Genomic DNA, 51725 nt, shown 5'->3' with positions numbered 1-51725 from the left:
AGCCCCGACGTCGAACGCGAGATCCTCCGCCGTCGGCTCGACCGGGCGATCAAGTCCGCCCAGGACGAGGGTCTCGCCCCCGCCGAGGCCCCCAAGGGAATCGTCGACGCCGTACTGCTCGTCGTCGGCCAGCTACAGCGGGAGCGGGACCTGGCTCGCCAGACCGCCGGGCGGGCCTACCAGCTCGCCGACCGATGGGAGGCGGCGCACGGATCGGCCTACTCCCTCGTGCAGGTCGCAGGTTCAGAACTCCGGGAGACGCTGGACGACGACCCGACCGTCTCCAGCGAAGTCGTCCACCCGGACCCGAATCCGCAGGTCAACGACTGCGCCACGATGGGCGAATCAGGCCTCCAGTGCGTGTGCGGCAACCCAGTCCAGTGGACGGAGCACTCCTTCGATCCCGGCTGGATTCACTCACCAGGCTCGGACGCAACGTGCACGAACGCACGCCCCTACTGCCCCGAGTGCCGGATGCCGCACCTCTTGGTCCCCGGTCGTGAACCAATGTGCCGTTCCCTCCGAGCGCACGTCGCCCCGGACACCCGGCGGGACCAGACCACCCCCGGGGTGGCGAAGCACCAGAGCAGTGAGCACGAAGAGCCGGACGGCCTGCCGGACCGACAGGGGTGCCCGTACTGCACCGGCGCCCCGCAGCTCCTCAGCAGCGAACTCACCGGTCACGTCCGGGCGACGCACGGTCGCGTCCTGGTGGCGCTGGCCCGCGGCATCAGTCTCGACGAGCTGCTGCACGAGACGGAGGTCTGATGGCACGCCTGATCAGAGCCGACAGTGTCAACCGCCTTCTCGTCGAGGCGGGCCACGAGCACTCCGAATTCGTCGACGGCGACTGGGACCCAGGTGTCCGCGTCGTCCAGGCGGGTCGCCGCCAGGTGCACGTCTTCTGGGACGGCCCCGGCGAGGCCGACCACCTCGCCACCATCACCGGCAACTTGCGCGCCGCCGGTTACCACGTACACGCCTCGCAGCAGGACCGCGGTGGGCGCCGCCGTCTGGAGGTGACCCGGCCATGACCCAGCGCCACGTGATCGACTGCCGCGCCCTCCGGGACACTGTGATCAGCGTGCCCGGCGGTCTGGAGGCGGTTCAGGCATGGCTCCGCGCCAACGGGATCACCCCCAGCGACGTGCCCCTCGACTCGGACATCGTCATCGAGGACTCCGCCTACGGAATCGTCATCCGCTACACCTCCTTCCGGCGTAACGAGCAGGGGAACCTGTACGTCGACCCCGAGAACCCGGAGTACGCCGCGTCCCGCGTGCGCACGGCCGTCCTGCTGGTCGCCCCCGCCCCACAGTGGCTCGACGCCGCCGGCGGTGAGCGATGAGCACCACCGACCTCGAACGCGAGCTGTGCTCGGCGATCGCGCGCCTGCATGACGGCAGCGACCTGAAAGGCCTTGTCGACAGCGACAACCGCGACCTCCTGGCGTTCATCCGCGCCCTGCTGCGGCTGCCCGAGCCGCTCGCGCAGTGGCTGGATCAGCAGGCCCGGCTGGTCGCCGCATCCGGCATGTACGACGTCCTCGCCATCGACGTCGCCCGTGCCATCAACGGCGACCGCGAACCCGGGCGCGGCGAAGACTGGCACATCGAGGACAGGCTGAGCAGGCGCTCCCTCTACGAACAGTTGGCCCATCAAACAGGGGAGCAGACCTGTGGAAGCTGAGCACCGACTCGTCACCATCGACCGATACGAGTGGGTGCTCAAGAGCCCCGCCCACCACACCGAAGTCGAGAAGACCGTAGCCGTGGCCAAGACCGAACGTGCTCAGCGAGCCTCTCGCGGTGGCCGCGCCGGGGACATCCACATCATGGCCAGCGACGACGAGGTCGTCGTCTCCTTCGAGATCGAGCGCCCCAAGAACCCCAAGCGCGGTACGACCTTTCGCGATCCGGAGACCACCCATGCCTGACCAGCTCTTCCCTGAAGCTGACCGAGCGTCGTTCGACCTGGACGCCGTCCAGAGCACCATCACGTCAGCCGCCGTGGCGCTGCTTCAGTTCTCCACCCGGCCCACCGGCAACCCGCCTGACAAGGCACAGGCCGCAGCCCTGATGGAGAGCATGCGCAACTCCCTCCTGGCGGGCATGCGGGCATGCAACGAAGTCACACGCCTGCGCCAGGAGTTGGGCATCTTCCGGGATCAGCACAGGCCCCAGCCTCACGCCGACCCCACCATGCCCGGCGCGCTCTGCGCGGCCTGCTCCGTCCACGGCACCCTCGTCGCCTGGCCCTGCGGGCTCTGGACGGCCGCCGAGCGGCTCCTCAACCACGGGAAGGCGTAGAGGTGTTCGACGAACGGCAGGTCACGCTCGCCTTCCGGCAGTACACGCTCCAGTTCGCAGTCGACGAAGACCTTCTCGTCGACCTGGATGTCGCCGCGCGTTCGGAGGCCCTCTTCGGCCGTGCCCTCTTGCAGCTCAAGGCCCGGGTCCTCACCGACGAGCTGCCGCCCGAGCGGCTCACCACGAGCACCCGGGTTCCGTACGAGGTGCCAGCGTCGACGTGGCAGATATGGAAGAAGCGTCACGCTCGACGCTGGTACGCCCGGCGCATGGTCGCCCGGTGGCCGGTCCGCTACGAGCCAGATCCCGACGGCCGTGGTGCGGACGCCGTCTGCACCTTCGACCTGACGCGCTTTCGTACGTACCCGCGGGCCCGAGTAGCTTTGCCGCGCCGCCAGTTCGGCGTGGCCGTCCTCGACCACTCCGTCCGGGACGTGCGATGGGCCGGGAAGGACACGGGCCGTGACGCTTGACGAACTCATCGCCGACCTCGTGGATCGCTACCGCGGCGACGAGCAGCACCCCGGCGACGGCGGCCCGGGGCTGTTGGACCGGCTGGACCACCTTCCGCTGCGCACGCGGCCGGCGCCTGAAGGCGGGCACGCCCCACCCGGGTCGAGGCCGCCGATGTCGCTGGAGGCGGCGTCCTGGTCGCAGCGCATCAAGGCGGAGGCGGTGCAGCTCGACGCCGAGCTTCGCCGGTCCACGCACACCCAGCCCTGGCACCGGGCACTGAAGGCGATCCCGCCGGGCGCCGAGACCGCGGGCAGGGTGCCGGAGGTCTCTCGGACGGTGTCGCGCTGGCACGGCACGGTGCTGACCGTACTGGGGCTGCGCGGGCCGTCGGTGCACTTCCGGCATGCGCTGTGCCTGTCGTGCGGGGAGCGGACGGTGTACGGCCGTGCGGACGACGACCGGCCGCGCGGGTGGTGCATCAACGACGCCTGCGACGACGGCGATACAGGAGCCCCGGCCCGTTACGAGGGCACGCGCCTGTACCTGCTGACCACGAACACGACGGGCGGGCGCCTGACCGGCTGACGATCAAGGTCAGTGGATGGGACGGGAGTTGTCAAAGAAAGTGCGACTAAGGCGTTGTGTCGGGTCGCACTTTCTTATACAATTTTTGACATGAGGATCGGCTCCGGTCCTCGAACCGCGAAGGGGGTGCACGATGACCGCACTGATCAGCCGCAGGACCACCGTCGCCGAGTACCTCGTGCGCCGGGGCCTCCCGGCCGACTGGCGCTACGGCAGCCCCCTCGGCCGTGTCGCCGCCACGATCTACCGCGAGACCTACCGGTGCGAGCCCGGCACCGCGTTCCGCTGGATCAACGGCCGCTTCCGCCGCGTCAAGGCCTACCTGCCTTCCGAGACCCATGTCCTCAACGACGCATGGGCCCGGTACGGAGCCGCCGTCGCGGCACCCGCCCCCCGCCCGGCCTGCCAGGTCGAGACGCGCCCCGCCTCGACCGGCTGGATCAGCAGCATCGACTCCATGCGGTGGAAGCCCACAGGCGGCCCCGTCCGCAGCCACCCGTGAAGGGCGAGACAAGCAATGTCCGACACGCTGCTCCGCTCCGTCGACCTCATCGAGCCCGGCGCCATCGTCATCTACCACGGCTCCCTGACCAGCCTCCACGGAACCGCCTGGCTGGCGGTCCCCTGCACCTGCGGCATCTGTGACGCGGCCGACCGCCTCGGCCTGCCGAACGTCCGCTTCGCCCTCATCGACCCCTGGAGCGAGCTGCCCGGCCCGTTCCACGTCCGCCGCGAGTCCCTCACCCGCTCCGCCGCCTGCGGCTGAGCCGTCCAGCCCACCCCGGAGGGGGCCATGAGCATCACCGACGTCAACACCGCGTTCGCCGCCGAGAAGACCAGCCAGATCGAGTCCGCCCGAGGCCGCGAGAGAGCCTTCCAAGCCCGCATCGACCGAGGCGAGATCCGCCCCCTCGGCGGCGGCCGGTTCGAGGTCCTCGTCGGATACGACCGGGGCGAGATCTTCACCGTCACCCGCAACGCCCTCGGCGAGGTCAGCGGCATCATCGCTCAGCACGGCCTCGACGCCCGCGCGGACGGCACCATCGCGCTCTACACCACGTCCCCTGCCTGGCACGGCCTCGGCCAGATCATCCCCGGCGGCACCAGCGACATCGACGACGTGCTCCAGCTCGGCGGCCTCGACTTCGACGTCACCACGGTCCCGGCCTTCTACCAGTGGGACGGTCAACTCCGCCAGCAGCCCGACCAGTTCCATACCGTCCGAAAGGACACGGGCGCCGCCCTCGGCATCGTCGGGAAGCGCTACCAGCCCATCCAGAACCGGCAGGGCTTCGAGTTCCTCCAGGAACTCGTCGGCCGGTACGACGTCGTCTGGGAGTCCGCCGGGCTCATCAAGGGCGGGCGCCGGGTGTTCATCGCCATCCGTCTGCCCGACACGGTCACCATCGACGCGCATGGCATCAACGACCTCATCGTCCCGTACGTCGTCGTCATCAACGACCACACGGGGCGCGGCACGTTCCAGTGCATGGTCACCCCCTGGCGGCCCGTCTGCGCCAACACAGAGCGCTTCGCGGTCCGCGACTCCGTCACCCGCTGGGCCGTCCGGCACACCGCCGGGGCCACCGACCAGATCAAGGAAGCCCGCCGCACCCTCGGCCTGTCCTTCCAGTACTTCGAGGCCTTCGCCGCCGAGGAGACCGCGCTCGCCCGCACGGACATCGCCGTCACCGACTTCCACAAGGCGATCGCCGACCTCTGGCCGCTGGAGGAGGACGCCACCAACGCGAAGAAGACCAACTTCGCCACCCGACTGGGCGCCCTCGACTCCGAGTTCCGCACCGAGACCGCGCGCGTCGGCCGGAGCGCCTACGCCGCCGAGCGGGCCATCACCAGCTACCTCGACCACGTCGCCCCGCGCCGCCCCGGCAAGACCATGACCGAGGAAATCGCCCGCGCCACCGCCGCCTTCGAGGGCGCCGACGACGACCTCAAGTCCAGGGCCCACAAGCGGCTGATGCTGCTCACCCGGCCCTGACCACCAGACCGGTGGGCGGGCCCTACCCCCCCGGGGGCCCGCCCACCACCCAGCACCCATCCAGCCGCGTCGCTCGGAAGGAACCCCATGACCGCCAGAAGCCTCCCGGTTCGCCACGAGGTCCGCCGCCGCGACCGGCGCACCGGCCGGTTCATCAAGGTCTTCACCCTCACCTACACCGATCAGGATGGCACCCGCACCCGCACGCTGCCCGCGCGAGGCATCGAGCGCATCGGCCGGATCGTCAACCGCCTCGGCGAGCGCGGCGAGGCCTGGGACATCGCGGTCACCGACCGAAGCGGGAACGACGTCACCTTCGACTTCACCTGCTTCACCTGACCGGCGGGCCGCCCATCCTTCCCCCTGGGGCGGCCCGCCATCCGGGGCCGCGCCCCGCAACTTTCCCCCGCCCAGCGGGGCGCGGCCCACCCCACAACTCAACATCGAAGCGCCGTAGCTCAGTTGGTAGAGCACTGGTCTTATAAGCCACGAGGTCGCGGGTTCGAGTCCCGTCGGCGCCACTCAGACACCCATCAAAATCTGGGAGTTGAGTATGTCCGGCAACCTCAAACCGCCACCGTCCACGCCCGCCGCAGTAGCAGCGGCCGTCCTCGACGCGATCGAAGCCCGCCCGCAGAACTTCTCCATGCACTCATGGCACTGGCAGGCCAACGGTGACGCGAGCCTTCTCCCGAGCGAGGAGCCCGGTTGCGGGACCACGATGTGCGTGGCGGGGTGGGCCGCGCACGTGACGGGATGGACGCTGCGTGGCTCCCGCGGCTTCAAGGACGGCGACGCTCGCGATGTCGAGGACATCGCGCAAGACGCCCTCGGCCTCGAATACGCCAACCTCTTCTACTACTCCGCAGAGGACGCCGTCGAAGCCCTGCGTGGCATCGCTGGCCGCTGACCCCTCGCCCTCGGTAGCCGGACACACGACCGCACACAGCGCCTGACCCGCTTCCGGCCACCGGGCCCACCGCCCGCAGCCCTCCGAGGATTGACATGCCGCAAGCCCGCCGCTCCCGAGCGGTCCGCCCGCCCGCCCGCGCCGCAGCACTGCCGCGCCATGGCGGGCTGACCGTTCCGTGGATCACCGGCTGGTTCGATGGCCGACCGTACTTCGGGGTCAACTTTCCCGTCCGCCGCGTCCAGTGCGTCGTGCACCGCCTGTGCCAGTTCTGCCGCCAGCCGCTCGGCCGCCGGATCGGCCTCGTCGTGCGCCCCGCCGACCTCGCCGTCGGGTACGTCGACGAGCCCGGCATGCACCCGGCGTGCCTGGACTACGCCGTCGCCGTCTGCCCCATGCTGAACGGCACGATGGACCGCTACCGTGCGGCCCCACCCGCCGCTGTGGCCAGACTTGTTGCCCTCACGGCCTCCCGAGCCGGTCTACCGGCCGAGGCCTACGACGCCTGGTACATCACCCCGTCCGGCTACCACGTCGCGTACGGCCCCGACGGCAGCGTTCTCGGTATCCGGCTCGACACGCCCGTCCTCTTGAAGAAGCCCCTGCGCGCCGCTGCCCGCCCGCGCCTCACTGAGGAGCACGCCGCGAGGCAGCGCGCGGTCATCGACCTCGAACAGCTCCCCGCCCGTCCCGAAGGATGACCAGCCGTGAATCCCGCCCGCACCGCCTCCCAGGCCGCCGACACCGTCCGCTCCCTCAACCACGCCACGATCGAAACCAGCGACGACTGGAAGTACGCCCCGCACGCCTACCAGGTGCTCGGCAGCCTCGCCCGCCTCGCGCGGATGCTTCCGCAGGCCATCGAGCAGACCCTGTTGCCCGTCCAGAACACCCACGGGCGCGGCCTGCTCACCATCGACGGCGGCGGCGACCCCGACCGGGCCATCCGGCACGTGGCCAACGCCGTGCGCACGGCGGTTCAGGCCGCCGATCTGCTCGCCAGGGCCCTCGACCACGCCCACGCGGCATCGAGCCCGCTCGGCGTCGACACCAGCAAGCGCACCACCCCCTGACATGGCCGACCCCAAGCGAGAGCGCGCCGCTATGGCAGCCGCGCAGTCGTCCGCCGCGAAGTGGCGCCGCCGCCGCTTCAACGACAACCGGGAGCCGGCCGCCGCCGCCCGCCCGATGACGCTCAGCACGTACGACGACCGCCGCTGCTGGTGCTTGAAGCCCCTCGGTCACGACTGGCCCGGCAAGGACGACGGTGCACCCCACCCCCGAGACACTCAGGAAGACCTCCGATGACCCATCCGACCACCCCGGTCCCGATACCGGAGAACCTGGACGAGCAGACCGGACCCGTCCTGCCGACCGGTCCGGTGCACGTCCGGCCCGAGGGCTTCCGCGAGTTCAGCGAGCAGGCCACGCTCCTGCGCGACACGCTGACCGCCGCCGACGTCGACCTCGGCGCGTACGAGTCCCTGATCATCGACTGGCTGTCCCGCTGGGAGTGGGCCACCGTCGCGGTCATCGCCTCGTGGGTGACCCGCGCCGCCACGGCGCGTACCCCACTGCCTGCGGACGCGCTACCCAGCCCGTTCCACGCGACCCCCGCCGAGGTCGACCAGTACCTCCAGCAGGTCCTGGCCGAGGACACCTACCTGCGCTACCAGCAGGCCATCGGCGGCCAGGCCGAGGCCGTGCGCGACCTCCGCGAGCGCGTCGACGGCGCCGACATCCCCGGCAGCTCCGTGACGACCGACTACGTGAAGGGCCAGCCCGACGGTGCCGACTACGTGAACCCGGCCAAGGGCGGCGACCTCTACCCGACGCAGCTCCAGTGCTCCCAGCACGACGGCTTCGCCCCGTGCCGCGGCGCGCCGCGCTGCACCTCCCCGGGGGCGACGCAGGACGGCGAGGAGTCGTGACCGCTGCCAGGCCTCTGCTGCTTCTCGATGTGGACGGCCCGCTGAATCCCTTCGCCGCGCCGCCGCACCGCCGCCCGGTCGGATATCAGACGCATCGGATGAAGCCGGACGGCTGGATCGCCCAGCACGCTGGGACACCTGAGCACCGGATCAAGCCTCTGAGGGTCTGGCTCAACCCGGCTCACGGCGCCGCGCTCCTCACCTTGCCCTTCGACCTGGTCTGGGCGACGACGTGGGAGCACGACGCCAACGAGTGGATCGGCTGGCGTATCGGCCTGCCCCGCGAGCAGAACCTGCCCGTCATCGAGTTCGAGGACCAGACCGTACTTCGCCCGGACGGCACGTACGTGAAGACCTGGACGGTCGTCCAGTGGGCCAGGGGCCGCCCGTTCGCCTGGGTCGACGACCAGGTCGACGACATCGACCGCCAGTACGTCGCCCGGCACCACGACGGGCCCGCGCTCCTGCACTGGATCGACCCCGCCCGCGGCCTGACCGACGACGACTTTGCCCTGCTCGGCGACTGGGCGGCTGGGCTCACCTCGAAGGAGAACACCGATGCCGACCGGCCCTGAGCACTACCGGACCGCCGAACTGCTGCTGCGCGAAGTCCGCGACGGCCACCAGGAGGGCTCCGACGTGGCCGCCATCCTCGCCGCTGCGGAAGCCCACGCCACGCTCGCCCTCGCCGCGGCGACCGCGCTGAACGACAACTCCCACGACGAGGGCGGTATGCCCCTCGCCGACTACCACGCCTGGCAGGAGGCCGCCGGGGTCTACACGCCTCGACGTAAGAGCGGTGACACCTGATGCCCCGACAGGCCTACATCGAGCGCGCCTTCAGCCCGGCGAGCATGGCCCTGATCACGCAGGCTGACCAGATCTGCCGGGCGTACGCCGACCAGGGCTTCGACTTGACCCTGCGGCAGCTCTACTACCAGTTCGTCGCGCGGGACCTGATTCCCAACAAGCAGTCCGAGTACAAGCGCCTCGGGTCCGTCGTCAGCGATGCCCGACTCGCCGGTCTGCTCGACTGGGACTACATCGTCGACCGCACCCGGAACCTGCGTAGCCTGCCGCACTGGCACAGCCCCCACTCGATCATCCGGTCTGCCGCGTCCAGCTACCGCACCGAGCGCTGGGCGGACCAGCCTCACCGCGTCGAGGTCTGGATCGAGAAGGACGCCCTCGTCGGCGTGATCGCCGGGGTCTGCGAGCGCAACGACGTGGACTACTTCTCCTGCCGCGGCTACACCTCCCAGTCCGAACTGCGAGGCGCAGCACAGCGGATGATCGAGTACCAGCAGGCCAGGCAGCAGCCGATCATCATCCACCTGGGTGACCACGATCCGTCGGGAGTGGACATGACCAGGGACATCGAAGAGCGCATGCGCCTCTTCGAGGCCAACGTGACCGTCCGCCGCATCGCCCTGAACATGAGCCAGGTCCGCGAGTACGCCCCGCCTCCCAACCCCGCCAAACTCACCGACTCCCGTGCCGGGGCGTACGTCCGCGAGCACGGCCGGAGCAGCTGGGAACTGGACGCCCTGGAGCCCGCCCTCCTCGACCAGCTGATCCAGGACGAGATCGAATCGTGGCTGGACGCGGACCTCTGGGAACAGGCGACCCGAGTCATGGACCAGGACCGCGTGCTCCTACGAGGCGCGGCGTACCGCTGGTCGGAGGTCGCCACGCTGCTCGGGCAGAACGGAGAAGCACGGTGACCGGCGCCCTGCCGCCCGAGCGGGAGCACCAGATCCGCGCCTCCGTCCCGACCGGATACGAGCCTCCCTGGACGGTCGAGCCCGCCGATGACGGCACGTGGCGAGTGCTGTACGCGACCGACCACCCCGAGGCCGGGCTTGTCGCGACCCTCCCGGACTACGGCCTCGCCCTGGCCGACTTCACCGCCGCCGCCCGCGCGGCCGTCCCCGAGCTACTCGCCGAGATCGACCGGCTCCGCGCCGACCCGCTGGTCGTATCCCGGTACGACGTCGCCATCGAGCCCGCCCTGGAGGAGGAACCCGTCCTCATGGTGGGCGCCGTCGCCGAGGAAGGAAGGCCTGTGGCCCTGCTCTTCGATCCGGAGGCGCGCGACAGGATCGCGGGCTGGCTGTCTCCGGGCGACTCCACGACCGACTTCTTCAGGGCCCGCCGAACGTACCGGCGCGGCCGGTGGCAGTTCCAGTGCCTCGCCGTCGCCCACGCCCCGTGGGACGGACAGATCCGGGCCGTCGGCTACCTCTCCCACCCGACCGCCGGCGGAAGCGTGACCGGATTCGGCATCGAGGACTGGGCCCACGGGACGTGGCACGAGACCACCGACGGAGGTTCCTGATGGCCATCGGCTACGCCCACACCCTCTTCTGCGACCGGCGCGGCTGTCGCGCCAAGCAGACCGTCGAGGGCACCCACAACGCCGACCACGCACGCCACCTGGCGCACCACCGCGACGGCTGGCGCAGCGACAGCGCAGGCGACTGGTGCCCCGCCGAGAAGACGGCGCACGACACGGCGCACGCCACCACGACACCTGGAGCCAGACAGTGAACATGCCCGCGCCACTCACCATCGCCGCTCGACGCGCCATGGTCGAGCAACTGCGCCGCCAGGAGCCCGGCATCAGCGCCCGCAAGATCGGTGCTCGGCTCGGTGTCGGCAAGGACACCGTCCTCCGGGACATCGACGAGATCGAGACGGAGCAGCGCCAGCTCGCCGCCGCGGCGGCGGCCGCCGCACAGAAGGCCGCGCCGTCCGCGCCGGAGGAGGTGCGACAGGGCGACACCCTCGTGCTCCACCTCGACGAGCCGCTGCGTCAGGCGCTCGCCACCCTGCGCGCCACCCGCAACGGCCCCGACACCCCGTCCGCCAACACCGCGGCGGCGCGCGGCGCCATCCGGGCCATGGCTGACATCCTCATCGAAGCCCAGCAGGCCAACCAGATAGCGGAGGCTCGGCCTTGAGCGCCCGACCCGAATCTCGGGCCGCCGCCGACTGGTGGGCGGCGAAACTCTCCGTCCCCGCCCGCCACGACACCGGCGCCGCCGGGTCGGACGCACTCGCCGACACCGTCTCCGCCCTCGTGCGGCGGCAGCGGACCCAGGCCCAGATCGCGGCCTTCCGGGACGCCCTCGTCGACGAGATCGAGAAGCACGTCGCCAAGTACGACTGGCGGCCGGACGACCCGGACTTCGGCTCGTACATGCGCTCGATCCTCGTCGACTACGGTCCGGACGCCGTGCTCGCGGACGCCGCTACCCGCGCAGGCTTCGAGCTGCGGATGCTCGACCTCCCGATGAAGACCGTCATGTGGATCAACCCGGGGATCGTCAAGGTCGCCGAGGGCTACCGCTCGAAGCCCGTCGTGATCTGGAGGGCCGACCGGTGACCGGGCACCTGCCGGTCGCCGGGAACTGCCCGATGGGCTGCGGCGAGACCCTCCAGAGGCAGGCCGCCGTCGGGACCCTCATCTGCACTGCGGCCGCGTGCCCCCGCCCGGACGCCGTCGCCCATATCCTCCGCGAACGCGAGATCGAGCACATCGTCCAGTTCGACGCGGACGGCTTCACGATCCGCCACCCGCTGCGGGAACGCCTCGACGACGCCCTGATGCAGTGCGAGTTGCACCGCCACTGCGCCCGCCGGTGGGGGCCGCCCGACGACGGTGCCGGACGGTTCCGGGCCATCCGTCGTGGTCCTGGGAACTGGGTGTTCCAACGCGTCGGAGGCGAATCGTGAACTACCGCTCCTACCCGGACATCGCCTCCTCCAGCCGGACACGGCGCCAGACGACAACACCCCGCTCCGCGCACCGGTACCTCGTAAGCATCAAGAAGCACTGTTCGAAGTGGAGTTGATAGACCCATGAGCCCGCCTCTCCCACACGATCCGTACATCCAGGCCGTCGTCGACGCTCTCACCGCCGCAGGGCTGGAGCCGTCCGAGGCGTACACCTCGGACAGTGAACTGGACAGGTACCGCGATGACGACCTGTTCGGCATCGCCTGCATGCTCGACGCCTATCTCGCCTGGACCGACGACCACCCCGCCGTCGACACCAGGAGGCACCCGTACGGCATCGCGCTGATCTGGGACCACCCAGCCGAGCACTGGCAGTGGGCCGCCCGTAAGCACAACGGCCACCTGGTCCAGGACCCAGAGTTCCTGCCCAAACTCGGCCGGTACTCGGACCCCGCCGCAGTGGTCACTACCGTGCGGGCGCTCCTGACTGGCGAGCCGCTCCCCGAAGGACACGCCCCCTACTGGCATCCCGCCGATGGCGTCCGCAGCGCCGTCGACGCATGGGCAGAAGCCGAGACAGCCGGATGACCGCGCCCCTCCAGGTCCGTCCCGCGTCCTTCCCGCCGGTCGGCTTCAGCACCATCCCTTCCGGCCGTGCCTGGAGCGCAGTGTGCCGACCGTGCGGCAGCGGCATGGTGCCCCTGCTCGTCGCCCGCTCGGCGGTTCTCGACCGTGCAGGCTGGGAGGCGTGCATGGCCGCCGCGCGCTCTCACATCTCCCAGCACGAGACCGGAGGCCGACTGTGACCGCGCCTCCCGTCGTCGACCCCGATGCCGGTGTCGTACGCCAGTGCGCCGACCTGTGCGACACCTGCATCTACCGGCCCGGCAACCTGGCCCATCTGGCACCGGGCCGCCTTGAGCAGCTCACCCCAGGCCGCCATCGATGCCGAAGGGCACATCGTCTGCCACAACACGATCGGCACCCCGGCGCCGGCGATCTGCGCCGGGTACGCGCGCCACCCCGTCGGCGCGACACGCTCCCTCGCGCTCCGGCTTGTCAGGTCCGGCGTCGTCGCCCTCGGCCTCGTCATCCCGCCGGCGAAGGGGCGATGAGGTGACCGCGCCGGACGACCCCCGGTTCGAGTGGATCGACGTGAGTGACCTCGGCGGGCCAGTGACGTGGATGCGCGGCGCCTGCCGTCATCGCAGGCCGGTCGAGTTCCGCAGTGTCGTCGACGACGAGCTGCTCGCCCACCTGTGCCTCGACTGCGACGAGCAGCTCGACGTCACTCCGAAGCCCGTGCTGTCACCGATCGGAGAACCGTGACCACCGAACCCAACGCCCCCGACGAGCAGATCGAGCGCCGCGCCCGGTACGCCGCGACGATCCGCAACGAGGTCCTGCTTCGGCTCGGACCCAACGCGATCACGCTGGCCGAGCAGGGCCGTCCTGTCCGCATGAATCTCAGCGAGGCAGCAGCAGCCGCCGACGCCGTCGCAAGGCTCATCGACGCCGAGCAGGCCGACCTCCGATCGAGCTTGGCAGCCGCCCAGACCGAGCGCGAGCTGCTGCTCCGCTCGGTCAACGCCCATGAGGAATTCCATGCCGCAGTCGCCGGCCTGCTCGGGCGGTGGACCACCGCAGGCCCGCCGCCCCTCGGAACGTCGGTCGCGCGCTGGTGGGACTCGCGACTCGTCGAACTCGGCGAGGTCCTGGCCGTGCCGGACGATATGCCGGCGGACCACCGGTGAGGACACCCGTCCGGGAGCCGTACCCGCCGGACGGCGACCTGCACTGCCGAGCCCGGACCTGGCCGTCTGAGCCGCCCTGTCCGAACCTCGCCGATTGGCACATCGCATGGCTTCTCGCTCCGCGCGGCCACTTCAGCCTGGTGTGCGAGCCGCACCGGACCCTACTGGCGGGCGCCTACGACTACGTCGACCTGCATCCCGCCGAGATCATGTGCGCCATGCCGGGCTTCGGCTGGCTGACCGAGCCGAGCCAGCCCAGCCGCTGCGTGATCGTGACGACCGACCTCGAACGACGCTGACCTACCCGAAGGAGAGGACGATGCCCCACGAGTCCGCCTACCGCGATACCCGCCGCACGACCGTCAGGAATGACCGCACCCCCGCGGTCCCGGAAGCTGACGACAGCTCCGGCCCGAGCCCGGTCCAGGTCCGGCTCATGGGTGCCGACATCGCCGTACGCCAGCTGGTCGCCGCTCTCCAGGAGGCGGCACACTGCGGCCCTGCCTCGTACCGTCCCATGCGAGGAAGCGACGGTACCCGCGCCTACCTGGACATCGTCATGCCCCCGGCTCGTCACCCTGGAGCGCCGTCGTGAGCGGCGCGCGAGAATTCGTCGACCGGACGCTGGACGCCTACCTCCGGAGTCGAGGGCTGGCGGGGGCGGCGTACCACCAGGACCCCTCGTACCGGGCTCATGTCGAATGGCTGCGCGGCGTCCTCGCCGCTCTCCACACCGCGATGGAGGACGAAGGCGTCCATCCGGCCGCCCGGGACCGTATCGTCCACCGGGTCCTGTACGAGGCGGGTCCGGGCGAGCAGGACGCCGCGGCGCGCCTGGCGGAGCGCGAACGGCGGTTGGCCTCGATCCTGCTCTCCACGACCGCTGTTGATGTTCAGCAATCCCGAGGAGCCGACGTCATGACCATGGAACCCGTCCACGTCCGTGTCCTGCTGCTGGTGGGCGATATGGCCGAGATCGTGGCCGACGTCCCGCCCGAGGAGCGCGCGGCCCCGGAGCGCTACCGCGCCGCCGACATCGCCGTGGCGGTCGGCGTCCCCCTCGACCGGCTGCCCGGTAAGCAGCTGTCCGCCGAGGTGGGACGAGACGGCCGACTGTCGGGGTGGAAGCTACGCTGAGCAGCGAGAACGGCCCCGGCTGACGTGCGGAACCGGGGCCGATTCTGCGCGCACGAGTGTTGTAAATCGAAGCGTCAAGGAGGATGATAGAGGCATAAGGGAATGAGGGGCCGCAATCCCCAAATCCCTGACCAACCATCACGAAAAGAAGGGACGGACATCATGTCCGACGAGTTCGAGCGGGAGACCCAGAACCTCGGCGTCACTCTCCTCGCCGTCTACGCCCTGCTGCGCCGGGTCTGCACCCTCCTGCCCATCCCGATCACCCTTCCCGACTTCGAGGACGGTGTCCTCCACGGCCAGGAGATGACCGATGCCGCCGCCCGCGTCGTCGAGCTGGTCGAGGATGAGCCCCTCGACGAAGAACTCCAGGCCGGGGTCTGGGGAGCCGCCCTCCACTGGCTCGGCGCAGCGCACCTCTTCACCCGCTACACCGTGACCCACGAGAAGGTCGTAGCCCTGGAGATCCGCCTCATCATCGTGACCGCCCACGACGCCCTGCACGAAGTGGAAGACGCACTCCTGCGGGGCCGTACCGGCGACTGACCACACAGGGGCCCCGGCAACCACCGGGGCCCTCCCCGCGGACCGGCAGGGGCCGGGTCGAAACCCACGGGCGCGAACGCCCGGCGCAATACCCCTGCCGGTCACCAACCATCCATGAAGGGATGGACACCACCATGGTAGAAGCCCCCGACGGCGAGACCTACGCCGAGATCGCCGCCCGCCACGGCCGCGCCGAGAGCACAGTCCGCAACCACTGGGCCCGCCACCCCGCCTGGCCCCCGTCGAACGGCAAGAAGGGCCGACGCCTCACCTTCGACCCCGCGCTCGTCGACCAGGCCGTCGCCGAGCACATCGAGCGCCCCCGTGCCGAGCTGGAACCCCGCCGCCTCTACACCGCCGCCGAGATCGAGAACCTCACCGGCGTCACGTCGGCCACCATCCGCGCCGACCGCGCGCGGGACCGCTGGCCCGCCCCTGATGACGAGTCCGACCGAGCGCACCGCTGGTACGGCGCCACGGTCAACCAGTCCCTCGCCGGGCGTCGCGCCTACCGCCGAAGCGCGCAGCAGTGAAGGGGCCCTACCTCGTCACTCAACTCAACATATGCCTTTGGCAAATGCTCACTGACTTAGTGTGACGCTTTGGCGCAGGCATGATTGGAAGAACTTTGGTAGCCCTGACAATCACGCTGACAATTAATGGGTCATGATTTTGTGCGCGAAAAGTGGTGCGCGACTGCACTTTGGGCGCTAATCTCGTGTCACATCGAGCGCACCCATAGGTGCGCTTGAGTGGGTAGTCACTATGGCGACCCGCAGAAGAGAAGAGCGGCCGGGGGCCGACAGTGCCGACCCTCGACCGCAGTGACGGGTGGTCAGTCGGGCTACGGCTTCGTTGCGATGTACAGCTCAAGGAGCAGCTGTAGTAGCGCCACTACAAACGCGCAGAAGGCCCAGTCCGGCTGATCATCATCAAGCATGGGTCATCACCCCCTTCCTGTTCTCATGGAAGGTGAATGACGCCTGTTGCCGTCATGGGTGAACCTAGGGTGACTGGGCCGCCGCTTGTGCCCCAAGATCTAGAATTGCCCAATACCGGCCGCTGCGATCAATCAGAGTTTCGAAATTGACCGCTCTTGTTTCTCAAGTGGCATTTTCATGGCATGTGCGCGGCGAAATGCCCTAGAAATTCGGGGATGGCCAGAGGGGCGTACACCGGCCTGTTCGGGCGAAGCGTCTCGGCACGTACTCCCGGACCGCGAGTACGCCTGAGGCCTCGGAAGACGTCGGCCCCGTGGGCGTCGGAACGGCGGGGGCGGGCGCAGGAGTACGCAGGATGGTGGGGGAGTTGCTATCCTCCGCAGCGCCGGGTGGTGTCAATTGTCACCACTCTGGCGGCTCGCGGCGCCCCGGGTGGTGTCAACTGTCACTGCACGGAGCGGCGCGACCAGGAGCCTCGCCTTCCCTGTCACTCGACCGGACAGGACCCCGAAGGCGAGACTCCCAGCGGTGCTGCGTGGGCCCTTGCTGATGGTCTCAGCTGGGGCCCACGCGTATCAGGATCACAACTTCCACAGCACCACGACCACCGTGATCAGGTCACAGGTCGCGGACAACCTCTCCGAGGAGAGCTGTGGTCGTACGTGGTCCTGCCACCGATCCCTCAGCCATCGGAACGGCTTCAAGATCGGCTCCTTTCCGGCCCGGAGGCCTTCCAGGGCGGGATGGCGTCCCGCACCGCAGAGGCCCGCGTCTCGTGCCTCTACGTAACAGGCGCGAGGCGACCGACCCCTGAGACTCGGCAAGATACCGCCTGCCCGGTCGAATCTACGAACCAGACTGGGCAGTTGATCCAGCCATGTGCCAGACAGATGAAACACCGCAGGTCAGAAGCGTCAACCAGGTAGACCGTTGAACCAGCGGTATTCACACCCACATCGAGACAACGGGTCACAGCGCCCGCCGGTTACATGCGAGACCTCACCGGAAGGACGTGAGACCGGTACCCGATGCGAGTCCAATCGATTCCGCTTCGGCGCCGCCCAGCCCGCTGGGGCGGACTCGCCGAAGTAGGCAGAGCAGGGCCACACCCTCAGACCCAGGCGTGAGCACCGAGCGGAGACCGCCGGACAACTCGAAGGTCGTCTTCGCCGCCATCGCCTTCCGCTCGTCGGCGTACGCTGACCACGCCGCGCGCGAGACCAGCACGCCCAGGTCGAAGGTCTCCGACTCCGCGCACAGGATTCCCGTCAGGGGAGACGCCAAGGGGAGGGAGCCGGAACACCCGGCAAGGCCGCCACAAGCCTGAAGAGTGGCCCCTGTCTCCCCACTTCGTGAGAGGCGGTCCGTAGCGCCGTGGTGCTGCGGACCGCTCGCCGGGCAGGCCCGTCGCGCGAGGTACTCAGGCTTCCCAGACGTCCGGGCCGCCGCCGCGCCACTCGATCAGCCCCTGCTCCCCGCCCGCCACGACGTCAAGTTCGTCCCAGCCCTCCAGCCCGGCCCGCTCCAGGAAGACGGCCAGGTCGTGCAGTGAGAAGGCGGTACCCAGGATCTCGCCGTCCGCCCGTACGCGGCGGCCACCGCTCGCGGAGGGCGGGTGGACGACAACGCGCAGAGTGGCCATGGCGTCAGCCTCCCGCCCGTTCCGCGCCCCGGCGACTCGTACACCCCCAGACGAGTGCACGACCCGAGAAAGTCCCCCGCGCAGGCCTCCGCCGCGCGAGGGGCTGACGCTCTCACCTACCGCGGCGTGGCGATGTCGCCGGCGTAGTGCAGCTGCACGCCCGGCTCGAAGCCCTCCTGCTCGATCAGGGGATCGGGAGTGTTCACCTTGTACCGGCAGTGCACCCCCACGGTGGTCGGGTGGGGGAGCTGGATCTCGCCCACGTCCTCGGTCAATGTGCCCGTCGAGCCCTGGTGGGGGCCACTCATCACGTAGAACCGCATGACGCACACTGTGCACCCTGGGTCCATCGGTCCGCGAATGAAACGCATCCTTGCAGGTCAGGGCAACCTCTATGACGGTGGCGGCCGTTGTCAGACCCCCGTGTCATGCTGACGGCCAATGCCCGGAGGAGGGAGGTGAGTAGAGATGTCGAAGCAGCAGAAGGCCGTCCTGGTGATGATCGCCGCCGTGGTGGGCCAGGTCGCGCTGAGCAAGGTTGCCAAGCAGCAGGCCACCGTGCTCGGCCTGCCGGCCGTCGCCGTCAGCGTGGCCGCCGTCGCCATCGGCGCCGCAGTCGGCTGAGCGGCACGGCGCCGCGGCACGGGTGCGAGATGCCGCGGCGCCCCGCCCACCGAACTGCTCGCTGGATATGAAGATGCGCTGGAGCCCGGCGAACCGCCACAATCGCAACACCATTAAATATTTCGGGAGTTACCGTGGCAGCCAGCCTGACTCCGGACGTCGTGCAGCGCCTCGCCTACGTCCGCTACCTGTACCGCGAGGGCATCGAGCAGAGTCGACAACCCGCCCCGCTCCGCTCCCGCGCCATCACGTCTTTCCACGACGCCGTCGAGAACTACCTCGGCACCATCGTCCAGCACCTGAAGATCGACGTCGCGAAGGCCCCGGACTTCATCGCCTACTGGGCCCTCATCAGGCCGAAGTTCGAGCTGCCGAAGAAGGACCCGATGAAGCGTCTCAACGACGCTCGCGTGGCGCTCAAGCACAACGGCACCTTCCCGTCAGAACACCAGATCGAGCAGGCCCGCCACACCCTGGACGACTTCTTCACCACGGTCACCCCGAAGATCTTCGGGGTCGACTTCGACTCCATCGACATGGTCGATCTGCTCACCCAGCCCGACGTCGCGCGCCTTCTGCGCGAGGCGCAGACCCATGCCGACGTCGGCGACTACTCGATGGCGGCGGCAGGGCTGTCGATGGCTCTAGACGCGCTGCTCACCCACTACTCCGGTCGCAACACGGGAACGAGGTGGAGGCCATTCGCCTTCGGCCGGACCTTGAGCTGGAGCGACAGCCCAAAGCTCGATGGTCGTGAAGCTCCGCGGAACGGACGGCTGGCGAGACTGAGCGAGATTGCCGAAGCGACCCAGGAAGCAATGAGGGCCACCAGTCTTGGCATCGACTATCCGAGCCTGGCGCGGTTCAGGATCATCATGCCGTCGGTGCAGGGGTACTACAGCGGACCCCCGCGGTACGTGGAGGCGAAGACGCACGCCCTGCTCACGGCGGATGACTACGACTGGGCGCGGCACTTCGTCATTGAGTCCGCCCTGAGGGCGAGTCGTGCCGACGGCATCGAGGACCTGCAACGGGCTCAGCGCGAGGTGAACGCGGATGGGGGAGAGGCGTTTCCGGAACGCTCTTGGACGGGGCCGCTGGAGCCCGCCGAGCCTGAAGAGGCCTCGGTGCTTGAAACGGAACTCTGACATGAGCCCCACCGCCGCACGGGTAGGCGCGGCGGTCTCGCCCTGCACACTGGCCACGTGAACACCCCACTGGGCAGTGATGGCCGACCCTTGGTCGCGACCGACATGGCGGCTTACTCCATGGGCCTCAGCCCCAAGCGGTTCCGCGACTGGGCGCGCCACCGCGGCGTCACACCGGCAGGCTCCCGCCCCAACCCCAACCGGGGACAGGCTCTCGCGCTGTGGGATCTGGCCGACATTGGCGAGGCCCTGAGTCTCGCCACCCCACCACCTGAACTGTCAGGGCCTCTGATCAGGTAGTCCTTGACAGAAGATCAGTACGCGCTCATTCTGTGAGACGGTGGCAGCGCTGTCGGCAAGGTCTCCAGGCCCCTCACGCCACAGCGCAACGCTGAGCACCGGCCAAGACGATTACGGACGCTGATGTTCAGGACCTCTCGGGCCTCCTGCAATGTCCAACCCCATGCGATCTGTACCGATCTCGTGGCGAATTGCTGCCTGGAGTTCAGAGAGGGCTCCCTCCATGCGGACGCGTGCCTGAAGGCGCTCAGCTTCGTACTCGTCCCCAGACCGGATCGTGGTCCAGAAGTGGACCTGGAAGAGCCGGTTGAAGCTGCGGTTCACCATTCGGCTGCCGTAGATGTTGGCCCGCGTACCGAGTCGGGCTCTCTCCATAGGGGCAAGTCTGAGGTCCGTGAAGGGGGAGCTGACTTCTGGGCTGCGGGCCGCAAGCAGTTGATGCTCGAACCACTGCTGCTCTGCGTAAGCCTCCGTGAGGAGGTCTACGTACAGCTGGGCTCTGACCTCGCGAAGCCATCTCACCTGCTCCTGCCGTAGCGTGAAGCGGAAGGCCAACCACGGGACCCAAACCGCAACCACTCCGGCGGAGAGGGCGGCGCTGAGGGCGATCCAGTCACTAGGTTCCATGGATCGTGATCGTACGGATAGCCGGGCGCTAGGTGGCTTTGAAAGGGCGGCATGCACCAGCTCACCGAGCAGGAGATCGCCCGCCGGACCCGGCAGGCCCGCAGCGGTCGCCCCTGGCTGCGCCTCCAGGACCAGGTCTTCGCCGAGGAGACCCACTGCTGGATCTGCCACCGCTATGTCGACCAGGTCCTGCCCGGACGCACCCACCCGATGGCACGCACCGTCGATCACGTCCGCCCGCTCTGGCTCGGCGGGGAACCGCTCGACCGGGGCAACTGCCGACTCGCTCACCGGCGCTGCAACACCGCCCGGAACAACCGGCTCCGCGCCGCGCAGCGCCCCCGCCCCCACCACACCGTCCCGGCATCAGCCCTCTGACCACCGCCTCGCCCGACCACCGTGCTACACCCCGGGATCAACCTGACCACCGGTCTGACCTGCACGAATTGCAGGTGATCAAGCCGACCTGTCCAGGGCGCGGAGCGCCCCGCAGGGTGGATCATGCCCCTGAACTGGGCAAACGCCCAAGTTGATCAATGCGGTTTCAAGATCATCTTTTTTTGATCTTGGGGTGGCTGACCCCGCGCCCAACTCAAAAAAATATCCCCCCGCAACGATGGCCAGGGGTCTCTCAGGGCGGTGATCTTCGTGGAGGCGCCTCCCGGACTGGGGGAGCGGGGCCGACGGATGTGGGGGGAGTCCCTCGCGATCTGGTCTCTGACTCCGGCGCATCAGGTGCTGCTGGAGGAGGCTTGTCGGATCGCTGACCGGCTCGACCTTCTGAACACCATGTTGCGGCAGTCCTCAGGGGATGTCAAGGCAGATGTCGCGCAATTCGCTGATATTTTACGGCTGTTGGCGGAGAGTCGGCAGCAATCTGGCGCTCTCAAGCTGCTGTTGGCGGAGATCCGGCAGGGTCAGGTAGGCGCTGGACCCCCCGTGGCGGACCCGGCGGGAGGTGTCGGTGTCGCGGACCTCACCAAGCGGATCGCTGACCGCCGCCGCCAGGCCGAGGGTTGAGGTCCACCCGCCGTACGCGTACTCACTCGGCGCGGAGGCATGCGACCTCGCGGCCCGCGCGGGCCTGATCGCGGACCAGTGGCAGGCCGATGCCGCCGAACTGCTGCTGGCCTGCCGGGAGGACGGCAAGTGGGCGTGCTTCGAGTACGCCGAACTGGTCGCCCGGCAGAACGGCAAGGGCAGCATCCTGGAGATCCGCGTCCTGCTCGGGTTTTTGGTGCTCGGCGAGGACGTCATCCTCTGGTCGGCGCACGAGTACAAGACGGCCATGGAGGCGTTCCGGCGCGTCCGGCGGCTGATCAAGAAGCTCGGCAAGCAGGTCGGCAACAACGAGAACCTGTACGAGATCGACGGCGTACGCATCAAGATCTCGAACACGAACGGCGAAGAGGGCTTCGAGCGGCTCGACACCGAGGCCCGCATCAAGTTCGTCGCCAGGTCGAAGGGGTCCGGCCGAGGCTTCTCCGGGGACCTCGTCATCATCGACGAGGCGTTCGCGTACACGCTGGTCCAGCAGGACGCGCTCATGCCGACGATGCGGGCCCGCCCGAACCCTCAGATCATCTACACGTCGTCGCCGCCGCTCGACGGTGATACCGGGGACGTGCTGTACATGCTGCGCGCGCGAGCCGAAGCAGGAGGGGACGACTCGCTCGGCTACCGGGACTGGGGCGCCGACGGCGACCTCGACCACTTGGAGAAGGTGGACCTGGACGACCGGCGGCTATGGGCGGCGACCAACCCCGCCTGGGGCGGCCGGGTCTCGCCGGAAGCGATGCTGCGCGACCGCCGCGGCATGTCGCCGAAGGGCTTCGCGCGCGAGATCCTCGGCATCTGGCCGCGCCGTTCGCAGGGCAACATCGTCATCGACCCCCGACTGTGGGCGACGATGGCCGACGAGCGGTCCGCGCGCACCTCGGCCGGCGGGGTCGCCCTCGGCGTCGACATCAGCCCGCTGCGGGACTACGCGGCGGTATGCGTCTACGGCGTGCGGGAGGACGGCCTCGGGCACGTCCACCTCGCCGACTACCGGTCCGGAACCAAGTGGCTGCTGCCCCGCCTCATCGAACTTCGGGGCGCCCTGGGGCCGATCGCGCTCGCCATGGGCCGCGGCACCCACGCCTTCCTCGAAACTGAGCTGAAGGCCGCGGGTTTTCAGTTGCCGGAGGACAAGGATTCGCCGGAGGCCGGAGACCTGGCCGTCACTGGGGCCATCGAGATGGCGGCCGCCGCCGGCCAGGTCCTCGAAGGGGTGCGCGAGCAGAGCTTCCGCTACGTGCCGTCCGAGGACCTCGACACCGCAGTCGCCGGAGCCAAGACCAAGCAGTCGGGCGACACGATCGCCTGGGCGCCCGCCACCTCGGACGTCGAGATCAGTCCCCTCGTCGCGATGTCCCTGGCCCGCTGGGTGTACGTCGCCCGCAGCTTCCTGCTCGCCGAGCAGCAGTACGACGTCCTGGACTCGATCTTCTGACCACCGCTCTCGCTGACCGCTGCGGACGGTCCGCTGACGCCTGGAGGGGGCCGCATGCGTAACCCCTTGCGCCGGTGGGGCTGGACCCGCGGAGCCAGCGGCGCCGCGCGCGCCGCCGAGCAGCGGGACCTCGGACCCGGGGACGTACCGTGGCCGGTCGACGACCTGGCGGCCCCGGCCGCCGTCTCCGAGCACGGCGCGCTCCGCCTGACGCCCGTCTTCGCCGCAGGCCGCCTGCTTGCCTCGTCGGTGTCTTCGCTGCCGATCAAGCAGTACCGGCGGACGGGGGAGTCGACGACGAAGCTGCCGCTCTCCAGCCTGTTCCAGAAGCCGTCGTCGCAGGGCACGGTCGACGACTGGTTGTGGCGGGCGATGACATCGCTGGTGTACCGCGGCAACGCCGTCGGTCTGGTGATGGAGCGCGACTGGCTGGAGTTCCCGACCCGCATCGAGTGGCTGAACCCGGCGGACGTGTTCGTGCAGGACTCCATGCCGCTCGGCACCCGCGGCAGCTTCACCGACCCGGTGTGGACGTACGCCGGTGTCGAGATCCCCGCGTACGACATCGTGCACATCCCCTGGATGACGATGCCGGGCCGGGTGTGGGGCCTGTCGCCGATCGCCGCGTACGCCGTCACCGTGTCGACGGGCCTCGCCGCGCAGAAGTTCGTCGACGACTACTTCCGGGCCGGCGGGCAGCCGCCCGGCCACTTCCGGAACACCCAGCAGACGGTCGATCAGAAGCAGGCCGGGATCATCAAGAGGCGGCTGGTCGCTTCGATCCGGTCCCGGGAGCCGATCGTGTACGGCAAGGACTGGGAGTACAAGCCGATCACGATCTCGGTCGCCGAGGCGCAGTTCTGCGAGACGCAGCGGCTGACGGCCACCCAGGTCGCCGCGATCTACGGCATCCCGCCGGAGAAGATCGGCGGCGAGACCGGCGGCTCCTACACGTATTCCAGCCCGGAGCAGCGGCAGATCGAGTTCATCCAGGACGCCTTGCTGCCCTACCTGGTGAAGCTGGAGAACCACCTCTCCGGGCAGCTGCCGCGCGGCCAGTACATCAAGTTCGACGCGGACGCCCTGATCCGGGTGGACATCCTCACCCGGCACTCCGTCTACGAGAAGCAGCGCCTCATCGGCTCCTCGAACATCGACGAGATCCGCAGCAAGGAAGACGAGCCGCCGCTGCCCGACGGCAAGGGCGCGGACTACACGCCGCTTCCCATCCAGGCCGGTTCGAACATCACCGTCCCGCAGATCCGCGGCGAGAGGCCGCCACAGGACCCCGGGCTGCGCCTCATCACGACAGGGAGACACCATGGTTGACCGGCGACAGCTACGGGACTCCCCGGAGCGCCGCGGCATCGCGTCCGGCCAGTTCGAGCTGCGCGCACAGGGCGGGCAACTGCTGCTCACCGGCTACGCGTCCGTGTTCAACAAGCCGTACGACGTGTACGGAGGGCCGCCGTACGGCTGGTCCGAAGAGGTCGACCCGGCCGCCTTCGACGTCACCCTCGGCGCCCGTGCCGACGTCCACCTGCTCATCAACCACGACGGGATGCCCCTCGCCCGTACGAAGAGCGGCACCCTGAAGCTGTCCACGGACACCACCGGCCTGCACGTGGAGGCCGGACTGGAGCCCTCCGATCCGGACGTGCAGCGGCTGATGCCGAAGATGACCCGGCGCGACATGGACGAGATGTCCTTCGGGTTCCGGGTCAAGAACGACGAATGGAACGAGGACTACACCCAGCGGCGGCTACTGGAGGTCTCCCTCCACAAGGGCGACGTCTCCGTCGTGAACTTCGGTGCCAACCCGGCCACTTCGGTGCAGCTCAACAGCGCCTCCGATGCTCTGGAGATGCTCGCCGCCCTCGACCCCGAGGCGGCGATGGCCGAACTCCGCTCCGACGGCGTCGGCCTGGAGCGCCTCACCCGCGCCCGGGACAACGTCCTCGCCCTGCACCGGCAGATGAAGCCGCAGCCCAAGGTCCCCGGTCGGCTCACCCTGGCGGAGGCACGCGCCATCGCCGACGGCGAGGTCGACGTGAGCCTCGCCGCGCAGATCCCCTCCCACTCGGCTGGGGTCACCGCAGACGCGCTGGACCGGCGCGCGGCCACCGCGGCGGCCGCCGGGAGCCAGGTTGTGCTCCGCTACATGCACGCCTGGGTCGACCCCGACGGCGACCCCGAAGCCGCTGACTCCTACCGGTTCGCCCACCACGAGCCGCGCATCGGCTCCCCGGCGAGCCTCCCTGCCGTCCGGCACGCGCTGTCCCTGCTCCCACAGGCCGCGATGCCCGACGAGGCGAAGGCCGCCGCCGAGCGGCACCTGCGCCGCCACCTCGACGACGCCGACTGACCTCGGCGCCACCTGAGTTTCCCGTGGTCCAGCTCGGACCACACGGTCGCTGTCGCCCGCCTGGCACTGGCGCTCGACGGCTCATCACGGCCTGGCACTGGCCGCCGTCATGATCCGTATCGCCAGGAAGGCAGGGCACCACCATGCCCGCAGACGAGCGCTTCCGGCGGCTGGTCGCACGACGCGAGCAGACCGCCCGCGAGCGCGAGGACATCCTCGCCAAGCGCAAGGCCATCACCGACCTCGCCGAAGAGGAGGCCCGCGAGGACCTCCTCCCGGAGGAGGACACCGAGTTCCGTGAGCTGACCGGCCAGATCAAGGCCAAGGACGACGAGCTGCGGCAGCTCGACGAGCGCATCTCGGAGCTGTCCGACGAGGCCGAGCGCGACCGCACCGTCACCGAGGGCGCTGCCGCGGTGAAGCGCGCCAAGGCGCGCGTCACCAGCGTCAGCGAGGCCCGCACGTACGAGCGCGGCAACGGGCGCAGCTACCTCCAGGACCTCGCGCGGGTCCAGCTCAACATGGACGCCGACGGTGGCGCCCGCGAGCGTCTCCAGCGGCACGCCCAGGACGTCCAGACCGACCCGGAGTACCGGGACCTGGACCGCACCGACGGTAACGGCGGCTACTTCGTCCCGCCGCTGTGGCTCATGAGCCAGTTCGTCGAACTGGCCCGCGCGGGCCGTGCGTACGCCAACCTGGCGGGTCCCCAGCCGCTGCCCCCGGGCACGGACTCGATCAACATCCCGAAGGTCACGTCCGGCACGACCACTGCGATCCAGACCGCGGACAACGGCGCCGTGTCCGAGACCGACATGGACGACGACTTCATCAACGCGCCGGTGCGTACCATCGCCGGTCAGCAGGACGTCGCGATCCAGCTGCTCGACCAGTCGCCGGTCTCCTTCGACGAGGTCATCTTCAGGGATCTCACCGCCGACCACGCCACGAAGACCGACCTCCAGGTCATCTCCGGTTCCGGCAGCTCCGGGCAGGTCACCGGCGTCCGGGCGACGGCCGGTATCGAGACCGTCACGTACACCGACGGCTCGCCGACCGTGGCCAAGCTGTACTCGAAGGTCGCCGACGCGGTGCAGCGCATCCACACACTGCGCTTCATGGCGCCGACCGTGATCGTCATGCACCCGCGGCGGTGGGCATACCTCCTCGCCGCGACCGACGGCAACGGCCGTCCGCTGGTCGTGCCGGACGCGGGCAACCCGCAGAACGCCATCGCCACGCTCGGAGCCGTCGCCGCAGAGCAGGTCGTCGGGCAGATGCACGGCCTCCCGGTCGTCACCGACCCGTCGATGCCGACCACGCTCGGCGCAGGCACCAACCAGGACGTCATCCACGTCCTGCGCGCGTCCGACCTCCTGCTGTACGAGTCGGGTCTGCGCTCGCGGGTCCTTCCGGAGGTCGGCTCCGGGAACCTGACCGTCCGCCTCCAGGTCTACGGGTACCTCGCGTTCACCGCGGGCCGGTACCCGAAGTCCGTCGTGGAGATCGGCGGCACCGGACTCATCGCCCCGAGTTTCTGAGCACCTTCCGAGCAGGAGAGAGGTCCAGCATGCGGAACCCGTTCGCGGCGCTGCCCTCTCTCCTGCCCGAGCTGGGGCTCCGCGTCCAGCACGTCCTGCACGTGGGGGCTCACCTCGGGGAAGAGGTGCCCTACTACCGGCAGGCGGGCATCACCAGCTTCACACTGGTCGAGCCGAGCCCGTTCGCCGCCGGGCGACTGCGCGAGTCAGTCCCGGAGGCCATCGTCATCGAAGCGGCCTGCGGCGCCCGCCGAGGGCGGGGCACGCTCTCCGTCAACGCGATCCGCACCTCGTCGACGCTCGCCGAACCGCACCCCGACGATCGGATTCTGAACAGGGTCCCCGTCGAGGTGACCACCGTCGCGGCCATCGCCCCTGACAGCGCCGACATGCTCGTCGTTGACGCGCAAGGACTTGAGCTGGACGTCCTGAAGGGCGCCGACGACCGGCTGAGCCGGTTCACCGTCGTCGTGTGCGAGACGTGCACCGTCGACGACCGGACCATGGCCGCGCCCCACGACCAGGTCGTCGCCTTCATGGCGGCGGCGGGCTTCCGGGTCGCGACGGTCTGGGAGCGCAGCTACGAAGAGATCTCCTGGTACGTCCGAGGCGGCCCCGGCGCGGGAACCTCATACGACCGGGTCAACGACGTCGTCTTCGTTCCGGAGCTGCCGTGCGGGTGATCGTGGCCGCCGCCGGCCCGCAGACCAGGTGGGCGGGCTACCTCGGTACCCGGTCGCACTTCGTGCCCGCGCGCGTGGACCTTGCAGCGCCCGTCACGTTCCCGCTGCTCGAACTCGTGCTGCTCCAAGCGGTGTTCTGGGCTGATGACGTGTGGCTCACCGCCCCGGCCGACGACCCGCGCCCCTACGCGGGCCTCGCCCGCTCCTACGGGGTGCACACGCACATCGCGCCCCCGGCCACCCGCAACGAGTTCGAGTCGACCCGCGCGGTCTGGGCGGACGGCCGGACCAACGTACTTCTCCTCGGCGACGTCTGGTGGACTCCGGCCGCGCTCGCCAAGGTCTTCGCCGGAGCGGCGGACGGCGGGTTCAGGTTCTACGGCCGCCAGCACGCGTCCACGGTGACAGGCACGCCGTACGGGGAGATCTTCGCCCAGTCCTGGACGGATTCGGCAGAGATGCGCCGCCTGACCGACGCCGTACGGGCCGAGCAGGACGCGGGCCGGGCCGACTCGACGAAGCACGGCTGGACGATGCTCCGGCTCCTTCAGGGCACGCCGCTGCGCGAGCATGTCGTGCGGCCGCCCTGGTGGGTCGAGGTCGACGACGCGACCGACGACATCGACGTTCCCGCCGACTATCGCCGGCACCCCGCCACGAGGGGTCTGACCAAGGGAGGTGCCGCGTGCACGTGATCGGCCTGCTGTCCTGGTGGGAGGAACCCGCGTCCTGGCTCGCCGAGTGCGTCGCCGGGCTCGCCCAGATCTGCGACCACCTGATCGCCGTCGACGGCCCGTACGCCCTTTTCCCCGGGGCGACGAAGAAGCCCGCCTCGGGCAGTGAGCAGGCGGACACCATCATGCGCGCGGCGGCCGGGGCCGGTCTGGGCTGCACCGTTCACATCGCGCGTGAGCCTTGGTGGGGTGGCGAAGTCGCCAAGCGGGACTACATGCTCCGGCTTGCCATGACCATGGCCCGGCCGGGCGTCGACTGGCTGCTGCGCGTCGACGCCGACGAGGTGTTCACCCAGGTGCCCGTCGACACGAAGAAGATCCTCGGGGAGACGGAGCTGGACGTCGCCGAAGTCACCATGTGGGAGCGCGGTGACGAGGACTCCCAGTTCCCCCTGCGGGTCCTGTACCGGGCGCTGCCCGGCATCCGCATCCAGCAGGCCCACTACGTCGTCACCGTCCCCGGCACGGACGGCGGCAGCCGCGTCCTTGTCGGCAACGACACCGTCCACCGGCAGGAGACCGCGCTGCCGCTGTGGGACGTCCGGCTGGAGCACCGCACCCGGCAGCGTTCGCCGCGACGCCGCGCTCTGAAGGACCAGTACTACGCCCAACTCCCGGAGATCGAGCAGGTGAGCGAGCTGTGACGAAGGACCGCAGGGACATCGACGAGGCCTACAAGCAGGCCATGATCAGCGAGTGGCGCGCGTACAGGGACTCGGGCCGCACCGAGCAGGCCGACCACGTCGCGGCAGTCCTCCTCGCCGAGTACGACCACGACGTCCACGACGTCGAGGCCGACGGCAAGGAGACCGCCGTCAGCCAGCAGGCGCCGGAGACGACGGCCGCCGCGAAGCCGCCGCAGACCGCCGTCGAGCCGAAGCCCCAGACCGCCGGCGCGCGCGGTCCGGCGAAGAAGGCTGCCGCGGTGAAGTCGGCCGCGAAGGACTCCTGACCGGTGGCCGGTCTCACCGACGTCGGGGAAAACCTGGTCCTGGACTGGCTCAACCCCGACCTGTCTGCGCCGGTCAGGCCAGTGTCTCCTCTGAAGGTGGCCCTGCTGAGCGTCGCCGGGTCCGACAGCTCGGCAGGCACCGAGGTAAGCGGCGGGACGTACGCCCGGCAGACCGTCGCCCTGACCGCGGCCTCCGGCGGCGCCGCGGTGAACACCGCCGACCTCGTCTTCGACGGCATGCCCGCCACCGACGTCGTGGCCGTCGCGATCTACGACTCGTCAGGCAGCCCTCGCCGCCTGTGGGCCGGGCCGCTTGCCGCGCCCAAGACCGTCGCGAACGCCGGGGACACCTTCACCATCGACGCGGGCGACCTCAGCGTCACCCTCGACTGACCCCCCCACTCCTCTTCGCGCCCGACGAGCAGGGAGGTGACCTGTGCCCGCCCTCGCTGACCTGATCGATGACTTCGACGACGACGTCATCGACGCCGGGCTCTGGCCGGGCTCCTTCGGCGCCGTCAGCGAGACCGGCGGCCGGGCCCGGGTCGCCTGCGACAGCGGGTTCAGCGCCTACAGCTCCGGCCTGCTCTACTCGCTGGCCGGATCGGCGATCTACCTCCGCGTCTACCCGCCGTCCGCCGGGGGCGCCACAACGGAAGCGTGGGCGCAGGTCCTGGTGCAGGCCGGGGGCGGCACGGACCTCATGTTCGAGATCGATGCCCTCGGCGGCGTCCTGAAGTGCATGGCGCGCTCCGGCTACTTCGACCCGGACGTGGTCGCCATCCCCTACGAGCCAGACGCCCACGCCTGGCTGCGGATCAGCGAGACGGCGGGCACAGTCACCTGGGAGACCGGCCCCAACCCGCAGGCGTGGACGGTCCGGCGCACCCGGGCCACCCCGGAGTGGGCCGCCACGGGCACAGAGCTGGAATTCCAGCTTCTCGCCCACCGCGGCGACGGCACGCCCGACGCCGCCGAGTTCGACAGCGTCAACGTGCCCCGCGGCACGGTGGTCCACGGCGCCACATCCCTTGTCGCCGTCGCCACCCTCGCCGCCGAGGGCCGAGTCATCAGCCCCGGCAGCGCGGCGCTGGCGAGCGTCGCCGCACTGGATGCCGCAGGCCGGACCACTGTGCGAGCCGCCGTCCTCCTCGAAGCGGCAGGGGGCCTCACCGCCGTCGGGCACATGACCGGTGGAGGCGCCGCAGTGCTCGCCGCGAGCAGCAACGTCACCGCGGCAGGCCGTGTCACTGCGGCCGCCACACGGGGCCGTGCGTCCGCCGCAGTGCCCCGCCAGCCCTCTGCCACGGCAGGACGGTCCCTGACACCTACCGCCCGTGCTGGCCTGCCCTCGGGGAGCAACTCGTGATCGACCTCGGCTCCGTCGTACAGATCGCCGTCGACGTGCGCGGCGCCGACGGCGCCCTGACCGACCCGGCGACCGCCGCGCTCACCGTCACCCTCCCCGACGGGACCACCGCCGCGCCCACCGTCCCCCTGCCCTCCGGCACCGCTGGGCAGATCCGCGTCGACTTCGTCACCGCGCAGGCCGGGCGGCACATCTGGCGGCTGGTCACCAGCGGCCCTGTCACCGCGTACGCGGACACCTTCGACGTGCAGGACGCCGAGCCCGACGGGATCGTGTCGCTCGCCCATACCAAGAGGCACCTCGGCATCGCCGCAGACGACACCCAGTACGACGAGGACCTGAGGGCATGGATCGCGTCGGCCACCGACGCCATCGAGAAGCACCTCGGCACCGCCGTCGCACGCCGAACGGTGACCGAGCGTCGTCGCCCGGACCGGTATGGGCAGCTGCTCCTCAGCGTGTTGCCTGTCATCGGCCTTCTGGTGGTCACGACCCCGGACGGCTCCCGGACCTGGGACACCGACAACCTGGACGTCGACGACACCGGCACCGTCACCGCACCCGCCGCAGCAGCACTCACAGTGCCGGTCGACGTCACCTACAGCGCGGGCGTGGCCGTCATCTCCGACGGAGTGCAGCAGGCCGCGCTCATCATCATCCAGCACCTGTGGGAGACCCGGCGTGGCGCGAACGGCGTGCAGCTCGGCGGTGAAGACGAGGCCTGGAACCCGGGCAGAGGCTACGCCGTGCCACGCCGCGCGATCGAACTGCTGGACTCCCCGCTGCCTGGAGTGGCGTAGATGGGCCGAGAGATCGTCCAGGTCGAGGTCCGCGCCGTCTGTGTGGTCTCACGCCACAACTCCGAGCAGGACAACGCCGACGACGTCCTCATCGACGAACTCCGGCGGCGTCTCGCCGCCGCCACCCGCCCCATCCTTGATGATTCCCGGACGCCCGGATCATCAGCTTCACCGAAGGGCTCGGATAGATGCCTTGGTCCACACGCGTACCGGACACCATCGACGCCCTGGTGGACGCCTTCCGGACGGGACCCGAACTGGCCGACGTCACCGTCTGGGACGGCCCCCAGGTGTCGAAGGCCGCGCCCAAGGAGATGCTCACCGTCGCGTTCACCGGCGACGACACCGACAGTGACGTCGAGGCCACCGCAACGCCCGAAGGCCTGGGTGGCGGATCGGACCGGGAGGCGTTCACCATCCGCTGCGCCGCTGCCGTCCTCCTGGGCACCACCGACATGCAGGCCGCTCGCCGTCGGGCGTACGAGCTGTACTCCGCGGCCGGTGCCGTCATCGCCCGCGACCCCCGCCTCGGCGGGAAGGTCATACGCGCCCGTCTCGGCTCGCACACCTTCAAGCAGACCCAGACCCCCTCCGGCGCTCAGGCCATCGTCATCTTCGGTGTCGACTGCGACGCCTTCACTCGCCGATGACGTCCGCCATCGGCGCATCACAATGCGGGCACACGGCCCGCTGCTTCGCCCGCTCACCAGCCGCGCCCGCCAGGCCCGCCACCACGAGCAGGGCCACCACCGCGGCGACGAGCCCGAGCCACGCCGGATCGATCAGGGCCGGCCACACCACGAGCACCGCGACCAGCCCCGCCCCGCTCGGCTCGAACTGCCCGGCCACCGCCCAGATCGCCGCCACCACGGCGGCGAGCTGACACAGCGCGAGAACGTTCAGCGCACCCGCGGCGCCGCCCTGCCTCCGTGGAATCACGAACTGCTCGCACCGCCCGCACCGAGGAAGCCCGTCGGTCGGCGAACCCTTCGTCTCACGCGCGTCGGCCCGCGCGCGCAGCGCCTTGATGGCCTCGATCTTCGCGGTGCCCGTCAGCTCGGGCTGGTCCCGCTCGACCTGGGCTTTCGCGTCGCTCAACCGCATGAGGTCCCCCTGACGTCTTTCGTCCCCTTCGGCTCGGATCGTCCCAGGTCGCGCCCTGGTCCGCAACGAGCGCAGCTCACAGCCCAGTTGGGAGAGAAATGGCCGCCTTGACCACGAACGTGGTCCCGCTCACGGGGCTTCGTTTCGACGACAAGCTGGTGTCCGCCGCTGGAGGCGGCGACACCGCGCAGACTGGCGCTGGAGTCGTCCTCGCCGTGAAGAACGCGGACGCGGGCAGCCACACCGTCACCGTCGCCACCCCCGGAACGGTCGACGGGCTAGCCGTCGCGGACCGGGCGGTAGCGGTGGCCGCCGGTCAGACGATGCTCATCCCGCTCACCGACCGCTACCGCAACCCCGGCACGGGGCGGGCCGCGATCTCCTACGACGGCGTCACCTCGGTGACCGTCGGCGTGTTCCGGATCGCCTGATGGGCGCCGTATGGATGCGGCATCCCAGCCTGCCGCCGGAGCAGCTCATCGAGGTGCCCGAGAAGTCGGTACCCCACCACCAGTCCGCGGGCTGGGAGATCACCGAGCCGCCCGCCCCCAAGCCGAAGCTGCCCCCGCCGACGGTCCCGGGCGTGGCCGAGCACAAGGCCGCTGAGGACGAACCCGAAGGCGCCGCTTCCGAAGACCCGGCCCCCGAGGCGGAGGCCGCGACCAAGCCCCGGCGTGCACGCCGGGCATCCACCGAGGAGAGCTGACCCATGGTCGCCACGCCGATCTCCGCGTCGTCCCGCTATATCCCGCCGGGCACGCGCCAGTACTACTTCGTCCCGTCGATCGCGAGCAAGGCAGCGCCGACCCGGCCCGAGCTGGACGCGGGCACCGACCTGACCGGCGAGGTCGCCGACGTCTCCGGCTTCCAGACCACGAGCGAGAGCACCGAGACGCCCGACCTCGGGACCCGGTTCACCTCGAAGATCCCAGGCCGGATCTCCGCCGACGACTCCAGCATCACCATGTACGCGTCGGAGGACTCGCAGGACGTCCGCCAGCTCCTGCCGCGCGACACGGCCGGGTTCATCGTCCAGTTCCCCGAGGGCGACGAGGCGGGGAAGACCATGGACGTCTTCCCTGTGAAGGTCGCCTCGGCGCCGAAGATGACCGACATCGAGGACCCGGCGAAGATCGAGGTGCAGTTCACGATCACGTCGGAGCCCGCCGAAGACGTCATCGTCCCGGCCTGAGCCATGCTCCGGCTCAGGACGACGGGTGAGGACCTGCGGCAGGTGTCTGCCCGGCTGCGCCGCATCGACAACCCGGAGATCAAGAAGCGCTTCCGCAAGGAGCTGCGGGCAGTCGCGACCCCGTTCGTGCCGCTCGTACGCAGCTCGATCCGCTCCATCCCCTCCACGCGCCCTTACACGGCCGACGGCCTGCGGGGACGCATGTCGAAGGCGACCCGGGTCGAGGTCCGCACGGTCGGCCGCGACGCCGGAGTCGCCATCCGCGTCGACGGCCGCAAGATGCCCTCCAACATGAAGGCCCTGCCCAAGGGCATGGAGGGCACCAAGCGCTGGCGGCACCCCGTCTTCGGTAACCGCGAGTTCTGGGTCACCCAGCAGCCCCACCCCTACTTCTTCCGCGTCGTACGCCCCGCTGGCGTGGCCGGACGCCGCGCCGCCGCGCGCGTCGTCTCTTCCATCACCCGCGACGTCAGCTGACCCGCTGACGCCGCCCCGGCTGTCGCCCGCCTGGCACTGGCGCTCGACGGCTCGTCACGGCCTGGCACTGGCCGCCGTCATGACCCGTACGCCAGAAAGGCACTTCACCATGGCGCTGTCCGCAGACGCGATCCTCGGAGCCGAGGACACGCAGATCAAGACCGTCGACGTCCCCGAGTGGGGTGGCGAGGTCGCCGTGCGCGGCCTGACCGGCATGGAGCGCGACGCCTACGAGGCGTCCATCCAGCAGATCCGGCCCAAGCCCGACGGGACCCGCGAGGTGGTCTTCGTGCGCGACAACGCGCGCGCCAAGCTGCTGGTGAAGTGCCTGGTCGACCCCGACGGCAGGCGGCTCTTCAAGGACACCGACGCCCCGGCGCTCGGCAAGAAGAACGGTGCCGTCATCGACCGGCTGTACGACGTCGCGACCGAGCTGTCCGGGATGAGCGACGCCGCTCAGGACGACATCGAGGGAAACTCCGAAGCCGCCCCGAGCGGCGATTCCTCTTCGTCCTCGCCCGAGACCTCGGACGAACTGTCCGAGAACTCCTGACCACCATCAGCTCGTACGAGCTGAGCGAGTGGATGGTGTTGTACCGCATCGAGCAGGCAGAGCGTGAGGCCGCCGAGCGGAAGGCCTCGCAGGGGCCCACCAAGTCCCGCATGCCGAACCTGTAGCCGCCCCGTAGCCCCGGCCCCTGGCCCCGACCCGCGCCCCGGCGCGAAGAGGGGGTGCGGCCATGGCCACGACGGCGATCGTCTACGCGCTGATCGGCCGCGACCGGGCCTCGGGCGTCTTCCGTCAGGTGGGCCGGTCCGCGAACCGTCTCGCCTCGACTTCGTCGAAGGTCGGCGCCGCCATCAAGGCGTCCCTCGCGGTCGGCGCGATCGGTATCGCCGGGCTCGGGGCCGCCTCGATCAAGGCGGCCGGCGACTTCGAGAAGAACATGAACAGGGTCGAAGCCCTGTCGGGTGCGACCGGGAAGCAGCTGGTGAAGCTGCGCAACCAGGCGAAGGACCTGGGCAAGACCACCCAGTACGGGGCGGCCCAGTCCGCCGATGCCATGGCCCAGCTCGCCACCGCGGGCCTCGACGTCAATCAGATCTACGGCGCCATGCCGTCGGTGCTGTCGCTCGCTTCGTCCGAGCAGCTGAACCTCACCCGCGCCGCGGAGATCACGACCAACGTGCTCACCGGCTACGGGATGACCATCAAGGAGATCCCGCACGCCGTCGACGCGATGGTCAAGGCGTCGGTCAAGGCCAACACCTCCGTCGATGACCTGGGCGAAGCATTCAAGTACAGCGGCCCGATCGCCCACCAGGCCGGCCTGCAATTCGAGGAGGCCGTCGCCGCGACCGCCCTCATGGGCAACGCCGGCATCAAGGCGTCGATGGCGGGCACCGCCCTGCGTGGCGCGGTCACCCGGCTCCTCGCTCCCACCAAGAAGATCACGAACACGCTCAAGGAGCTGGGCGTCAACGTTGCGACGTCTGACGGGAAGCTGAGGCCGCTCACCTCGATCGTCGACCAACTCGCCAAGAAGGGCGCGACGACCGGACAGATCATGACGATCTTCGGTCAGCGCGCGGGCCCCGGTATGGCGGCCCTGATCCAGCAGGGCTCGACCAAGCTCGCCGGGCTGACGAAGGAACTGGAGGAGTCCGGCGGCACCGCCGACCGCATCGCCAAGATCCAGATGAAGGGCTGGCGCGGCGAGGTCATCAGGCTGAAGAACGCCTGGGAAGGACTGATGATCGAGGTCGGTGACACCGGGCTCCTGACCGGCGCCACCAAGGCTCTGTCCGGTGTGACCCTCGGCGTGCGCGAGGCCGCCGAGTGGGTCAACACCGAAGGCATCCCCGCCGCGAAGAGGTTCGGCACGGCCGTCGGCGACATGATCCCCGTCGAGAAGATCAAGTCCGGGTTCAGCCAGGCCAAGAGCCTTGTCGGTGACTTCTTCTCCGGTCTGAAGGGTCCCGAGAAGAAGGCGCCCACCCCGCTGCTGAAGCCGCTGCCCGCGTCGATGCAGCGGGCGCCGGTTGCGCCGACTGTCGCGCTGCCGAAGACCCCGCCCTCCGACGCGAAGAAGCTCGGTGAGCAGATCCGGGGAGCGGTCTCCGGGGGGATCGAGGGCGTCGACTGGTCGAAGGTAGGCGAGGCACTCGGCGGCGCGCTCGGAAAGTCGTTCCAGTGGCTCGCCAAGAACGGCGGGAAGCTCGGCAAGCAGCTCATCGACGCCCTGTCCAGCCTCGACTGGGTCGACGTCGGAAAGCAGGTCGGAAGCCAGGCCTTCGGCTTCATGATCGGCTTCGTCTCCAGCTTCGGCCAGGACCTCTTCAAGCCGGAGTTCTGGAAGAAGCACTTCTGGGACACGCTGATCGCGGCCCTGAGCTTCATCGGCATCGGCAAGCTGGCTGGCCCCCTCGCCAAGGTCTTCAGCAAGATCCCGATCTTGCGGATGTTCTCGCCGATGCTGCGAGGCGTCAACAAGCTGACGGCCCCCTTCTCGAAGGCCATCGGCAAGGTCATCAAGTTCTTCGGCTCCAGCCTCTGGAAGGGCATCGCGAAGGTTTTCCCGACCGCCGCGGGCGTCCTGGAGCGTGAGGCTGGGCTGCTGACCACGCGCCTTGGGGTGTGGGGTCTGGAACTGCTCGCCAAGGGCCGCTCCGCGATCACCTTCCTCGGGTCCGGAATCCGAAGCGGAGTCGGCTGGGTCGTCGCCAAGATCGGCGAGGTCATCGCGCTCACGCTGAAGCCCTTCGCGAAGGCAGGTGGCTGGCTGCTGTCGAAGGGGGCCGCCGTCGCCCGCGGCTTCGGCACAGGACTGCTCACCGCCGCGCGCGGGGCTGGAGGCCTCGCGAAGCGGGTCATCATCGACCCCACGGTCGGGGCGTTCCGGACCGCGGGGTCGTGGCTGCTGTCCAAGGGGTCCGCGATCGTGTCGGGCTTCAAGTCCGGGGCGGTCTCGGCGGCCAGGGGCATCGGAGCCTGGGGGCGCCGGTGGATCATCACTCCGGTCGTCGGCGCGTTCCGTACGGCCGGAACGTGGCTGCTGTCGAAGGGCACGGCGATCGTGTCCGGCTTCAAGTCCGGTGCGGTGTCCACTGCGCGCGGCATCGGAGGCTGGGCCAAGCGCACGATCGTCACGCCGGTGACGAGTACCTTCGGCAAGGCCGGTTCGTGGCTGGTCTCCAAGGGAACTGCCCTGATCTCCGGCCTGAAGTCGGGGATTGTCAGCGGGGTCAAGGGCATCGGCGGCTGGCTGAAGAAGACCCTGATCGATCCCATCGTCAACCGGGTCAAGTCCTACTTCGGCATCCACTCGCCGTCCACCGTCTTCGCAGGGATCGGCGGCAACCTCGTCGCGGGCCTCTTCAAGGGCCTCGCGACGACGTCGGGCACGGCCATCGCCAAGACGATCTTCGGTGACATGCCGTCCGCACTCGGCGCGATCGTCGGCAAGGGCCTCGTCTCCATCAGCAGCCTGCCGGGCAAGGCGATCAAGGCCCTGGGCGGCCTCGGCAGCAAGGTGCTCGGCTTCTTCGGGCTCGGCGGAGGCGGCGGCTCCGGCGGCAGCAACCGCTGGGCGCCACTCGTGTCGTCCGTCCTCCAGATGCTCGGCGCGCCCGCCACCGCTCTCGGCCCCGTCCTCAAGCGCATCCAGATGGAATCCGGCGGCAACCCCAAGGCCATCAACAACTGGGACATCAACGCCAAGAACGGCGACCCCAGCCGCGGCCTCATGCAGACCATCGGCAGCACCTTCAACGCGTACGCCGGCCCCTTCCGCGGCCGCGGCATCTACGACCCCCTCGCCAACATCTACGCGGGCGTCAACTACGCGATGCACCGGTACGGCGGCAACTGGGTCAGCGTCATGACCCGGCCCGGCGGCTACGCCGAGGGCACCCGCGGGGGGCTCGCGCCGTTCGGCCAGACCGCCTGGGTCGGGGAGAAGGGGCCCGAGCTGATGCAGGTCACGTCCCGGGGGACGCGCATCTTCTCGAACGAGGACTCGATGGCGCTCGCCGCCCAGGGTGGCATCAAGTTGCCCGGCTACGCCTCCGGCACCATCCAGAACGCCTCCGACCGCTCCCGCACCGCGAGGTCGAAGGTCGAGGCCGCCAAGGACGCGGTCGCCAGGGCGAGGCGCCGTCACAAGGGCCTCGCGGCGGCGCAGAAGAGGCTCCAGGCGGCAGAGAAGGAACTTGCCGCCGCGAAGCTGAGCCTGCGCAACGCCCAGCGGTCGGCGAAGACGTCGATCTCGAACACGATCAAGACCGGGCTGCTCAAGACGCTCCAGACCGGCACCTCGTCGAAGATCGCCTCGACAGTCAAGAGCCTTGCGACGAAGCTGCTGAACGCGGGCTACGACAAGACCGCAGCGAGCATCCAGAAGAAGGGCAGTAAGCTCCAGGGGCTCGCCGACAAGCGGACCAGTATCCAGAACCAGATCAAGGCCGCCAACCAGTACGCCACCGACCAGGCTGGGAACATCACGGAGTTCCTCGGCATCAGCGGCACCTCGGCGACCTCGTTGGACCAGCTGATCGCCCAGATGACGAGCCAGCAGAAGACCGCCTCCAGCTTCGTGGCGCTCACCCGCTCCCTGAAGGCGCGTGGCGCTTCGAAGGACCTCCTGGAGGAGCTGTCCGAGGCAGGGCCCGGGAGCCAGCTCGCGGCAATCCTGGGTGACCGCTCCGTCGCCACCCAGGACATCACCAAGCTGAACTCGCTGATCAAGTCGGGCAATAGCCTCGCCACGTCCTTCGGCAAGGACATGGCCGACCTGATGTTCGACAGCGGAAAGGATGCTGGCAGGGGCTTCCTCGCGGGGCTGAAGAGCCAGGAGAAGGAGCTGGGCAAACAGATCAACAAGCTGGCCAGCGACCTGGTGAATCAGATCAAGAAGGCGCTGAAGATCAAGTCGCCGTCGGTGGTCATGCGAGACCAGGTCGGCAAGAACGTGGCCCTGGGCGTCGCGAGGGGCATCGACGCGCACGCCCCCTCCGTACTGACGTCGGCGCAGCGGATGGCCAACGCGGCTGCGGGCGTCTCCACCCGGCGGGTCGTCATCCCCAGCCCGGCGAGCACCACGAGCCTCCAGCAGGCGGCGGCCGTCCGCGAACTCGCGGCCGCAGTCCAGGCCAGCGGTTCATCCGACGGCGGGCAGTTCACGGGCGAGCTTGTACTCGACAGCGGGGAGCTGCTCGGCGTGATCCGAGGCACCGTCCGGCCCATGATCCAGGCAAGCGAGAAGGCCCAGGCCTACCGAGCGAAGGTGGGGCGGCCCCGGTGACCATCTCCTACGTGGCTGTCGGCGCCCTGTCCCAGGCGGCCAGCAGCATCACGCCCGCCTTCCCCGCCGGTGCGACCGCGGGTCGGCTCGCCGTCTTGCAGGTCGTCTCCGGCCACCCAGACGATGCCCTACCGTCCACACCCTCCGGTTGGACCCTGGTCGAGAGCTTCGCCAGCAGCTCAGGGTCGTTCGGCTCCGGAACCGGGCCGCGCCGCCTGACGTGGTTCGTGCGGATTCTGACCGGCTCGGACAGCGCGCCGAACACCACGCTGCCGACTGGCACCGGCTCTGTCGTCTCCGGCCGAGTCCATGTCCTGTCCCGCAGCGCGGGCACCGACTGGCGGTGGGCGGCGTCCAGCGGCGAGGACTCCTCCAGCGGCACAGGATTCTCGGCCGCAGCCACCCCCGCCCTGACGTGGGCCGTCGGTGACTTCGTCCTCGTCGGCTACGCCCTGCCTGTCAGCACCGCCGCACTGTCCGCCGAGACCATCACCGCCTCCGGGGTCACCTTCGGCATCGTGACCGAGCGAGCCGACGACCAAGTCACCTCCGGCAACGCCGGTCGGCTCGGTGCCGCTTCGGCGACGGTCTCAGCAGGACCGGGCACGCAGGCGCCCACGCTCGCCGCCACAGCCTCCGCAGCCACCACCGGCGCCGCAGGAGTCCTGCGAGTACGCGAGGCGAGCGCGGACCTCGATGCCTTCGCACAGTCCGTGTTCCCGCCCCGCAATCAGGTGTCCGCCACCGGCCTTGAGGCGGACAACATCGTCACGGTCTCCCTGCTCCGGCAGGTCGGCAACGCGCTGACACCGGTGCGCGCCGCCACTGACGTCGATGTGACAGGGACCGACGTGCTGCTGCGGGTCGACGCCGAGCAGCCGTTCGGCGTCGCCCATGAGTACCTGGCAGTCCTCACCGATGTCTCCGGCCGTCAGTGGTCCGTCTACTCCAGCACCCTCTCGTCGACGGTCGACTCGGACGTGATCTCCGATGCCATCCGCGGCGTCGGCGCGCCCGTGAAGATCGAGACGCCGCTGGAGAAGGCCCGCGACCGTGACGCTACCCAGTTCAACGTCGGAGGCCGGATCGTCGTCCTCGGCAGGCCGCGCTCTGCGCCGTCCATGACCGTCACCGTCCGCACCGAGACCGACGAGGCAGGCGACGCCCTCAACGACGTCCTCGACAACCTCACCGAAGGCGTCCTCCTGCTCCGCAAGCAGACCTCTCTCCCGCGCCTGGACGGCACGTACGCGCTTCTCAGCGACACCGAAGCGCCCAACTGGTACGACGAGTACCGCTGGTTCACCATCGAGACCGTCAAGACCGAAGCGTGGCCCGACTCGATGGAGGCCGCCGGGTTCACCCTCCAGGACATCGCCGACAACTACAGCAACCTCCAGGACCTGGCGGACGACTTCACCACCCTCCTGCTCATCGCCCTGAACGACTTCGGCTGAGCCATGCTGGACATGTCCGAGGTCGCGCTCAATGTCGTCCAGCGCAGCTACACCATGCTCGTACGAGCCAGCTCCTGGCGCGACGGCGAACTGCTCGCGGCCGACATCCCGGTCGCCGACGGCAACGAGAGCATCGACCGAGGCCTCGCCATCCCGGAGCAGGTGACCCTCACCGTGCCCCGGCGCGACCGGGGAATCGACTGGGACCCAGGAGCCGATCCGGACCATCCGCTCGCCGCGTTCGGCCAGCAGCTGCACCTCTCGTTCGGAGTCGACGTCGGCCGCGGCGAGTTCGAATGGATCGACCGCGGCTGGTTCCTGATCACCGAGTCCGGCGCGGACGGCGACACCGTCAACGTCAGCTGCCAGGGCCTTCTCACTCTCGTCGAGGAAGCCGAGTTCGTCGCGCCGTTCCAGCCATCCGGGACCTTCGTATCCACCGCGCGCAGCCTCGTCGAGCCGGCCCTCACCGTCGAGATCAGCGGCCTGCTCCTCGACCGGAGTGTCCCCGTCGGTATGCAGTGGGACACCGACCGGCTCGGCGGCCTCAGCGAACTGCTCACGGCCTGGCCCGCCAGCGCGCACATCACTACGCAAGGGACCCTCCTCGTCGAGCCCCTCACCGACGGCGGCGCTCCCGTCCTCTCCCTCACCGACGGCACCGGCGGGACCGTCATGCGCTGGCTGGGCAGCACCACCCGCGACGGCGCATTCAACTGCGCAGTCGCTCAGGGAGAAGACGCGTTCGGCAACCAGATCCAAGGCGTCGCCTACGACACCGACAGCGCGTCCCCCTACCGGTTCGGTGGGCCCTTCAACCCGCTGCCCGTGCCCTACCCCTTCTCGTCACCGCTGATGACGACGGTCGCGCAGTGCCGGGCCGCAGCTGCCGCGAAAATCATCCAGCTGAGGCGCACCGCCTCGCGCCGCCTGGAGGTGCGGATGGTGCCCCACCCGGGCCTCACGACCGGCGACGTCATCTCCGCCACAGGCGCAGGCCTCACCGGAGCGCCGTGCGTCGTCGAGGCCCTCACGCTGCCGTACTCGCCATCCGAGATGAGTCTCTCGGTGAGGGTCCTCTGATGGCCAACCTCGCCGACACCCGGCTGTCGCTCGCCGGTCAGGGAGCCCTCTACGGCACCGCGCTGACAGCGTCCGCCTCCGGTGCCTGCGCCGCCAGCGTGGCAGGCATCCAGGTCACCGTCCGCGTAGTCCCCGGCCTGACGGTCGCCGTCGGCGCCAACCTGCTGATCCTGCGCCGAGGCTCCACCTACTGGGCCATCGCCAACCTCACCGCGGCGCCCGCCGTACCGCCCACCCCGCCCGCCACCGACACGCCGAGCACCAGTGACCCCGCGCCCGCCCCCAAGCCCACTATCACCACCGGCACCCTGGTCTGCACTCCCGTAGCGACCAGCACGTACCGGAACGGGTCCTGGCGCTCCGACGGCGCGCCGGTCGGCTCGTTCGACACCTACCAAGGACGTTACGCAGGCTCGTCGTTCGGCCGGATGACGGGCTGCGCGTTCTACGGCAGCAAGCCCCGCAGCATCTCCGGCGCCACAGTCACCCGGGCAACCCTCAAGGCGAAGAGGCTGAGCGGCGGCGACTTCGCCGCCCGCACTCCCACCCTGCGCCTCGTCTCCCAGCCCACCAGGCCGTCAGGGGCACCCACGCTCAACGAGTCGACGTCCGGACCGGCCCTCGCCGTCGGCGCCACCACAGGCGGCTTCGTCCTCCCCAACAGCTGGGCCCAGGCGATCGTCGACGGAAACCGTGGAGGGATCGCCATGTCGATCAGCGCCGACAACCCCTACATCCACTTCGCCGGGCGCGGCTCCTGGTCGGCGGCCTGGACGCTCACCATCAGCTGGCGCCGATCCAGCTGACCCACCAGCCGAAGGCTCCGCATGCCGGAACCTGTTGCCCGTCCGTGAAGGAGACGAGGTGTCTGACGAGACCCCGAACGGCGTCGTGTACCCGGAGGCCACCGACCACGCCCGGATCTGGGAGCACTTCCAGACCATGGCAGAGTCGATCGACCCCCAACTCGACATGCCGCAGCGGCAGTCCTTCACCAGCAACGGAACCTGGACGAAGCCCGCCGGAGCCAAGTGGGTTCGGGTGCAGGTCGTTGCTGGCGGTGGTGGCGGCGGTGCCGTAGCCAGCGGCACATCGGGCCAGGGTGCATGCGGCGGCGGTGGCGGCGGCGGTGGCTACGCGGAGAGCATCATCGACGCCTCCACCTTGGGAGCCACGGTGGCGGTAACCGTCGGGGCAGGAGGCAACGGCGGAGCCGGGGGCGCCAACGACGGGCAGGCGGGAGGCGACTCCAGCTTCGGCGCCCTGGTCGTGGCCACCGGCGGGCAGCAGGGCCTCACCATGGCGCGAACTGCCGGAAACTCGGTGGTCATCGGAGGGATCGCCGGAGCGGGAACCGTGGGCGACATCCTCGGACGCAGCGGGGATGGCGGCAACGGTGCGGTCATCGGCGGCGTGCCGGTACCAGGCTCGTACGGTGGGGCCGCCTACCTCGGCGGTCAGCGCCGCGGTACCGCGAGTATGACCGGCGCCGGCGGCACCACTGGCAACGGCCCCGGGGGCGGTGGCGGTGGCGGCATCGTCGGAACGTCGACCAGCGCCTTCACCGGCGGCGCCGGACAGCCCGGCATCGTCATCGTGACCACCTTCTTCTGATGGCTTCCACCGACGACGATCCGCCGCCTGCTTCCATCGTCGAGCAGCGGGACGCATCCGCGCTGGAGCAGTGGGACCTCGCCGAACGGGTCTACCGCCGCTGGGACTGCGGCGCGCTCGTCGAGGAGCGCCCTTTCACCGCCGCCGAGAACGGGTCTGCCGACCAACAGGTCTCCGACACCGCCCGCCAGGCCAACCGTGCCGTTCTGCTGGAACGTGCCCGTACAGCGTTCACCGCCAACGCGGCGTACCTCGCGAAGGTGGCCGCCGGGACCGCGACAAACGTGGACCACCTCGCCCAAGTGCCCGCCCTGACTCGTCAGACACAGGCATTGGTCCGGCTCATCGTCGGTGGCGACTTCCTCGACAACAGCCCGCCAGGAGTGCCGTAGTGCCCTACCTCACGACCGAAGGACTCGTTCTCAAGAAGGCCTTCGCGACCGACCCCTTCCAACCGTCCAGCGACAGCCTCGCCGCAGGCGCCCTGGAGACGAAGAAGATCCCGATCGACCTACCCACCACGACCTACCAGGCCCTGTACCGCGTCGTGCTGGGACCCGTCTCGCCGGGCGACGTCCTCGACGTCACAGCGGCCGCGCGCGTCACCAACGACGCTGGCTACGTCGTCGGAGTGGGCTGGCACCTCTGGCTCTACGACTACTCGAATCCGGCGCGCTCCGCAGGCCCCTGGCGGCGCATCAGCGCCCTCGACGGACAGAACTGCCCACCCGACACGCATCACCTGTCCATCAAGGCTGCCTGCCTCTACCCCATGCCGGACGACTGGCCCACAGGACACCGGCCCGTGGTGGTGCTGCGCGCCGACGCCCACTCCACCGCCTGGCAGCCCGGCGACACGCTCACCGCTGACGCCGGATACGGCCAGCTCATCGTCCGCCACTGGGCTCCCCCCTGACCACCCGCCGCCTGTTCAAAGAGGGGTACATCATGACCACCGTCCGAGCCAAGTTCCGCTGCCTCAGCGTCGCGCAGTTCGCGTCCGCGCCCACGGAGGTGCAGCGCTTCCACAACGACGAGCGGGTCCCCAGCCGCACGACCTGGCCCCGGACCTACCGCTTCCACGCCGTCTACGACCAGAGCGTCCCGGAGGACCTCCGGTACGCCCAGGCCACCCCGTCGGGCGAGCTGCGGCTCGCCGTGGACAATCCGGCCGTGGTGTTCGAGCCCGGCAAGCAGTACTACCTCGACTTCACCCCCGTCGACTGATGGCCCGCCACAACCCCGCCGACCTCGCGCGCACCGCCTACGAGGCGTACGGGGAGAGCACCCTCGGGCTCACTCACGACGGCCGCTCCATGCCCGCGTGGGACGACCTCAGCGACCGCGTCCAGGTGGCGTGGGCCGCCGCCGCTGTTGCAGTCATCCGCCAGACCACCCCCCGAGAGGAAGGGCCATGAGCGCAGGCCCGCAGATCTATCCCGGCGCCAGCAAGGCGTACTGGTTCCAGGGCGCGTACCCCGGCGACGCCCAGGAGGTCAACGTCGTCGTCCTCCACACCACAGAGGGCCGCTCGGTACCCACCTACGGTGGCGGGGCGTCGGCGCCGAACCTGACCGCGCTGCCCGACATCCCCCGACGGAGGCTGAGCTGGTACCAGCACTTCGACTTCGACCGGTCCGCCCGAGCCCTCGTCAACAAACCGGGCGGCGTGAACACGAACACCCTGAACGTCAGCCAGGCCGAACTGGTGGGTACCTGCGACCCGGCCACGCGCCAGGCCTGGGTGAAAGCGGGCCACCGCCAGGACGTCGACTTCATCTACTGGCCCGAGGCCCCGGACTGGGCGCTCGCGGGCGTCGCAGCGTTTCTGGCGTGGGCGCATGCACAACACGGCGTTCCGCTCACCGGGCCGAAGAGCTGGAAAGCCTACCCGGCGTCGGCCGGGGCCAACGGCGTTCGGATGACGTTCGCTGTCTGGGAGGACTTCCGCGGGATCTGCGGGCACATGCACGTCCCGGAGAACACCCACGGCGACCCCGGCGCGATCGACTTCGACCGCATTCTCGCCTTCGCTAAGGGCACAGCACAGGAGCAAGACATGACGCTGACCGACGCCGACGTGAAGAAGTTCTGGACCACCGACGGCATCATCGCCAACCCCAACGCCGACACCGCCAAGGAAAACCCGTACATCGCCCCGGCCACCGGCCTCCGCAACATCGAGATCCTCACCCGCCGCGTCGACAAGACGCTTGCCGGGCTCGTCGCTTCGAACGCCGCGCTCAGCGCCACCGTCGGCGCCCTGGCCAAGGGCGGCGGACTGACCGCTGCGGAGATCCAAGAGGCGGCAGAGGCTGGCGCCAGGGCCGCCCTCGACCAACTCGGCGCGAAGCTCCAGGAGGACTGACCGATGAAACCGCCCCGCTACGCCAAGGCCATCGCCGCGGGCTTCGCCGCTGGCTCGACCGCAGTCGTCACCGCGCTGAACGACGGCATCTTCACCACGGGCGAGGGCGTCACCGTCGTCTTGGCCGTCCTCGGCGCGCTCGGGATCACCTGGGTGGTCCCGAACCAGCAGCGGCCCTCCCCGGACCAGCGGCCGCAGGCCTGACCGGGAGGACCTGTGCCCGACGAGCCGACCAACGGCGAGCTGGGACGACTGATCGAGGCCCTCCGCAGCGAGATGCGCGATGACCTCGCGGGTCTCAACCAGCGTCTCGACCGCGTGGTCCCTCTCGACGTCTACACCATCGAGAAGACCCAGCTCACCAAGCGGCTCGACGACCTCGAAACCGCGCGAAAGCAGGAAGCGGAGAAGCTCACCGCCACCCGCCGGTGGATGGTGGGCACCGTCATCACCGTGGTGGTCGCCGTCCTGCCCTACCTCGGCGCACTCATCAAGGGGGCAGGGGCATGAAGAGCGGCCGCCGCGCGGCGCCCCGCTCCTGGGCGTGGATGAGCGACCTGCTCGTCGTCCTCGGCGCGCTCCTCGCCGGGGCCGCACTCATCACCGTGCAGCAGCTCGCCGGGGACCTCCGCGAGGCCAACCACGCACGGGACCTACTGGCCTCGCAGGTTCAGCGGCTCGGAGCGACGCCGGTGGCCGGGCCGCCCGGGAGCCGGGGGACACCGGGCGAGAGCGTCACCGGCCCGCCAGGTCCCGCCGGCCCCTCAGGGCCCCCCGGACCGTCCGGCCCGCCCGGGAAGAGCGGCAAGGACGGCACCGACGGAGCAGAGGGTGCTCCCGGTCCAGTGTCGACTGGCGCCCAGGGAGCCGTCGGCGCGTCAGGACTCCCCGGTCCCGCCGGGCCCCAGGGGGAACGAGGACCGATCGGACCGCCCGGACAGAACGGGCAGGACGGTAGGGACGGCGCCGATGGCAGGGACGGAGCCGACGGCCAGTCCTGTCCGGAGGGCTACACCCTTCAGGCCCCTCAGTACGACGCGAATGCCCTGGTGTGCCGCCGAGATGCAGAGCCGCAGCCCAGCGACAGCGGATCACCCACAGCGCTGGGCCTGGCGCTCGACCCCCTGAGGCGCCAGTACTCCTGAACACCCGTCAGCCCCCGCCACCAGATGGTGGCGGGGGCTGTTCGGCATGTCCGCGGGGCGTCCGCGACTACCCGAGTGGTACTCGCGCGTACGTCTCCCACTCGTACATGCGGTTGTCGCGATGAATCACGATCAGCTCGGCGGAGGTGATGCGTGACTGAGCGGGCGCCGGGTTCGTCCCGGACAGCGCCGCGGCGACGGGGGCCGCCGGGCCGTCTCCGGCGCTGTAGGCGACCGACACGTGAGGGGTGAAGCCCTCGGCTTTCTCCGGGACGTCTTGGACAACGTCACCAATGGCAGCACGGATCGCGTCCCGGACGGCTCGGACCGGACCGTCCGGGTGTACGGGCAGAAGCACGGCTTCTGGGTCCAAGATCGCCGGGCCGAGTTCCGCGTCGAACGACGGGACCGCAGACAGCCTCTCGCCCGCGGCCTCGGAAATGGCGCGCACGTCGGAGTCCTTGACGTCCCCGACGAAGCCGATCCCCTGCATGGTCAAGTGCAACCACTGGTCGGGAATCAGCGTGAGCACGTCTCCGACCGGGGCCAAGGCAGATCGATACGAACCGGCGAGTCGGTGCACGTCGTCCTGGCCGTCGAACGTGAGGTGCCAGGTGTAGAAGCGGCGTCCGACGCTCCAACCGGGCCGCCACCACCAGTGGTTGCGCATGCTCTCGAAGTCTGTCGTCATGCCCGCGATCAAATCAGGAGGCGGCCTCAGCTGGCGAGAGCGCCAGGTGCCGGGGAGCCGAGTCCAGACAGAAGTCCTCGATCGCCGATCGCAGACCGACACCTGCTCGCCCAGTCGAACGCCCTATGGCAGCGGTCAGTTCCCCGAGCCTGCGGGTGACGGGTTGGAGGCGCTGGTCCGGTGGCAGGGAAAGGACCGGAGCGAGGGCTTCTAGCGCGCCTTCCGCTTCGCCCGTGCTCAGGTGCGCGGAGGCCTTGCTGATATGGATCTGGGCCTCGGTACCGTACGCGCGGACGGGCTGGGCCCTGAGCAGGGCCAGGGCGTGATCCGCGGAGACAAGAGCCTCGGAAGGGCGTCCGACGCGGAGTTGGACACCTGCGGCGTAGTTCTGCTGGCGAGCGGGTGCGCAGGCAAAGATTCCGCCGATCTCGTCGTCCTCGCCCGCTGCCACACGGGCATCATCGGCGCGCGCCAGGGCGCCGAGCGCTTCGGCCTCGGCGCCGAGCCGGGACCACGCATCGGCCTCTTGGCAGGCCAGCAGGACGCCGACGGTGCCGCTCGGGCGGCATGTGGCGCCGAGGCGGGCGTAGTTGATGGCATCACGCAGACGCCCGTCCCAGAAGGCCACCTTGGACCGAGTCGACAACACCCAGGCTCGGAGCGTGTTCTGTCCAGATAGCTCTGCACACAGCCATGCTGTGCGGCCCTGGGTGTCGGCGTTGCGCAGGTGGCCGAGATCCGAGGACATCCAGGCCAGGAGTCCGCACAGGTACCCGGCTGCCGTGTAGAGGTCCGCGGACTGGCGCGGATACTGGTGTCCTTCGAGCAGGGCGAACACCCGATCGCGGAGTACGCGTGTGCGGACGAACAGCGGGATCGGGTCCGCGACCAGGTAGTCGGAAGCGAGTGCGCGCGTGTCCGCCAGCAGCTGCTCCAGCGCGATGTCTCCGACGTTCGATGCCTCGGTGAACTGCGCCCAGGTGGCGGACTCGTCGGCAGCCAGCCGTACAAGCTCACTTCCCGTCGGCTCGCTGACGGTCGGCAGCACGACGGGAGGGGCGGCAGGCTCGGGGACGGCCGCCGCGGTGTCGGGTTGGGCCAGGACACGGAGGTCGGTGTCGGGGAGCGCCTGACGGTCTTCTATGTCGAGAAGGTCTTCGACGCGGCAGCCGTACGCGTCCGCCGTGGCGAGCAGAACCGGAAGAGTGGGCCGCCGGGCAGAGGGGCCCGGCCACTTCTCCCACTTGGCCACCAACGAGGCATCGGCGGCCACGGGCTCACCGGGTCCGCGAGTACTCGCCTGCGTGACGCGGTCCGCGGCTTTCTGAAGAGTCCAGCCCTTGGCGTGTCGCCAGGCTTCCCGCGGGCGCATGGCGAAACGGGCGCGCATCTCCATAGCGATGTCGCTGGCTGTGCATCCCATGGCGGTCATGTTCTGGCGGAGGGCGTCCCGGTCGGCTTTGGAACCGGTCTTGGGGCGGACGGTCATGTCTGGCTCCCTGCGCTGTGTCCTTCGCTCAAGGTAGCGGCCCGGCTGCTGAACTAGGTTCTCAGTGGCAGCAATTGACGGCGCATCCTGTACAACAAGCCGTCCAGAAATCGGCATCGCCGCAGCTCCTCGAACTACGTGGTGTCCAAGAAAGTTGGACACGAGTGCCCGTGACGGAGAGTGCCGTAATTGGCACGCTAGGGAATCAGATGGACCAGCCGGGACAGCCCACCCCATTGCCCCTCCCGGCGCCCAAGCGAACGGCTCCTGGCCGTGGCCAACCCGAGGAACGTGTGGCTGAGATGACGAAAGGCACCGTCGCGCTCGCAGAATCCGCTGAGGCTCCGGGAATGACGATCCGGGTCTACACCGTGGACCGGCACGGCACGATCACCGCCGATCACGGCATCCGCGTCGTGACGAAGACGAACCCGCCCGACCTGCCGCTGTGGACCCGTGTCCCCCCGTGCGAGTGTCCACTGCACCGCGGGGTCGGTACCGGGTGACCCGCACGCTGCCCGATCAGGCCACCCGCCCTGACGTGTCCAGGATGCGCGATACCGCGCGATGCCTGGTGACCACCGACGGCGGGCCGGTGCTACCGGCCCCGGACGGAGCGGGCCTCACGGCTCTCACCGCTGCGCTCGGTGAGCACCTGGAGGCCCTCATCCCCCTCGTCGAGGAGGGGCTCCGCCGCACGACGACCGACAGCGTGGCGCGGCACTGCGCGCTCGCCTGTCTCGGTGACGCCCGTCTGCGACTGCGAGCACAGCCCAGCGCCCGTCATCACGGCGCCCTCGGGCACGCACGTCGACTTGCTCGGGCCCTGAGGTCGCTGTGCGAGCACTACGAGCAGCTCTACTCGCTGCGATGAAGGCGATTGCCGGCCTTCTGATCTACGTCGCGGCTGTGACCGCCCCCGTCCTCGCCCTGGTGCTGGCCCGGACCTCGACCTGACGCACCCCCACGGCGACCGCAGGGTCAGGGTCGCACCCCAAGAACGTCCGCTCCTGCAACCGGTCCGGAAGCCGGGAGCAGGAGCGGACTCCTCCCGCGCGAGAGCGGGGGGAAAGCAAGATGAAGTTCCATACGAAGGAGCACAGATGAAGGTGTACCTGATGAGGGCGAACGGCGGAGGCGGCGAGGGCGGTGACGGTTTGCCCGGCGAGCCGTGGCCGGGGCCCGAAGAGCCCCCGTCGCCCGACGGCGGCCCTCGCTACGCCGGCTGATGAAGCTCACCGGAGTGGAGGAGGGGCGGTCCGCTCTGGGCCGCTCCCTTCTTGAGCATCAGGACCTGTCCGCGGACTGGGTCCCGTCCTTCGTCGCTGTGCCGCGAGCCGCGTTCCTCCCCGACCTCATGTGGCCCCATGACATGGAGACGGGCGACGCGGTAGCGGTGGACCGGCGTCAGGAACCGGCCCTCTGGCAGGGCTACGCCGACGCCGACGTCCCGATCGTCACCCAGTGGGACGACGGAGTGGGCGACGGCCCTGGAGTGGTGCCCACGTCGTCGGCGTCGATGCCGTCGATCGTCTTCCGCATGCTCCGCGACCTCAGGGTCGAGGCAGGCCACCGGGTTCTGGAGATCGGGACGGGAACGGGCTGGAACGCCGCTCTGCTCGCTCACCGCCTGGGCTCGGAGAACATGGTCAGCATCGAGATCGATCCGCAGGTGGCCGAGGTCGCCCGTCAGCGCCTCGCAGCCTTCGGGGCCTTGGGGCACGTGCTCACCCGAGACGGAACCGAGGGCGATGCCAGCGGGGCGCCCTACGACCGTGTCATCGTCACGGCCGGGGTGCGCAGAATTCCGCCCGCCTGGCTGGAGCAGACCAGTTCCGACGGGCTGATCGTGGTGCCCTGGGGCACGCACTTGAGCAACGAGGACGCCATCCTGCGCCTGAAGGTGGACCACGGCGGGGCGTCCGGGCGCTTCACCAGCCCCTGCGAGTTCATGAAGGTCCGCTCTCAGCGGCTCGCCTTCGACGGCCACCGCAGCTACGTTCCCGGAGGGGTCGCAGACGCTGACAGGGCAACCGCGGCCGTCTCCGAGGAACAACTGCTCGGCAAGGGGCACTTCGACGCCCGGACCTTTGCGATCGGGCTCCGGGTGCGGGACTGCTACCGGATTGTCGCGCCCGCGCGGGACGGAACCCGGCCCGTGTGGTTCTACGGTCTCACCGACCGCTCCTGGTCCTGCGTGATGCTTCGGTCCGA

74 protein-coding genes and 1 tRNA gene (2 of these 75 cut by a window edge) are annotated in these 51725 nt (G+C 69.7%); 70 read left to right on the top strand and 5 right to left on the bottom strand.

Annotation, left to right across the window (positions count from 1 at the left end; all coding sequences use genetic code 11):
• The 35 genes from ACIQPQ_RS34605 to ACIQPQ_RS34435 all read left to right on the top strand — a co-directional run.
• Positions 1 to 768, top strand: partial view of a hypothetical protein gene (locus ACIQPQ_RS34605; RefSeq protein ID WP_401312104.1) — the 3' portion only. It extends 309 nt beyond the left edge of the window; only the last 768 of its 1077 coding nucleotides appear in the window; its start codon lies beyond the left edge, outside the window; its stop codon occupies positions 766 to 768.
• Complete coding sequence (locus ACIQPQ_RS34600) at positions 768 to 1034, top strand: hypothetical protein (RefSeq protein WP_401312103.1); 267 nt, start codon at positions 768 to 770, stop codon at positions 1032 to 1034. Before ACIQPQ_RS34605 ends, ACIQPQ_RS34600 begins: the two co-directional genes overlap by 1 nt.
• Positions 1031 to 1348: a hypothetical protein gene (locus ACIQPQ_RS34595; protein WP_401312101.1), complete on the top strand. Its 318-nt coding sequence runs from the start codon at positions 1031 to 1033 to the stop codon at positions 1346 to 1348. The genes ACIQPQ_RS34600 and ACIQPQ_RS34595 overlap by 4 nt, the downstream gene beginning before the upstream one ends.
• On the top strand, positions 1345 to 1689 hold the full coding sequence (locus ACIQPQ_RS34590) for a hypothetical protein (RefSeq protein ID WP_401312098.1): 345 nt from the start codon (positions 1345 to 1347) through the stop codon (positions 1687 to 1689). The genes ACIQPQ_RS34595 and ACIQPQ_RS34590 overlap by 4 nt, the downstream gene beginning before the upstream one ends.
• Positions 1679 to 1936: a hypothetical protein gene (locus ACIQPQ_RS34585; RefSeq protein ID WP_401312095.1), complete on the top strand. Its 258-nt coding sequence runs from the start codon at positions 1679 to 1681 to the stop codon at positions 1934 to 1936. The genes ACIQPQ_RS34590 and ACIQPQ_RS34585 overlap by 11 nt, the downstream gene beginning before the upstream one ends.
• Positions 1929 to 2309, top strand: coding sequence for a hypothetical protein (locus ACIQPQ_RS34580; protein ID WP_401312092.1), 381 nt, complete (start codon positions 1929 to 1931; stop codon positions 2307 to 2309). Before ACIQPQ_RS34585 ends, ACIQPQ_RS34580 begins: the two co-directional genes overlap by 8 nt.
• A gap of 2 nt (positions 2310 to 2311) precedes the next feature.
• The gene (locus ACIQPQ_RS34575; RefSeq protein ID WP_401312090.1) at positions 2312 to 2782 is read left to right on the top strand and encodes a hypothetical protein; all 471 of its coding nucleotides are present in this window, start codon (positions 2312 to 2314) and stop codon (positions 2780 to 2782) included.
• Positions 2772 to 3350 carry a hypothetical protein gene (locus ACIQPQ_RS34570; protein ID WP_401312087.1) on the top strand — a complete coding sequence of 193 codons (579 nt, stop codon included), beginning with the start codon at positions 2772 to 2774 and terminating at the stop codon, positions 3348 to 3350. Before ACIQPQ_RS34575 ends, ACIQPQ_RS34570 begins: the two co-directional genes overlap by 11 nt.
• Positions 3351 to 3483: 133 nt before the next feature.
• On the top strand, positions 3484 to 3852 hold the full coding sequence (locus ACIQPQ_RS34565) for a hypothetical protein (RefSeq protein ID WP_401312084.1): 369 nt from the start codon (positions 3484 to 3486) through the stop codon (positions 3850 to 3852).
• 15 nt (positions 3853 to 3867) lie between these two features.
• On the top strand, positions 3868 to 4116 hold the full coding sequence (locus ACIQPQ_RS34560) for a hypothetical protein (RefSeq protein WP_401312081.1): 249 nt from the start codon (positions 3868 to 3870) through the stop codon (positions 4114 to 4116).
• 27 nt (positions 4117 to 4143) lie between these two features.
• Complete coding sequence (locus ACIQPQ_RS34555; protein WP_401312078.1) at positions 4144 to 5349, top strand: DUF932 domain-containing protein; 1206 nt, start codon at positions 4144 to 4146, stop codon at positions 5347 to 5349.
• Between the two features lie 87 nt (positions 5350 to 5436).
• Positions 5437 to 5688: a hypothetical protein gene (locus ACIQPQ_RS34550; protein ID WP_401312075.1), complete on the top strand. Its 252-nt coding sequence runs from the start codon at positions 5437 to 5439 to the stop codon at positions 5686 to 5688.
• Between the two features lie 109 nt (positions 5689 to 5797).
• Positions 5798 to 5870: transfer RNA gene (locus ACIQPQ_RS34545), tRNA-Ile, on the top strand.
• Between the two features lie 32 nt (positions 5871 to 5902).
• A complete protein-coding gene (locus ACIQPQ_RS34540; RefSeq protein WP_401312072.1) occupies positions 5903 to 6259 on the top strand; it encodes a hypothetical protein in 357 nt (118 codons plus the stop codon).
• A 95-nt stretch (positions 6260 to 6354) separates the two neighbouring features.
• On the top strand, positions 6355 to 6960 hold the full coding sequence (locus tag ACIQPQ_RS34535) for a hypothetical protein (protein ID WP_401312069.1): 606 nt from the start codon (positions 6355 to 6357) through the stop codon (positions 6958 to 6960).
• Positions 6961 to 6966: 6 nt separating this feature from the next.
• The gene (locus tag ACIQPQ_RS34530; protein ID WP_401312067.1) at positions 6967 to 7332 is read left to right on the top strand and encodes a hypothetical protein; all 366 of its coding nucleotides are present in this window, start codon (positions 6967 to 6969) and stop codon (positions 7330 to 7332) included.
• A gap of 31 nt (positions 7333 to 7363) precedes the next feature.
• Positions 7364 to 7567, top strand: coding sequence for a hypothetical protein (locus ACIQPQ_RS34525; RefSeq protein ID WP_401312065.1), 204 nt, complete (start codon positions 7364 to 7366; stop codon positions 7565 to 7567).
• Positions 7564 to 8190: a hypothetical protein gene (locus ACIQPQ_RS34520; RefSeq protein ID WP_401312062.1), complete on the top strand. Its 627-nt coding sequence runs from the start codon at positions 7564 to 7566 to the stop codon at positions 8188 to 8190. The genes ACIQPQ_RS34525 and ACIQPQ_RS34520 overlap by 4 nt, the downstream gene beginning before the upstream one ends.
• Positions 8187 to 8765, top strand: a complete 579-nt coding sequence (locus tag ACIQPQ_RS34515) for a hypothetical protein (RefSeq protein WP_401312060.1) — start codon at positions 8187 to 8189, stop codon at positions 8763 to 8765. Before ACIQPQ_RS34520 ends, ACIQPQ_RS34515 begins: the two co-directional genes overlap by 4 nt.
• Positions 8749 to 9000 (top strand): hypothetical protein, encoded by a 252-nt coding sequence (locus tag ACIQPQ_RS34510; RefSeq protein ID WP_401312058.1) that lies wholly within the window; start codon positions 8749 to 8751, stop codon positions 8998 to 9000. The genes ACIQPQ_RS34515 and ACIQPQ_RS34510 overlap by 17 nt, the downstream gene beginning before the upstream one ends.
• Entirely contained in the window at positions 9000 to 9914 is a 915-nt protein-coding gene (locus tag ACIQPQ_RS34505) for a hypothetical protein (protein WP_401312055.1), read from the top strand. Before ACIQPQ_RS34510 ends, ACIQPQ_RS34505 begins: the two co-directional genes overlap by 1 nt.
• The gene (locus ACIQPQ_RS34500) at positions 9911 to 10528 is read left to right on the top strand and encodes a hypothetical protein (protein WP_401312052.1); all 618 of its coding nucleotides are present in this window, start codon (positions 9911 to 9913) and stop codon (positions 10526 to 10528) included. The genes ACIQPQ_RS34505 and ACIQPQ_RS34500 overlap by 4 nt, the downstream gene beginning before the upstream one ends.
• Positions 10528 to 10740, top strand: coding sequence for a hypothetical protein (locus ACIQPQ_RS34495; protein ID WP_401312049.1), 213 nt, complete (start codon positions 10528 to 10530; stop codon positions 10738 to 10740). The genes ACIQPQ_RS34500 and ACIQPQ_RS34495 overlap by 1 nt, the downstream gene beginning before the upstream one ends.
• Positions 10741 to 10742: 2 nt before the next feature.
• Positions 10743 to 11153 carry an HTH domain-containing protein gene (locus ACIQPQ_RS34490; RefSeq protein ID WP_401312046.1) on the top strand — a complete coding sequence of 137 codons (411 nt, stop codon included), beginning with the start codon at positions 10743 to 10745 and terminating at the stop codon, positions 11151 to 11153.
• Complete coding sequence (locus ACIQPQ_RS34485; RefSeq protein WP_401312043.1) at positions 11150 to 11578, top strand: hypothetical protein; 429 nt, start codon at positions 11150 to 11152, stop codon at positions 11576 to 11578. The genes ACIQPQ_RS34490 and ACIQPQ_RS34485 overlap by 4 nt, the downstream gene beginning before the upstream one ends.
• Positions 11575 to 11928: a DUF6085 family protein gene (locus ACIQPQ_RS34480; protein WP_401312042.1), complete on the top strand. Its 354-nt coding sequence runs from the start codon at positions 11575 to 11577 to the stop codon at positions 11926 to 11928. The genes ACIQPQ_RS34485 and ACIQPQ_RS34480 overlap by 4 nt, the downstream gene beginning before the upstream one ends.
• A gap of 126 nt (positions 11929 to 12054) precedes the next feature.
• Entirely contained in the window at positions 12055 to 12519 is a 465-nt protein-coding gene (locus ACIQPQ_RS34475; protein ID WP_401312039.1) for a hypothetical protein, read from the top strand.
• 329 nt (positions 12520 to 12848) lie between these two features.
• Complete coding sequence (locus ACIQPQ_RS34470; protein WP_401312037.1) at positions 12849 to 13046, top strand: hypothetical protein; 198 nt, start codon at positions 12849 to 12851, stop codon at positions 13044 to 13046.
• Position 13047: 1 nt separating this feature from the next.
• Positions 13048 to 13260, top strand: a complete 213-nt coding sequence (locus ACIQPQ_RS34465; protein ID WP_401312035.1) for a hypothetical protein — start codon at positions 13048 to 13050, stop codon at positions 13258 to 13260.
• The gene (locus ACIQPQ_RS34460) at positions 13257 to 13685 is read left to right on the top strand and encodes a hypothetical protein (protein WP_401312032.1); all 429 of its coding nucleotides are present in this window, start codon (positions 13257 to 13259) and stop codon (positions 13683 to 13685) included. The genes ACIQPQ_RS34465 and ACIQPQ_RS34460 overlap by 4 nt, the downstream gene beginning before the upstream one ends.
• A 140-nt stretch (positions 13686 to 13825) precedes the next feature.
• Positions 13826 to 13984, top strand: coding sequence for a hypothetical protein (locus tag ACIQPQ_RS34455; protein WP_401312030.1), 159 nt, complete (start codon positions 13826 to 13828; stop codon positions 13982 to 13984).
• A gap of 20 nt (positions 13985 to 14004) precedes the next feature.
• Entirely contained in the window at positions 14005 to 14280 is a 276-nt protein-coding gene (locus ACIQPQ_RS34450) for a hypothetical protein (protein WP_401312027.1), read from the top strand.
• Positions 14277 to 14822 (top strand): hypothetical protein, encoded by a 546-nt coding sequence (locus ACIQPQ_RS34445; protein WP_401312025.1) that lies wholly within the window; start codon positions 14277 to 14279, stop codon positions 14820 to 14822. The genes ACIQPQ_RS34450 and ACIQPQ_RS34445 overlap by 4 nt, the downstream gene beginning before the upstream one ends.
• 162 nt (positions 14823 to 14984) lie before the next feature.
• Positions 14985 to 15368: a hypothetical protein gene (locus tag ACIQPQ_RS34440; RefSeq protein WP_401312022.1), complete on the top strand. Its 384-nt coding sequence runs from the start codon at positions 14985 to 14987 to the stop codon at positions 15366 to 15368.
• Between the two features lie 122 nt (positions 15369 to 15490).
• The gene (locus tag ACIQPQ_RS34435) at positions 15491 to 15901 is read left to right on the top strand and encodes a helix-turn-helix transcriptional regulator (RefSeq protein ID WP_401312019.1); all 411 of its coding nucleotides are present in this window, start codon (positions 15491 to 15493) and stop codon (positions 15899 to 15901) included.
• A 1828-nt stretch (positions 15902 to 17729) separates the two neighbouring features.
• Here the strand turns inward: ACIQPQ_RS34435 and ACIQPQ_RS34430 are convergent.
• Together ACIQPQ_RS34430 and ACIQPQ_RS34425 are read right to left on the bottom strand one after the other, a co-directional pair.
• Positions 17730 to 17951: a hypothetical protein gene (locus tag ACIQPQ_RS34430; protein WP_401312017.1), complete on the bottom strand. Its 222-nt coding sequence runs from the start codon at positions 17949 to 17951 to the stop codon at positions 17730 to 17732.
• Positions 17952 to 18067: 116 nt separating this feature from the next.
• Positions 18068 to 18274, bottom strand: a complete 207-nt coding sequence (locus ACIQPQ_RS34425; RefSeq protein WP_401312014.1) for a hypothetical protein — start codon at positions 18272 to 18274, stop codon at positions 18068 to 18070.
• 145 nt (positions 18275 to 18419) lie between these two features.
• Between ACIQPQ_RS34425 and ACIQPQ_RS34420 the strand changes: the two genes are divergently transcribed.
• From ACIQPQ_RS34420 to ACIQPQ_RS34350, 15 genes are all read left to right on the top strand, one after another.
• Complete coding sequence (locus tag ACIQPQ_RS34420; protein WP_401312012.1) at positions 18420 to 18575, top strand: hypothetical protein; 156 nt, start codon at positions 18420 to 18422, stop codon at positions 18573 to 18575.
• A 134-nt stretch (positions 18576 to 18709) separates the two neighbouring features.
• On the top strand, positions 18710 to 19723 hold the full coding sequence (locus ACIQPQ_RS34415; RefSeq protein ID WP_401312010.1) for a hypothetical protein: 1014 nt from the start codon (positions 18710 to 18712) through the stop codon (positions 19721 to 19723).
• Between the two features lie 978 nt (positions 19724 to 20701).
• Complete coding sequence (locus ACIQPQ_RS34410; RefSeq protein WP_401312008.1) at positions 20702 to 21028, top strand: HNH endonuclease; 327 nt, start codon at positions 20702 to 20704, stop codon at positions 21026 to 21028.
• 586 nt (positions 21029 to 21614) lie between these two features.
• Positions 21615 to 23144 (top strand): hypothetical protein, encoded by a 1530-nt coding sequence (locus ACIQPQ_RS34405; RefSeq protein WP_401312005.1) that lies wholly within the window; start codon positions 21615 to 21617, stop codon positions 23142 to 23144.
• A gap of 54 nt (positions 23145 to 23198) precedes the next feature.
• The gene (locus ACIQPQ_RS34400; RefSeq protein ID WP_401312002.1) at positions 23199 to 24473 is read left to right on the top strand and encodes a phage portal protein; all 1275 of its coding nucleotides are present in this window, start codon (positions 23199 to 23201) and stop codon (positions 24471 to 24473) included.
• On the top strand, positions 24466 to 25509 hold the full coding sequence (locus tag ACIQPQ_RS34395) for an HK97 family phage prohead protease (protein WP_401311999.1): 1044 nt from the start codon (positions 24466 to 24468) through the stop codon (positions 25507 to 25509). Before ACIQPQ_RS34400 ends, ACIQPQ_RS34395 begins: the two co-directional genes overlap by 8 nt.
• Before the next feature lie 143 nt (positions 25510 to 25652).
• A complete protein-coding gene (locus tag ACIQPQ_RS34390; protein WP_401311997.1) occupies positions 25653 to 27050 on the top strand; it encodes a phage major capsid protein in 1398 nt (465 codons plus the stop codon).
• A gap of 29 nt (positions 27051 to 27079) precedes the next feature.
• The gene (locus ACIQPQ_RS34385; RefSeq protein ID WP_401311994.1) at positions 27080 to 27733 is read left to right on the top strand and encodes an FkbM family methyltransferase; all 654 of its coding nucleotides are present in this window, start codon (positions 27080 to 27082) and stop codon (positions 27731 to 27733) included.
• The gene (locus ACIQPQ_RS34380) at positions 27724 to 28428 is read left to right on the top strand and encodes a hypothetical protein (RefSeq protein ID WP_401311991.1); all 705 of its coding nucleotides are present in this window, start codon (positions 27724 to 27726) and stop codon (positions 28426 to 28428) included. Before ACIQPQ_RS34385 ends, ACIQPQ_RS34380 begins: the two co-directional genes overlap by 10 nt.
• Entirely contained in the window at positions 28419 to 29111 is a 693-nt protein-coding gene (locus tag ACIQPQ_RS34375) for a hypothetical protein (RefSeq protein ID WP_401311988.1), read from the top strand. The genes ACIQPQ_RS34380 and ACIQPQ_RS34375 overlap by 10 nt, the downstream gene beginning before the upstream one ends.
• Positions 29108 to 29419, top strand: a complete 312-nt coding sequence (locus ACIQPQ_RS34370; RefSeq protein ID WP_401311985.1) for a hypothetical protein — start codon at positions 29108 to 29110, stop codon at positions 29417 to 29419. Before ACIQPQ_RS34375 ends, ACIQPQ_RS34370 begins: the two co-directional genes overlap by 4 nt.
• 3 nt (positions 29420 to 29422) lie before the next feature.
• A complete protein-coding gene (locus ACIQPQ_RS34365; RefSeq protein ID WP_401311982.1) occupies positions 29423 to 29812 on the top strand; it encodes a hypothetical protein in 390 nt (129 codons plus the stop codon).
• A 43-nt stretch (positions 29813 to 29855) separates the two neighbouring features.
• On the top strand, positions 29856 to 30788 hold the full coding sequence (locus ACIQPQ_RS34360) for a hypothetical protein (protein WP_401311980.1): 933 nt from the start codon (positions 29856 to 29858) through the stop codon (positions 30786 to 30788).
• On the top strand, positions 30785 to 31588 hold the full coding sequence (locus ACIQPQ_RS34355; RefSeq protein WP_401311977.1) for a hypothetical protein: 804 nt from the start codon (positions 30785 to 30787) through the stop codon (positions 31586 to 31588). The genes ACIQPQ_RS34360 and ACIQPQ_RS34355 overlap by 4 nt, the downstream gene beginning before the upstream one ends.
• A gap of 188 nt (positions 31589 to 31776) precedes the next feature.
• Positions 31777 to 32238, top strand: coding sequence for a hypothetical protein (locus ACIQPQ_RS34350; protein WP_401311975.1), 462 nt, complete (start codon positions 31777 to 31779; stop codon positions 32236 to 32238).
• Here ACIQPQ_RS34350 and ACIQPQ_RS34345 read toward each other — a convergent pair.
• Complete coding sequence (locus ACIQPQ_RS34345) at positions 32225 to 32692, bottom strand: hypothetical protein (RefSeq protein ID WP_401311972.1); 468 nt, start codon at positions 32690 to 32692, stop codon at positions 32225 to 32227. The genes ACIQPQ_RS34350 and ACIQPQ_RS34345 overlap by 14 nt on opposite strands.
• 98 nt (positions 32693 to 32790) lie before the next feature.
• Between ACIQPQ_RS34345 and ACIQPQ_RS34340 the strand changes: the two genes are divergently transcribed.
• The 17 genes from ACIQPQ_RS34340 (at position 32791) to ACIQPQ_RS34260 (ending at position 46696) form a co-directional block, all read left to right on the top strand.
• Positions 32791 to 33123 (top strand): hypothetical protein, encoded by a 333-nt coding sequence (locus ACIQPQ_RS34340; RefSeq protein WP_401311969.1) that lies wholly within the window; start codon positions 32791 to 32793, stop codon positions 33121 to 33123.
• Positions 33123 to 33398 (top strand): hypothetical protein, encoded by a 276-nt coding sequence (locus ACIQPQ_RS34335; protein WP_401311966.1) that lies wholly within the window; start codon positions 33123 to 33125, stop codon positions 33396 to 33398. The genes ACIQPQ_RS34340 and ACIQPQ_RS34335 overlap by 1 nt, the downstream gene beginning before the upstream one ends.
• 3 nt (positions 33399 to 33401) lie before the next feature.
• Positions 33402 to 33884, top strand: a complete 483-nt coding sequence (locus tag ACIQPQ_RS34330; protein ID WP_401311963.1) for a hypothetical protein — start codon at positions 33402 to 33404, stop codon at positions 33882 to 33884.
• A gap of 3 nt (positions 33885 to 33887) precedes the next feature.
• Positions 33888 to 34361, top strand: a complete 474-nt coding sequence (locus tag ACIQPQ_RS34325) for a hypothetical protein (RefSeq protein ID WP_401311960.1) — start codon at positions 33888 to 33890, stop codon at positions 34359 to 34361.
• 109 nt (positions 34362 to 34470) lie between these two features.
• Positions 34471 to 34914 carry a phage tail assembly chaperone gene (locus tag ACIQPQ_RS34320; RefSeq protein WP_401311957.1) on the top strand — a complete coding sequence of 148 codons (444 nt, stop codon included), beginning with the start codon at positions 34471 to 34473 and terminating at the stop codon, positions 34912 to 34914.
• 187 nt (positions 34915 to 35101) lie between these two features.
• Positions 35102 to 39664 (top strand): phage tail tape measure protein, encoded by a 4563-nt coding sequence (locus ACIQPQ_RS34315; RefSeq protein WP_401311954.1) that lies wholly within the window; start codon positions 35102 to 35104, stop codon positions 39662 to 39664.
• Entirely contained in the window at positions 39661 to 41121 is a 1461-nt protein-coding gene (locus ACIQPQ_RS34310; protein WP_401311951.1) for a hypothetical protein, read from the top strand. Before ACIQPQ_RS34315 ends, ACIQPQ_RS34310 begins: the two co-directional genes overlap by 4 nt.
• 3 nt (positions 41122 to 41124) lie before the next feature.
• The gene (locus ACIQPQ_RS34305) at positions 41125 to 42204 is read left to right on the top strand and encodes a hypothetical protein (RefSeq protein ID WP_401311949.1); all 1080 of its coding nucleotides are present in this window, start codon (positions 41125 to 41127) and stop codon (positions 42202 to 42204) included.
• Positions 42204 to 43010 (top strand): hypothetical protein, encoded by an 807-nt coding sequence (locus tag ACIQPQ_RS34300; RefSeq protein WP_401311946.1) that lies wholly within the window; start codon positions 42204 to 42206, stop codon positions 43008 to 43010. The genes ACIQPQ_RS34305 and ACIQPQ_RS34300 overlap by 1 nt, the downstream gene beginning before the upstream one ends.
• 58 nt (positions 43011 to 43068) lie before the next feature.
• Positions 43069 to 43818 (top strand): hypothetical protein, encoded by a 750-nt coding sequence (locus ACIQPQ_RS34295; protein WP_401311943.1) that lies wholly within the window; start codon positions 43069 to 43071, stop codon positions 43816 to 43818.
• Positions 43818 to 44210 (top strand): hypothetical protein, encoded by a 393-nt coding sequence (locus ACIQPQ_RS34290; protein WP_401311940.1) that lies wholly within the window; start codon positions 43818 to 43820, stop codon positions 44208 to 44210. The genes ACIQPQ_RS34295 and ACIQPQ_RS34290 overlap by 1 nt, the downstream gene beginning before the upstream one ends.
• Positions 44210 to 44734, top strand: a complete 525-nt coding sequence (locus ACIQPQ_RS34285; RefSeq protein ID WP_401311937.1) for a hypothetical protein — start codon at positions 44210 to 44212, stop codon at positions 44732 to 44734. Before ACIQPQ_RS34290 ends, ACIQPQ_RS34285 begins: the two co-directional genes overlap by 1 nt.
• A gap of 32 nt (positions 44735 to 44766) precedes the next feature.
• Positions 44767 to 45045, top strand: coding sequence for a hypothetical protein (locus ACIQPQ_RS34280; RefSeq protein WP_401311934.1), 279 nt, complete (start codon positions 44767 to 44769; stop codon positions 45043 to 45045).
• The gene (locus tag ACIQPQ_RS34275; RefSeq protein WP_401311932.1) at positions 45045 to 45236 is read left to right on the top strand and encodes a hypothetical protein; all 192 of its coding nucleotides are present in this window, start codon (positions 45045 to 45047) and stop codon (positions 45234 to 45236) included. Before ACIQPQ_RS34280 ends, ACIQPQ_RS34275 begins: the two co-directional genes overlap by 1 nt.
• On the top strand, positions 45233 to 46186 hold the full coding sequence (locus ACIQPQ_RS34270) for a hypothetical protein (protein ID WP_401311929.1): 954 nt from the start codon (positions 45233 to 45235) through the stop codon (positions 46184 to 46186). The genes ACIQPQ_RS34275 and ACIQPQ_RS34270 overlap by 4 nt, the downstream gene beginning before the upstream one ends.
• 3 nt (positions 46187 to 46189) lie before the next feature.
• Positions 46190 to 46390 carry a hypothetical protein gene (locus tag ACIQPQ_RS34265; RefSeq protein ID WP_401311926.1) on the top strand — a complete coding sequence of 67 codons (201 nt, stop codon included), beginning with the start codon at positions 46190 to 46192 and terminating at the stop codon, positions 46388 to 46390.
• A 12-nt stretch (positions 46391 to 46402) separates the two neighbouring features.
• The gene (locus ACIQPQ_RS34260) at positions 46403 to 46696 is read left to right on the top strand and encodes a hypothetical protein (RefSeq protein ID WP_401311923.1); all 294 of its coding nucleotides are present in this window, start codon (positions 46403 to 46405) and stop codon (positions 46694 to 46696) included.
• A 702-nt stretch (positions 46697 to 47398) separates the two neighbouring features.
• Here the strand turns inward: ACIQPQ_RS34260 and ACIQPQ_RS34255 are convergent.
• Together ACIQPQ_RS34255 and ACIQPQ_RS34250 are read right to left on the bottom strand one after the other, a co-directional pair.
• Positions 47399 to 48022 (bottom strand): 2'-5' RNA ligase family protein, encoded by a 624-nt coding sequence (locus tag ACIQPQ_RS34255; RefSeq protein ID WP_401311921.1) that lies wholly within the window; start codon positions 48020 to 48022, stop codon positions 47399 to 47401.
• A 13-nt stretch (positions 48023 to 48035) separates the two neighbouring features.
• Positions 48036 to 49511, bottom strand: a complete 1476-nt coding sequence (locus ACIQPQ_RS34250; protein WP_401311918.1) for an XRE family transcriptional regulator — start codon at positions 49509 to 49511, stop codon at positions 48036 to 48038.
• Between the two features lie 350 nt (positions 49512 to 49861).
• Between ACIQPQ_RS34250 and ACIQPQ_RS34245 the strand changes: the two genes are divergently transcribed.
• The 3 genes from ACIQPQ_RS34245 to ACIQPQ_RS34235 form a co-directional block, all read left to right on the top strand.
• Positions 49862 to 50017: a hypothetical protein gene (locus ACIQPQ_RS34245; RefSeq protein WP_401311916.1), complete on the top strand. Its 156-nt coding sequence runs from the start codon at positions 49862 to 49864 to the stop codon at positions 50015 to 50017.
• A gap of 44 nt (positions 50018 to 50061) precedes the next feature.
• Positions 50062 to 50385, top strand: a complete 324-nt coding sequence (locus tag ACIQPQ_RS34240) for a DUF6415 family natural product biosynthesis protein (protein ID WP_401311913.1) — start codon at positions 50062 to 50064, stop codon at positions 50383 to 50385.
• Between the two features lie 354 nt (positions 50386 to 50739).
• Positions 50740 to 51725, top strand: partial view of a methyltransferase domain-containing protein gene (locus ACIQPQ_RS34235; protein ID WP_401311911.1) — the 5' portion only. The gene runs 178 nt beyond the window's last position; 986 of the gene's 1164 nt are visible here — the first part of the coding sequence; the start codon lies at positions 50740 to 50742; its stop codon lies beyond the right edge, outside the window.

The organism is Streptomyces sp. NPDC091281 (assembly GCF_044757425.1).
Lineage (GTDB): Bacteria > Actinomycetota > Actinomycetes > Streptomycetales > Streptomycetaceae > Streptomyces.
Note: the sequence above shows the minus strand (reverse complement) of the source record. Positions and strands in the feature narration are given on the sequence as shown.

Coding starts and splice junctions, on each gene's coding strand:
- ACIQPQ_RS34600 (WP_401312103.1), top strand. CDS start 768: ATGGCACGCCTGATCAGAGCCGACAGTGTCAACCGCCTTCTCGTCGAG.
- ACIQPQ_RS34595 (WP_401312101.1), top strand. CDS start 1,031: ATGACCCAGCGCCACGTGATCGACTGCCGCGCCCTCCGGGACACTGTG.
- ACIQPQ_RS34590 (WP_401312098.1), top strand. CDS start 1,345: ATGAGCACCACCGACCTCGAACGCGAGCTGTGCTCGGCGATCGCGCGC.
- ACIQPQ_RS34580 (WP_401312092.1), top strand. CDS start 1,929: ATGCCTGACCAGCTCTTCCCTGAAGCTGACCGAGCGTCGTTCGACCTG.
- ACIQPQ_RS34565 (WP_401312084.1), top strand. CDS start 3,484: ATGACCGCACTGATCAGCCGCAGGACCACCGTCGCCGAGTACCTCGTG.
- ACIQPQ_RS34560 (WP_401312081.1), top strand. CDS start 3,868: ATGTCCGACACGCTGCTCCGCTCCGTCGACCTCATCGAGCCCGGCGCC.
- ACIQPQ_RS34555 (WP_401312078.1), top strand. CDS start 4,144: ATGAGCATCACCGACGTCAACACCGCGTTCGCCGCCGAGAAGACCAGC.
- ACIQPQ_RS34550 (WP_401312075.1), top strand. CDS start 5,437: ATGACCGCCAGAAGCCTCCCGGTTCGCCACGAGGTCCGCCGCCGCGAC.
- ACIQPQ_RS34540 (WP_401312072.1), top strand. CDS start 5,903: ATGTCCGGCAACCTCAAACCGCCACCGTCCACGCCCGCCGCAGTAGCA.
- ACIQPQ_RS34535 (WP_401312069.1), top strand. CDS start 6,355: ATGCCGCAAGCCCGCCGCTCCCGAGCGGTCCGCCCGCCCGCCCGCGCC.
- ACIQPQ_RS34525 (WP_401312065.1), top strand. CDS start 7,364: ATGGCAGCCGCGCAGTCGTCCGCCGCGAAGTGGCGCCGCCGCCGCTTC.
- ACIQPQ_RS34520 (WP_401312062.1), top strand. CDS start 7,564: ATGACCCATCCGACCACCCCGGTCCCGATACCGGAGAACCTGGACGAG.
- ACIQPQ_RS34510 (WP_401312058.1), top strand. CDS start 8,749: ATGCCGACCGGCCCTGAGCACTACCGGACCGCCGAACTGCTGCTGCGC.
- ACIQPQ_RS34505 (WP_401312055.1), top strand. CDS start 9,000: ATGCCCCGACAGGCCTACATCGAGCGCGCCTTCAGCCCGGCGAGCATG.
- ACIQPQ_RS34495 (WP_401312049.1), top strand. CDS start 10,528: ATGGCCATCGGCTACGCCCACACCCTCTTCTGCGACCGGCGCGGCTGT.
- ACIQPQ_RS34490 (WP_401312046.1), top strand. CDS start 10,743: ATGCCCGCGCCACTCACCATCGCCGCTCGACGCGCCATGGTCGAGCAA.
- ACIQPQ_RS34475 (WP_401312039.1), top strand. CDS start 12,055: ATGAGCCCGCCTCTCCCACACGATCCGTACATCCAGGCCGTCGTCGAC.
- ACIQPQ_RS34450 (WP_401312027.1), top strand. CDS start 14,005: ATGCCCCACGAGTCCGCCTACCGCGATACCCGCCGCACGACCGTCAGG.
- ACIQPQ_RS34440 (WP_401312022.1), top strand. CDS start 14,985: ATGTCCGACGAGTTCGAGCGGGAGACCCAGAACCTCGGCGTCACTCTC.
- ACIQPQ_RS34435 (WP_401312019.1), top strand. CDS start 15,491: ATGGACACCACCATGGTAGAAGCCCCCGACGGCGAGACCTACGCCGAG.
- ACIQPQ_RS34430 (WP_401312017.1), bottom strand. CDS start 17,951: ATGGCCACTCTGCGCGTTGTCGTCCACCCGCCCTCCGCGAGCGGTGGC.
- ACIQPQ_RS34425 (WP_401312014.1), bottom strand. CDS start 18,274: ATGCGGTTCTACGTGATGAGTGGCCCCCACCAGGGCTCGACGGGCACA.
- ACIQPQ_RS34420 (WP_401312012.1), top strand. CDS start 18,420: ATGTCGAAGCAGCAGAAGGCCGTCCTGGTGATGATCGCCGCCGTGGTG.
- ACIQPQ_RS34410 (WP_401312008.1), top strand. CDS start 20,702: ATGCACCAGCTCACCGAGCAGGAGATCGCCCGCCGGACCCGGCAGGCC.
- ACIQPQ_RS34400 (WP_401312002.1), top strand. CDS start 23,199: ATGCGTAACCCCTTGCGCCGGTGGGGCTGGACCCGCGGAGCCAGCGGC.
- ACIQPQ_RS34395 (WP_401311999.1), top strand. CDS start 24,466: ATGGTTGACCGGCGACAGCTACGGGACTCCCCGGAGCGCCGCGGCATC.
- ACIQPQ_RS34390 (WP_401311997.1), top strand. CDS start 25,653: ATGCCCGCAGACGAGCGCTTCCGGCGGCTGGTCGCACGACGCGAGCAG.
- ACIQPQ_RS34385 (WP_401311994.1), top strand. CDS start 27,080: ATGCGGAACCCGTTCGCGGCGCTGCCCTCTCTCCTGCCCGAGCTGGGG.
- ACIQPQ_RS34350 (WP_401311975.1), top strand. CDS start 31,777: ATGCCTTGGTCCACACGCGTACCGGACACCATCGACGCCCTGGTGGAC.
- ACIQPQ_RS34345 (WP_401311972.1), bottom strand. CDS start 32,692: ATGCGGTTGAGCGACGCGAAAGCCCAGGTCGAGCGGGACCAGCCCGAG.
- ACIQPQ_RS34340 (WP_401311969.1), top strand. CDS start 32,791: ATGGCCGCCTTGACCACGAACGTGGTCCCGCTCACGGGGCTTCGTTTC.
- ACIQPQ_RS34335 (WP_401311966.1), top strand. CDS start 33,123: ATGGGCGCCGTATGGATGCGGCATCCCAGCCTGCCGCCGGAGCAGCTC.
- ACIQPQ_RS34330 (WP_401311963.1), top strand. CDS start 33,402: ATGGTCGCCACGCCGATCTCCGCGTCGTCCCGCTATATCCCGCCGGGC.
- ACIQPQ_RS34325 (WP_401311960.1), top strand. CDS start 33,888: ATGCTCCGGCTCAGGACGACGGGTGAGGACCTGCGGCAGGTGTCTGCC.
- ACIQPQ_RS34320 (WP_401311957.1), top strand. CDS start 34,471: ATGGCGCTGTCCGCAGACGCGATCCTCGGAGCCGAGGACACGCAGATC.
- ACIQPQ_RS34315 (WP_401311954.1), top strand. CDS start 35,102: ATGGCCACGACGGCGATCGTCTACGCGCTGATCGGCCGCGACCGGGCC.
- ACIQPQ_RS34305 (WP_401311949.1), top strand. CDS start 41,125: ATGCTGGACATGTCCGAGGTCGCGCTCAATGTCGTCCAGCGCAGCTAC.
- ACIQPQ_RS34300 (WP_401311946.1), top strand. CDS start 42,204: ATGGCCAACCTCGCCGACACCCGGCTGTCGCTCGCCGGTCAGGGAGCC.
- ACIQPQ_RS34290 (WP_401311940.1), top strand. CDS start 43,818: ATGGCTTCCACCGACGACGATCCGCCGCCTGCTTCCATCGTCGAGCAG.
- ACIQPQ_RS34280 (WP_401311934.1), top strand. CDS start 44,767: ATGACCACCGTCCGAGCCAAGTTCCGCTGCCTCAGCGTCGCGCAGTTC.
- ACIQPQ_RS34275 (WP_401311932.1), top strand. CDS start 45,045: ATGGCCCGCCACAACCCCGCCGACCTCGCGCGCACCGCCTACGAGGCG.
- ACIQPQ_RS34270 (WP_401311929.1), top strand. CDS start 45,233: ATGAGCGCAGGCCCGCAGATCTATCCCGGCGCCAGCAAGGCGTACTGG.
- ACIQPQ_RS34265 (WP_401311926.1), top strand. CDS start 46,190: ATGAAACCGCCCCGCTACGCCAAGGCCATCGCCGCGGGCTTCGCCGCT.
- ACIQPQ_RS34255 (WP_401311921.1), bottom strand. CDS start 48,022: ATGACGACAGACTTCGAGAGCATGCGCAACCACTGGTGGTGGCGGCCC.
- ACIQPQ_RS34250 (WP_401311918.1), bottom strand. CDS start 49,511: ATGACCGTCCGCCCCAAGACCGGTTCCAAAGCCGACCGGGACGCCCTC.
- ACIQPQ_RS34245 (WP_401311916.1), top strand. CDS start 49,862: ATGACGATCCGGGTCTACACCGTGGACCGGCACGGCACGATCACCGCC.
- ACIQPQ_RS34240 (WP_401311913.1), top strand. CDS start 50,062: ATGCGCGATACCGCGCGATGCCTGGTGACCACCGACGGCGGGCCGGTG.